Source organism: Globicatella sanguinis (genome assembly GCF_002847845.2).
Lineage (GTDB): Bacteria > Bacillota > Bacilli > Lactobacillales > Aerococcaceae > Globicatella > Globicatella sanguinis.
This window is the reverse complement of record NZ_CP126962.1, coordinates 2,306,859-2,364,529: the sequence shown is the minus strand read 5'-3', so window position 1 is coordinate 2,364,529 and position 57,671 is coordinate 2,306,859. Positions and strand designations below refer to the sequence as shown.

Annotated in this window: 47 protein-coding genes, 1 tRNA gene and 1 pseudogene (2 of these 49 cut by a window edge); 13 read left to right on the top strand and 36 right to left on the bottom strand. The window is 36.4% G+C overall.

The features are described 5' to 3' along the window. Positions 1 to 10 carry the 3' end of a MerR family DNA-binding transcriptional regulator gene (locus CYJ72_RS10445; protein ID WP_101813501.1) on the top strand. It extends 197 nt beyond the left edge of the window, so the window shows 10 of its 207 coding nt (coding positions 198-207); the start codon falls outside the window, past its left edge; the stop codon is at positions 8 to 10. A gap of 65 nt (positions 11 to 75) precedes the next feature. Beyond that, the gene (locus CYJ72_RS10440; RefSeq protein WP_284629777.1) at positions 76 to 585 is read left to right on the top strand and encodes a hypothetical protein; all 510 of its coding nucleotides are present in this window, start codon (positions 76 to 78) and stop codon (positions 583 to 585) included. 395 nt (positions 586 to 980) lie between these two features. Here CYJ72_RS10440 and CYJ72_RS10435 read toward each other — a convergent pair whose 3' ends face one another. From CYJ72_RS10435 to nagA, 3 genes are all read right to left on the bottom strand, one after another. Then, positions 981 to 2,342: an FGGY-family carbohydrate kinase gene (locus tag CYJ72_RS10435; protein WP_284629776.1), complete on the bottom strand. Its 1,362-nt coding sequence runs from the start codon at positions 2,340 to 2,342 to the stop codon at positions 981 to 983. A gap of 1,250 nt (positions 2,343 to 3,592) precedes the next feature. Then, a complete protein-coding gene (gene thrS / locus CYJ72_RS10430; RefSeq protein ID WP_101813653.1) occupies positions 3,593 to 5,533 on the bottom strand; it encodes a threonine--tRNA ligase in 1,941 nt (646 codons plus the stop codon). Positions 5,534 to 5,903: 370 nt separating this feature from the next. Beyond that, complete coding sequence (gene nagA / locus CYJ72_RS10425; protein ID WP_284629775.1) at positions 5,904 to 7,052, bottom strand: N-acetylglucosamine-6-phosphate deacetylase; 1,149 nt, start codon at positions 7,050 to 7,052, stop codon at positions 5,904 to 5,906. 523 nt (positions 7,053 to 7,575) lie between these two features. On the opposite strand from nagA, the gene CYJ72_RS10420 reads away from it, so the two are divergent. Continuing rightward, on the top strand, positions 7,576 to 8,619 hold the full coding sequence (locus tag CYJ72_RS10420) for a S41 family peptidase (RefSeq protein ID WP_284629774.1): 1,044 nt from the start codon (positions 7,576 to 7,578) through the stop codon (positions 8,617 to 8,619). A gap of 357 nt (positions 8,620 to 8,976) precedes the next feature. Here CYJ72_RS10420 and CYJ72_RS10415 read toward each other — a convergent pair whose 3' ends face one another. The 4 genes from CYJ72_RS10415 to CYJ72_RS10400 form a co-directional block, all read right to left on the bottom strand. Further along, positions 8,977 to 9,975, bottom strand: coding sequence for a nucleoid-associated protein (locus CYJ72_RS10415; RefSeq protein ID WP_066124792.1), 999 nt, complete (start codon positions 9,973 to 9,975; stop codon positions 8,977 to 8,979). Positions 9,976 to 9,986: 11 nt separating this feature from the next. Beyond that, on the bottom strand, positions 9,987 to 10,310 hold the full coding sequence (locus CYJ72_RS10410) for a glycine cleavage system H family protein (protein WP_066124793.1): 324 nt from the start codon (positions 10,308 to 10,310) through the stop codon (positions 9,987 to 9,989). A 67-nt stretch (positions 10,311 to 10,377) separates the two neighbouring features. Continuing rightward, positions 10,378 to 11,571 (bottom strand): FtsW/RodA/SpoVE family cell cycle protein, encoded by a 1,194-nt coding sequence (locus CYJ72_RS10405; RefSeq protein WP_101813647.1) that lies wholly within the window; start codon positions 11,569 to 11,571, stop codon positions 10,378 to 10,380. Positions 11,572 to 11,576: 5 nt separating this feature from the next. Beyond that, positions 11,577 to 12,539, bottom strand: coding sequence for a YihY/virulence factor BrkB family protein (locus tag CYJ72_RS10400; RefSeq protein WP_101813646.1), 963 nt, complete (start codon positions 12,537 to 12,539; stop codon positions 11,577 to 11,579). A gap of 589 nt (positions 12,540 to 13,128) precedes the next feature. Here CYJ72_RS10400 and CYJ72_RS10395 point away from each other — a divergent pair. Continuing rightward, positions 13,129 to 13,800: pseudogene (locus tag CYJ72_RS10395) on the top strand (histidine phosphatase family protein). Between the two features lie 438 nt (positions 13,801 to 14,238). Here CYJ72_RS10395 and CYJ72_RS10390 read toward each other — a convergent pair. From CYJ72_RS10390 to CYJ72_RS10330, 13 genes are all read right to left on the bottom strand, one after another. Continuing rightward, complete coding sequence (locus CYJ72_RS10390) at positions 14,239 to 15,609, bottom strand: PTS sugar transporter subunit IIC (RefSeq protein ID WP_284629773.1); 1,371 nt, start codon at positions 15,607 to 15,609, stop codon at positions 14,239 to 14,241. A 50-nt stretch (positions 15,610 to 15,659) separates the two neighbouring features. After that, positions 15,660 to 17,090: a glycoside hydrolase family 1 protein gene (locus CYJ72_RS10385; protein WP_101813643.1), complete on the bottom strand. Its 1,431-nt coding sequence runs from the start codon at positions 17,088 to 17,090 to the stop codon at positions 15,660 to 15,662. A gap of 8 nt (positions 17,091 to 17,098) precedes the next feature. Then, entirely contained in the window at positions 17,099 to 17,554 is a 456-nt protein-coding gene (locus CYJ72_RS10380; protein WP_066124806.1) for a DUF3284 domain-containing protein, read from the bottom strand. A gap of 1 nt (position 17,555) precedes the next feature. Further along, positions 17,556 to 17,888 (bottom strand): PTS lactose/cellobiose transporter subunit IIA, encoded by a 333-nt coding sequence (locus CYJ72_RS10375; protein WP_066124808.1) that lies wholly within the window; start codon positions 17,886 to 17,888, stop codon positions 17,556 to 17,558. 2 nt (positions 17,889 to 17,890) lie between these two features. After that, positions 17,891 to 18,202 carry a PTS sugar transporter subunit IIB gene (locus CYJ72_RS10370; protein ID WP_066124810.1) on the bottom strand — a complete coding sequence of 104 codons (312 nt, stop codon included), beginning with the start codon at positions 18,200 to 18,202 and terminating at the stop codon, positions 17,891 to 17,893. A 15-nt stretch (positions 18,203 to 18,217) separates the two neighbouring features. Beyond that, positions 18,218 to 20,218 (bottom strand): BglG family transcription antiterminator, encoded by a 2,001-nt coding sequence (locus CYJ72_RS10365; RefSeq protein ID WP_284629772.1) that lies wholly within the window; start codon positions 20,216 to 20,218, stop codon positions 18,218 to 18,220. A gap of 562 nt (positions 20,219 to 20,780) precedes the next feature. Further along, complete coding sequence (locus tag CYJ72_RS10360; protein WP_284629771.1) at positions 20,781 to 21,872, bottom strand: DUF871 domain-containing protein; 1,092 nt, start codon at positions 21,870 to 21,872, stop codon at positions 20,781 to 20,783. 15 nt (positions 21,873 to 21,887) lie between these two features. Continuing rightward, entirely contained in the window at positions 21,888 to 23,288 is a 1,401-nt protein-coding gene (locus CYJ72_RS10355; protein ID WP_284629770.1) for a glycoside hydrolase family 1 protein, read from the bottom strand. Next, on the bottom strand, positions 23,281 to 24,642 hold the full coding sequence (locus CYJ72_RS10350) for a 6-phospho-beta-glucosidase (protein ID WP_284629769.1): 1,362 nt from the start codon (positions 24,640 to 24,642) through the stop codon (positions 23,281 to 23,283). The genes CYJ72_RS10355 and CYJ72_RS10350 overlap by 8 nt, the downstream gene beginning before the upstream one ends. 242 nt (positions 24,643 to 24,884) lie before the next feature. Then, positions 24,885 to 27,305 (bottom strand): phenylalanine--tRNA ligase subunit beta, encoded by a 2,421-nt coding sequence (gene pheT / locus CYJ72_RS10345; protein WP_284629768.1) that lies wholly within the window; start codon positions 27,303 to 27,305, stop codon positions 24,885 to 24,887. Then, positions 27,305 to 28,372, bottom strand: a complete 1,068-nt coding sequence (gene pheS, locus CYJ72_RS10340) for a phenylalanine--tRNA ligase subunit alpha (RefSeq protein WP_066125063.1) — start codon at positions 28,370 to 28,372, stop codon at positions 27,305 to 27,307. Before pheS ends, pheT begins: the two co-directional genes overlap by 1 nt. Before the next feature lie 838 nt (positions 28,373 to 29,210). Further along, positions 29,211 to 30,428, bottom strand: a complete 1,218-nt coding sequence (locus CYJ72_RS10335; protein WP_066125065.1) for an MFS transporter — start codon at positions 30,426 to 30,428, stop codon at positions 29,211 to 29,213. Then, a complete protein-coding gene (locus tag CYJ72_RS10330; RefSeq protein ID WP_284629767.1) occupies positions 30,421 to 31,563 on the bottom strand; it encodes a hypothetical protein in 1,143 nt (380 codons plus the stop codon). The genes CYJ72_RS10335 and CYJ72_RS10330 overlap by 8 nt, the downstream gene beginning before the upstream one ends. Positions 31,564 to 31,861: 298 nt before the next feature. Here CYJ72_RS10330 and CYJ72_RS10325 point away from each other — a divergent pair. Beyond that, positions 31,862 to 31,944 (top strand) — tRNA-Leu (locus tag CYJ72_RS10325). Between the two features lie 509 nt (positions 31,945 to 32,453). Here CYJ72_RS10325 and CYJ72_RS10320 read toward each other — a convergent pair. The 3 genes from CYJ72_RS10320 to CYJ72_RS10310 form a co-directional block, all read right to left on the bottom strand. Beyond that, complete coding sequence (locus tag CYJ72_RS10320; protein WP_284629766.1) at positions 32,454 to 33,587, bottom strand: ATP-grasp domain-containing protein; 1,134 nt, start codon at positions 33,585 to 33,587, stop codon at positions 32,454 to 32,456. A gap of 465 nt (positions 33,588 to 34,052) precedes the next feature. Beyond that, on the bottom strand, positions 34,053 to 34,808 hold the full coding sequence (locus CYJ72_RS10315) for a glycoside hydrolase family 73 protein (RefSeq protein WP_101813059.1): 756 nt from the start codon (positions 34,806 to 34,808) through the stop codon (positions 34,053 to 34,055). Positions 34,809 to 34,826: 18 nt separating this feature from the next. After that, positions 34,827 to 35,354, bottom strand: a complete 528-nt coding sequence (locus CYJ72_RS10310; RefSeq protein ID WP_066125072.1) for a hypothetical protein — start codon at positions 35,352 to 35,354, stop codon at positions 34,827 to 34,829. Positions 35,355 to 35,477: 123 nt separating this feature from the next. On the opposite strand from CYJ72_RS10310, the gene CYJ72_RS10305 reads away from it, so the two are divergent. Next, the gene (locus CYJ72_RS10305; RefSeq protein ID WP_101813060.1) at positions 35,478 to 35,990 is read left to right on the top strand and encodes an FUSC family protein; all 513 of its coding nucleotides are present in this window, start codon (positions 35,478 to 35,480) and stop codon (positions 35,988 to 35,990) included. A 412-nt stretch (positions 35,991 to 36,402) separates the two neighbouring features. On the opposite strand, the gene CYJ72_RS10300 is transcribed toward CYJ72_RS10305, so the two are convergent. From CYJ72_RS10300 to pepA, 5 genes are all read right to left on the bottom strand, one after another. Next, positions 36,403 to 38,523, bottom strand: a complete 2,121-nt coding sequence (locus tag CYJ72_RS10300) for a serine hydrolase (protein WP_284629765.1) — start codon at positions 38,521 to 38,523, stop codon at positions 36,403 to 36,405. Positions 38,524 to 38,864: 341 nt separating this feature from the next. Then, entirely contained in the window at positions 38,865 to 40,199 is a 1,335-nt protein-coding gene (gene murC / locus CYJ72_RS10295) for a UDP-N-acetylmuramate--L-alanine ligase (RefSeq protein ID WP_066125078.1), read from the bottom strand. A 1-nt stretch (position 40,200) separates the two neighbouring features. After that, complete coding sequence (locus CYJ72_RS10290) at positions 40,201 to 40,812, bottom strand: hypothetical protein (protein ID WP_284629764.1); 612 nt, start codon at positions 40,810 to 40,812, stop codon at positions 40,201 to 40,203. Between the two features lie 32 nt (positions 40,813 to 40,844). After that, positions 40,845 to 41,474 (bottom strand): YtpR family tRNA-binding protein, encoded by a 630-nt coding sequence (ytpR, locus tag CYJ72_RS10285; protein WP_284629763.1) that lies wholly within the window; start codon positions 41,472 to 41,474, stop codon positions 40,845 to 40,847. Positions 41,475 to 41,486: 12 nt separating this feature from the next. Beyond that, positions 41,487 to 42,566, bottom strand: a complete 1,080-nt coding sequence (pepA, locus tag CYJ72_RS10280; RefSeq protein WP_078756614.1) for a glutamyl aminopeptidase — start codon at positions 42,564 to 42,566, stop codon at positions 41,487 to 41,489. Positions 42,567 to 42,789: 223 nt separating this feature from the next. Here pepA and CYJ72_RS10275 point away from each other — a divergent pair, with 223 nt between their 5' ends. From CYJ72_RS10275 to trmB, 3 genes are all read left to right on the top strand, one after another. Continuing rightward, complete coding sequence (locus tag CYJ72_RS10275; protein WP_071408837.1) at positions 42,790 to 43,122, top strand: PepSY domain-containing protein; 333 nt, start codon at positions 42,790 to 42,792, stop codon at positions 43,120 to 43,122. A 68-nt stretch (positions 43,123 to 43,190) separates the two neighbouring features. Continuing rightward, positions 43,191 to 44,006: a phosphotransferase family protein gene (locus CYJ72_RS10270; protein ID WP_066125087.1), complete on the top strand. Its 816-nt coding sequence runs from the start codon at positions 43,191 to 43,193 to the stop codon at positions 44,004 to 44,006. Continuing rightward, on the top strand, positions 43,996 to 44,655 hold the full coding sequence (gene trmB / locus CYJ72_RS10265; protein WP_101813065.1) for a tRNA (guanosine(46)-N7)-methyltransferase TrmB: 660 nt from the start codon (positions 43,996 to 43,998) through the stop codon (positions 44,653 to 44,655). The genes CYJ72_RS10270 and trmB overlap by 11 nt, the downstream gene beginning before the upstream one ends. Positions 44,656 to 44,786: 131 nt before the next feature. Here the strand turns inward: trmB and CYJ72_RS10260 are convergent, their stop codons facing one another. Further along, a complete protein-coding gene (locus CYJ72_RS10260; RefSeq protein WP_143739997.1) occupies positions 44,787 to 45,110 on the bottom strand; it encodes a hypothetical protein in 324 nt (107 codons plus the stop codon). Positions 45,111 to 45,412: 302 nt separating this feature from the next. On the opposite strand from CYJ72_RS10260, the gene CYJ72_RS10255 reads away from it, so the two are divergent. Beyond that, positions 45,413 to 45,823 (top strand): hypothetical protein, encoded by a 411-nt coding sequence (locus tag CYJ72_RS10255; RefSeq protein WP_284629762.1) that lies wholly within the window; start codon positions 45,413 to 45,415, stop codon positions 45,821 to 45,823. On the opposite strand, the gene istB is transcribed toward CYJ72_RS10255, so the two are convergent. Next, a complete protein-coding gene (istB, locus tag CYJ72_RS10250) occupies positions 45,820 to 46,578 on the bottom strand; it encodes an IS21-like element helper ATPase IstB (protein WP_071408384.1) in 759 nt (252 codons plus the stop codon). The genes CYJ72_RS10255 and istB overlap by 4 nt on opposite strands. Next, entirely contained in the window at positions 46,575 to 48,041 is a 1,467-nt protein-coding gene (istA, locus tag CYJ72_RS10245; protein WP_284629761.1) for an IS21 family transposase, read from the bottom strand. The genes istB and istA overlap by 4 nt, the downstream gene beginning before the upstream one ends. Before the next feature lie 69 nt (positions 48,042 to 48,110). On the opposite strand from istA, the gene CYJ72_RS10240 reads away from it, so the two are divergent. Then, the gene (locus CYJ72_RS10240) at positions 48,111 to 49,076 is read left to right on the top strand and encodes an RNA-guided endonuclease TnpB family protein (protein ID WP_284629760.1); all 966 of its coding nucleotides are present in this window, start codon (positions 48,111 to 48,113) and stop codon (positions 49,074 to 49,076) included. A gap of 271 nt (positions 49,077 to 49,347) precedes the next feature. On the opposite strand, the gene CYJ72_RS10235 is transcribed toward CYJ72_RS10240, so the two are convergent. After that, the gene (locus CYJ72_RS10235) at positions 49,348 to 49,950 is read right to left on the bottom strand and encodes an energy-coupled thiamine transporter ThiT (protein ID WP_284629759.1); all 603 of its coding nucleotides are present in this window, start codon (positions 49,948 to 49,950) and stop codon (positions 49,348 to 49,350) included. A gap of 14 nt (positions 49,951 to 49,964) precedes the next feature. Then, positions 49,965 to 51,644: a ribonuclease J gene (locus CYJ72_RS10230; protein WP_284629758.1), complete on the bottom strand. Its 1,680-nt coding sequence runs from the start codon at positions 51,642 to 51,644 to the stop codon at positions 49,965 to 49,967. A gap of 598 nt (positions 51,645 to 52,242) precedes the next feature. Between CYJ72_RS10230 and CYJ72_RS10225 the strand changes: the two genes are divergently transcribed. Together CYJ72_RS10225 and CYJ72_RS10220 are read left to right on the top strand one after the other, a co-directional pair. After that, complete coding sequence (locus CYJ72_RS10225) at positions 52,243 to 52,884, top strand: cytochrome c biogenesis CcdA family protein (RefSeq protein ID WP_066124478.1); 642 nt, start codon at positions 52,243 to 52,245, stop codon at positions 52,882 to 52,884. Positions 52,885 to 52,899: 15 nt separating this feature from the next. Next, on the top strand, positions 52,900 to 53,697 hold the full coding sequence (locus CYJ72_RS10220; protein ID WP_066124479.1) for a TlpA family protein disulfide reductase: 798 nt from the start codon (positions 52,900 to 52,902) through the stop codon (positions 53,695 to 53,697). 704 nt (positions 53,698 to 54,401) lie between these two features. On the opposite strand, the gene pepF is transcribed toward CYJ72_RS10220, so the two are convergent. The 3 genes from pepF to CYJ72_RS10205 form a co-directional block, all read right to left on the bottom strand. Beyond that, on the bottom strand, positions 54,402 to 56,180 hold the full coding sequence (pepF, locus tag CYJ72_RS10215; RefSeq protein ID WP_284630902.1) for an oligoendopeptidase F: 1,779 nt from the start codon (positions 56,178 to 56,180) through the stop codon (positions 54,402 to 54,404). 77 nt (positions 56,181 to 56,257) lie between these two features. Next, on the bottom strand, positions 56,258 to 57,304 hold the full coding sequence (locus tag CYJ72_RS10210) for a competence protein CoiA family protein (protein WP_066124480.1): 1,047 nt from the start codon (positions 57,302 to 57,304) through the stop codon (positions 56,258 to 56,260). Between the two features lie 49 nt (positions 57,305 to 57,353). Then, positions 57,354 to 57,671, bottom strand: partial view of an adaptor protein MecA gene (locus tag CYJ72_RS10205; RefSeq protein ID WP_066124482.1) — the 3' portion only. It continues 411 nt past the right edge of the window; the window shows 318 of its 729 coding nt (coding positions 412-729); its start codon lies off the right edge, out of view; its stop codon occupies positions 57,354 to 57,356.

Sequence of the window (57,671 nt, the reverse complement as noted above, 5' to 3'; positions counted from 1 at the left end):
AAAGAATTAAAACGATACCTCGATGAAAAAGGAGAAACCATTGCCTTAAAAGACTTAATTGATTATGCTAAAGCATTGGTAGAAACTAAGATTGCCAAAGCACAAAAACAATTAGACTATATCCATTATATCCAAGAGGAAATTGAACACTCACAAGAAATCCATCAACAACACGCCTTACACTATGTATTAGATGAGGCTCATTATTGGGTCGAGCCATTTGATGGTCATATATTAAGTGAGGATTATTTTACTAAATTGGTAGCAATTGAAGTTCAACTCAATGAATTAGGACTCTTGCCAGTCAAACGTTTTGGCTTATTGCTCCGCTATGAGTACGGCCAAAAAACGCCTTTTATTTGCTTAAAATTGGAAAAAATGCCCTCCCAACAGCATCCGCAAATTATCACCATCCCGGAACAACGTAATCATATTGAACACGTCTGTTACGAAGATTTAAAGCAACGTATTAGCAAAATAGAGGAGCGATTCCAACCACAATGTATTTTTGTAACAGAAACCTTTGAAGATGACTACGACCTCTTCTCACCTCACTTAGAAATTCAATTTGACGAAGCAGAATGATCGGAATCACCGTCAATCCATAATGAGCTACCGTCACTATTTTTGAAAAATTTTGCTGAATTAGGGCTTTAAGTACTATCAAGTGAGATGCCGCAATTCTTGGGACAAGTGGAGCAAAAATTGACACGCCTGGTACTCATAGTAGTACGGGTGGTGCTCACATTGGCACGGGTGGTGCTATTTGATGGCAATACCTAGAATTGTTGTGATTATTACCAGGTATTTTTAAAAATTAAAAATAATTATCAATTAGGATGCTCATTCTAATAAATTGAAATGAACGGTCAATTAGTAAGATTATTTCTAATAGTAGAATTGAAATTTCTCATCTGCATATTAACGCCGTTACTTTAATAATTAAGCGCCCGGTTCTATTTAGAATCAGGCGCTTAATTTTATGGCAATTCAGCTAAATAATGTTGGAAATTTAGATTGAATACTTGATGACGATTTAAATCGGGTGCTATCTCTTCATAAGCAATCGGAATCGTTAAATCATCCACCAACATAATCGTTCCTAAGCGTTCCGCTGCATTGTCTTTTGGTACTAAAATTGGTAATCCCACAATATCTGCTAATAATTGAACTAATACTTTAGAATAAGTCAAACCACCAGTAAAAGCGATACCTTTAAAAGGATGTAAGGCTCTTAAATTTTCGACATTATGACGCACGTTATAGAACACCCCACAAACCATTGCCATTAATAAGTCTTCACGGTGATGATGGCGCTCTAAACCAATGAATTTTGCGACTGCCTGTTCGTCCCACAAGGGCGCTCTTTCCCCATTTAAAAACGGTAAAAAGACTAAATTACTAGGTGTTTTAGTCTTAATAATGGCCTCCAACTCTTTAAAATTCGTTTGATACACCGAACAAATCCACTCTAAAACATTGCCTGCATTATTGCTAGGATAGCCGATTAAATAGTGTTGCTGATCAATGATATAACTAAAGTTCATGGAATCAAGATCCACTCTCATCTCATTCGCTATGACACGAACGGCATGACTCGTCCCAAAAGATAGAACCGCATAGTCATTAAAACTACGATAGACAAAACTTGATGACACGCCATCAGACGTTCCAATCACCACCTCTGCTTGACCTAAGTCAAATTCTGCTAATAAAGGTGCCGCAGCATTACATTCCTTGACTAACGGTAACTGAGCTAAGTTTAACTGTAATTTATCTAGCACTAATTCACTCCATTGGCCACACTGACTATCATAAAGCCCTGAACTACTGGCGTTTGAAACATCTATCCACCATTCACCCGTCAAAAATTCAAAAATTAAATCTTTAATCGAATAGATTTTAGCTACCGAATGCCAAACAGGCTGACGTAAATGATAATACAATTTGTAAAATGGATTCATACTATGAATCGGCGTACCGGTTGTTAAATACAAGTCATCTTTGAACGCATCATCGATTAAAGATAACTCTTGATGGCCCCGCTTATCCGCCCATGTCACAATCCCTGTCAAATCATGATACTCATCATCCCTCAATAAAATGGAATGCATCGCTGTTGTTAACACAATGCGATAGTTAGATTCTGGCTTCAATTCACGTAAGCCCCTTAAAATTGCTAACCGCATCTCAGACCAACTTAATTCATAATGCAAACCATCCGAACGAATCTCTTGATAACGATAGGCCCATTCCTCCTCAAATTGCAACTGATGATCAAAACGAGCCAGCTTCAAGTTCGTCGTCCCCACATCAATACTAATTGTATAGTGATAACTCATAATACCCTCCTCATAAAATAAAATCATAACTGCTAATAATTAATTCAATTATCTTATAGATTGAAAGGGTTGTCAAAGGTTGGTTTTTAGATACTTTACAATATGAAAATTTAACTAAACTCCATTTTTTAATAGATGAAAGTCAATATTTCGATAAAAAGAACCGCACTTCAGAAAAAAATATAAAAAATAAATCTTAATCATTTACTTCACTTTGTGAATTCCCTCTTCCACTTCTTACTCACTTCAAATTTTTCTCCGATTTTCACCGACTTCATTTTCATTCACAAACTATGTTTTAAAATGAGACACATTATTAAGATTTATTAAATTTTTGCGGTGTTTTTCTCGAAATTTTATGAAAATGAAAATATCTGTCAAAATAGGCCCATTTCGTGTCTCAAAATGAGACATTATGAAAATGACAATTCTTGTTTCAAACACAATATAACTATCAGATTGTGAATAAACTCCAAATGTAATGCTTTCATCTACTTTAACCAAACTGCTTGAAAATACATTCCGTTCTATTGAAAAAACTATGATTGTGAAGTTGGGGTTTCCATTCAATTTTCTTACTCACTAATTAACTAATCAGATCCGCCTCCATTAAATAACCCCTCCCAATTTTACACTTTCCGTAGGAAAGTGACTCTGAAAAACTTTCCTAAAAAGTTTTCTGCTTAAACCCTCCCATTTTATTTTTTAATTATAATACAAATAAAGACTATGCGTTATTATGAGTAACACTAAAAAAAATTCGCAAGAAAAAGTTAGTTTATTGTGATTAACAATGTTAAGCATCAATTCTGCATGAGTTTTCTTTTCACTTTAGTGAATTAGAAAACCTCAAGAATTGAAGGCTGGATGTTCCACGAAGTGAACAGGAAGCTGGTGCCATTGCTTTTAAATCACAATAAACTAACAATATCTTAATTATTTAACTTTTAGCGTGTCTCAGATTAACTCCCCATTTTATTTTTTTAATTGTGAATGCAAAAAAGACTATGAGTCATTATTAGTAACGTTAAGCAAAAATTTCGCATGAGCACTCTTGAGCTTTAGCTCTTAGAGTGCCTCAGAATTTTTAATCCGGATGTCCAAAGGACAGAAGGATGTTGCCGTTACTTTTTAATAATGAATCATAGTCAAAATTGCATTTGTCATCGCTCTTTCATGACAATAAACCAATTTATATTACTCTTTAATTATGGATCAAAGTCCACTTGCATTTATCTATTTATCTAATCTTATTCTGCTTTACGACTTTTGTTTTCGACTTCCTTTGTCAAACGAGCCACAAAGTCTTCAAACGATAGCGTTTCAGATTTTTGAGAGCCATAAGGACGCACATTAACCGTACCATCACTAACCTCTTGATCACCAATGACAATTTGATAAGGCACCTTAGACGTTTGCGCTTCACGAATCTTATAACCTAATTTTTCATTACGTAAGTCCATTTCCACACGGAAACCTTGATTACGTAATGCTTCATAAATCTCTTCAACACGATCACCATGCGCATCTAAGTTAACCGGTAATAACACCGCTTGAACCGGCGCTAACCAAGTAGGGAAGGCCCCTTTATACTCTTCAATTAAGTAAGCGACAAAACGTTCCATCGTTGACACTACCCCACGGTGAATTACCACTGGACGATGAGTATTTTGACCATCCTCACCTACATAAGTTAAATCAAAACGCTCTGGTAATAAGAAGTCTAATTGGATGGTTGACATCGTTTCTTCAATACCGATAGCCGTCTTGAATTGAATATCTAATTTAGGACCATAGAAAGCTGCTTCACCAACCGCCTCAAAATAATCATAGCCTAAGTCATCCATCGCTTCTTTCAACATACTTTGAGCTTTTTCCCACATCTCATCATCATCAAAATATTTCTCTTTATTTTCAGGATCACGATAAGATAAACGGAAACGATAATCTGTAATATTGAAGTCTTGATAAACTTCCTCAACTAGATTAATGACACGTGTAAATTCTTCTTTAATTTGATCAGGACGCACGAAAATATGCGCATCATTCAAGGTCATCTCACGTACACGTTGTAAACCAGATAAAGCCCCAGATTTTTCATAACGGTGCATCATACCTAATTCTGCAATACGAATCGGCAATTCACGATAGGAATGAATATCATCTTTATAAATCATCATATGGTGCGGACAGTTCATCGGACGAAGCACTAACATTTCACCGTCACCCATATCCATTGGTGGGAACATATCATCTTGATAATGATCCCAGTGACCTGAAGTCTTATATAAATCCACTTTAGCCATGATTGGAGTATACACGTGATCATAACCTAAAGCAACTTCTTTATCCATAATATAACGCTCAATGATACGACGAATAGTTGCGCCCTTTGGTAACCAGAATGGTAAACCAGAACCAACTTCTTGACTAATCATAAATAAGCCTAACTCTTTACCTAATTTACGGTGGTCACGTTCACGCGCTTCGGCACGTAATCTCATAAACTCATCTAAATCAGCTTGATTAAAGAAAGCCGTCCCGTATACACGTTGCATCATCTTATTGTTTGAGTTACCACGCCAATAAGCACCCGCTAATGATAACAATTTAAAGACTTTAATTTTACCAGTTGAAGGCACATGCACCCCACGACATAAGTCGGTGAAATCTTCTTGAGTATAAACGGTAATCACTTCATCTGCTGGTAAATCATTAATTAACTCTACTTTATATGGATCATTTTTAAAGATTTCAAGCGCTTCTTCACGTGATACTTCACGACGAACAATCGGATAGTTTTGTGAAATGATTTTTTTCATTTCTTTTTCAATTGCTGGTAGATCATCTTCCGTAATCTGTTCTTCCTTATCTGTATCATAGTAGAAACCTGATTCAATCGCTGGCCCTACCCCAAAATGAACCCCTGGGAATAAACGAGTCATCGCATGCGCCATTAAATGGGCCGTTGAGTGACGTAAAATTTCTAATGCTTCTTCACTCTTGTTCGTAATAATCTCAATGGAACCATCTTCCATAATCGGTCTTTCAAAATCAATTAACTCACCATTTAATTTTCCCGCTAAAGATGCTTTTGCTAAAGATTTACTAATTGACTCTGCGACTTCACGCGTTGTTACACCTTGTTCATATTCTCTTGTATTTCCATCTGGAAAAGTTAAGGTAATCATCGCCATTTTATATTTCCCCCAAAATATTATTTTTTCAACAAATAAAAAACGCCCCATTGCATATTTTTACAATACACAATGGGACGACTTCAAGACGTGGTTCCACCCAATTTTCATCAGTCAACTGATGCTCTATCAGCTTAACGCGCTTAAACGTCTACCGTTACTCTATTCGCAGTAGCATCTTACAAAGGGGTAAATCATTAGTGGATCTAAGGCGTTGCACCAACCCGCCTCTCGCTAAAACACACACTAATCATCCATGTCTTTGTTACTTGTCGATTTCTGTTTCCTATTATGCCACTAAAAGACTTTGAATTCAAGCTTTCATCCTATTAAAAACTAATTTTTAATAAAAAGACAACGTTTCTTAAGCCTGATAACGTTTTTCACCATCTAAATAAGTTGCTTCTAATGTTAATTCAGGCGACACCACAATGAAGTCCGCATCCAATCCAGGTGCGATACGTCCACAAACATCATCGATGCCCACTGATTTTGCCGGTGATAATGAAGCCATTCTTAGAGCATCAGCGACATCCACTAAGCCCCAATCATAAACATTTTTAACACCTTGTTTTAACTCTAAGATAGAGCCAGCTAAATTACCACCTTCTTTAAGACGGGCTGCCCCCTCTTTAACAATGACGTCAAACTCACCTAATTTCGATTCACCGTCCCCCATACCCCCGGCGCGCATACAGTCAGTAATTAAGACTGTTTCTTCAGGTCCTTTCGCTTTTACGACTACTTTAGCAGCACCCGGATGGACATGATGACCATCACAAATTAATTCAGCAAAGGTGCCGTCAGAACTTAAAGCCGCACCTACCATGCCAGGATTACGGTGATGGAGTCCGCTCATCCCATTATAAGTATGGATAAAAATATTCGCGCCATTATCGACAGCATCCATCGCTTCTTCATAAGTCGCATCACTATGGGCTAACGCCACATGAATATCTTTTGACTTCGCAAATTCAATAAACTCTTTTACCCCTTGACGTTCCGGCGCAATCGCAATTTTATTGACTAATTGATTGGATAATTGATGCCATTTATCTAAAACAGGAATCGACGGATCAGACATATATTTAGGATTTTGAGCGCCTTTATATTTTTCAGTAAAGAACGGCCCCTCTAAGAAAATCCCTCTAATTTTGGCCCCTTCTACTTCTTGATAATGTTCGCCAATCGTTTGACAAACCGCATTTAACAACTCTATTGATGACGTTAAAGTAGTCGGTAACCAAGAGGTAACGCCACACTCTAATAATCCATTTGACATGACTTTAATCCCTTCAAAATCATTGTCCATTACATCATGCGATTTGTAGCCATGAATATGCGTATCCACTAAGCCTGCCGAAATGATAGAGTTCGAATAATCCACCACTTCAGCACCCGCTGGTACCTCTTTGACGACCTCACCAAACTTGCCCGCATTTATTTCTAAATACGCATTTTCTACTACTTCTTGATCTAACACGATGCCCTTTGCTTTTACATAATAAGTCATCTTCCCATGCCTCCTTATTCTTCTTACTCTATTATACGCCTTATGATTGAATCTTAAAACCATAAACACAGTAGAAAATTAATTTATTTTTTGATAAAGACATCAGATTGATTCAATGAAAAAGCCATGGCCTTTTCTGCTCATCTCGTCGATAAATTTAATCTTCCCATTTTCAAAATAGATAATACTCGCTCCACGCCAATCGCAAACAAGTAGCTAGACGAATTTTATATCTATTATTTCTATCAGTTGATTAAAATTTCGATTGTATACGGTCAACTTGCTTTACCCTTTTTATCGAACTGGCTTTCTACCATTAGCATCGATATGATTAAAACATACTTTACGCATTTGCCATTTATGTTAAAATTTTTAAGAGAATGTACTATCAAATGAAAAAATAGTACCATCACTTTTTTGACAATAGAGATTGCAGTGACTTCTATTTACCTTGAGGATAGTAGACTAAATAATCTGTCTTTTAGAGTCGAACCTGGTATCGATAACTTCGGAGGTGTTATGAGTGAATCATAAAGAGTTCAAATGGGGCATTTACCAACCTATATTACAGAAAATAATTAATCTCATAATGGTCGTATTAATCTCTTTCAGATTATTATATCCTATCATAATTGAGGCGGAAACTTCTTCGGAAATCACCCCAACGGAATTTTATAATCAAACACTTGCGATATTTAATGAGGAAGGTTTATACCATAATGAACAGCCATGGATTGACTATTATGACGAGTATCAACAATCGCCTTTAGAATTTAATAGTTTTGCTTCGATGATGCTGGAACTAACTAAAGCGTTAAGAATTGTCGGTGGTAAGCATTCCTTTATTGTTAAAAAAACCTCTCATATTGACAAAGATCAACCCGATTTATTTAAATATCCTTCTGTTGAAACGTTGGAAGATGGCATCCTTCACATCAGTTTGCCGGAAACATATAATTTCTTCACTGTGAGTAACAATGGCACTGATATTACTACGGAATTTAATAAATACACTGAAACGGTTCTGAATCCTATTGAAGAAAATCGTCAAAATATAAAAGGTATTGTTTTAGATTTAAGAAATAATACGGGTGGTTCTCATGCCATCTTATTTGCAACGACTAATTTCCTTTTTCCTGACGGTAATCTCTTATCATTTTACAATAATAAAGATGAAAAAATCGGTGGTATAAAAATTGACAATACGACCCTATCTGTAGCAAATAACTATGAGAATACTTATGCCATAAAACGACTCAGTCAATTAAATGTTCCCGTTGCGGTCTTAATTAATGAATATACCTCCAGTGCGGCAGAATTACTGGCAATTGCGATTAAAGATGCTACAACGATTGACAGTAAACTATTCGGTAAAACATCAGCCGGATATACCTCCGTTTTAAGTGGGTATGCCCTTAGTAACGACACGGACCTTCTATTAGCGACAGGCTATTTAAAAAGTAATGAAGGTACCGATTATAAAGATACTCCTATCGTGCCTGATGTCGATTCAAAGACACCTTTGGATGATGCTTTACAATGGCTAAGTAAGACCTCTTTAGATTAATACTATTTTGTAGTGACCTCAAAAAGTTAGACAAGAAAATCTAGTCTTTTGGGGTCACTTTACTCGTATTTATTTAAGGAGCTGTTTTAAAATACTATTTTTGGTAGGTCTGCTTACTTTTTTATGTAATCTAATTTAAAATGCCATTTTGGAAAACAGTGGAGCAAAAGCCTTAAAATAATTGCAGAATATTTATAATGCCCCCTAAATCCAGACAAAGAAATGGGCAGACGAAGCGAAATTTATTTAATTTTCTACTTCTTTCCCACTCCCAAAAAAATCCTGGATAGATTGATTCTACCCAGGACTTAAATTTATTATTGAGTTGTGTTGGCTTCTTGTGCTTTACTCTCTTGACTAACCATTAAATCGGCTCATCATCGACTCTACATTTTTAATGACAACCGAAATGGAACCATCCGGCTGATTAATGAACTCGACGATATCTGGATTATCATACAATTCAATAGGAATGAATAGTTCAATTCCATTGGCAAGTTTAAACTTTTGCTTACTATACTTCTTCTCATATTTTGGTACATTGGTCACGACAATTTTTTCCGGTACTTCTTTCTCAGCAATTTCTTCCTTAGCGGCAGCTAAAGCCCCAGTATTATGTTCAAAGACTTTTTCAATTACGGCTTCACTATCAATTTCATTAGATTCATCTAATTGATCATAAATCACCTTTTGTGCTGTAGCCATTACTTCATAAGCCGGTTCGTCATAACGCTTGGCAACCGAGTTAACAGTACGTCTAATTTGCTTGATATGAGTGGGAGTGGGTTCTGGTGGCATGATACCTAATACTTCCTCAGAGAAATAAAGTTGCTTCGTACCTTCAATCTCATAACGTTTTTCCACTAATTGATACACCATGGTAGCTCGATTTAAGATAAAAGCTTCGGATGGTTTAGCCGTTGGACTTGGTAAAATGGCATGGTTTTGAATTAATTGATTACTAATCCCTTCTTCTACTTCAAGAAAATGAGTAAATGAAGACTGATAATCTAAACGCAAGATACCAAAATAATGCTCTTCTAATTCATCACGACCTTCAAAAAACAAATAATCAGCAGCCGGAATATTTTCTGCTGGTGCGATAATGTTATAGATTTTATTGGCTAAATCACGGGTCACTTCTTCAAAAGAACGCTCTCCAGTGACCATCGGATAAATAATAGAATCACTCGCTAACGTTTCAAACTTATAATCTGACTTTTGAATTTTAACAATAAGACGGTTAATGTAGTCTTGTACATAACCGTCCTCTAAATTCATTAAGTTATCGGATAGATAAAGGTTACCGGAATCTTTATCTAGTATATGCAACATCGCTTTTTCAATAATTAACATGGCACACTCTTTTATAAGGCATCAAATTCGCTAGCATCAACATCCGTTAATACAGCAATCCAATTATCATTCGCATCTTCGCTATTTAATAAAGCGGGATTATCGATAGCAGCCTCATTGATTTTGACAATTTTACCTGATAAAGGACTCGGAACTTCAATCGCCGCTTTCGAAGCTTCTAAGTTTAATAAAGTATCATCGGCTTCAATTTCTCCAATATTCGCAATATTAACATAAGAGACATCACCGGCTTCCTCTTGTAAACAAGGGGTCATTCCGATAATATAATGATTGGCTTCTTGTAAAACCCATAATTGTTCTGTCATTTTTTTCATTATTAATTCCTCCATTTTCCTTAAAAAGAAGCCCCGCTATTGCTAGCAAAGGCATCTTAATGTTCAATTAAAACTCAAATTGATTGTCATTAGCAAACATATAACTGCGATGATGGTATTTCATCGACATAATTAATCCGACACCGATTAAATTACTTAATAAGGCCGATCCCCCTTGAGATATAAAGGGTAATGGCACCCCGGTAATCGGTAATAAACCAATCGTCATACCGATGTTTTCTAAAATATGAAATAAAATCATCGAAATAACGCCACCCGCAATATAGGTATAAAATTCATTTTTCGTCTCAAAACAAGTTTGAACCATTTGATAAATTAAGACAAAATAAATGAATAATAAGAATGCTGCTCCCATAAAACCAAAGTTTTCAGCTATGGTTGTAAAGATAAAGTCAGATTCACGAACCGGCACATTCACTTCTGAAACACCAATTCCTTTACCTACTAGACCACCAGAACCAATCGCCAATAAGCTTCGAGATAATTGGAACGCATCGCCCTGGGTGTCGCCGAAGGGATCTAACCATGAATGAATACGGGATAATTGATAAGGCATAAAACCGATTTTGAATAAAATATCTTCATGGTACATCGCCATATAAATTAAGCCGCCACCTGTTATGGTCACAAATAAAAAGACGGGAATAATAATTTTCCATGCGATTCCGGATAATAATAACATTCCTGCGGTAATAGATAACACTACCAAGTTTGTTCCCAAGTCATTTTGTAATTGAATTAAAACTAAAGCCGGTAAGGCAAATAATAATACTTTCCCTATTAAAATAAAGTCTGATTTAACTGTCCGATTGGTAAATTTATTATTATGTTCAGTAATTACCCGTGCTTGAAAAACAATATAAGCCGGTTTAAATACCTCTGAAGGTTGGAATGAGAAGCTCCCGATTCTAAACCATGAATGGGCCCCCGTTTCTGCTGCTGTCTCACGGTCATAAAAAATTAAGACCAAGACTAGTAACAGTAATCCAAAACCATATAAATAAGTTGAGAGTTTCCAATATTGTTCACTATCAAATTGCATTGCCAGAATGACGGTAATTGCACCTACCGCATACCATAAAGCATGCATTAACGTCGCTCTTAAATTTTCGCCATCAATCATTACGGTTGTCGCATAAACACTGACAATCCCAATAATAGCTAAGATTAAGACGGTTAAAATCAATCCATAATCTACCCGACTGTCGTGATAAGCGACTAATCGTCTTGTTTTCGCCATAAATCCTATCCTTCTTCCTGAATCGTTCGTTTGGTAATTTTAAGTGGAGCCACTGTTTTTGCCGCTTGATAAGTTTTAAACTGTGGACTTCGTACTTTAAATTTCTCCACTTCAGTTGTCTCTGCTACCATTTCTAAGTAATCACGTTCACAATAATCATGATAGATAACTGCTGCATAGGCTCCTAAAGAGATAACCATCATATTATAATACAACCAGATGATAACCACAATAAAAATTCCAATCGCACTGTTACTGTCGATATTTTTATTAAATGATAAATAAACGGTAAATAATTGTGAAATCAAGCCAAAACCAATCAAAGCTACAATCGCACCCACACTCGCGTATTTTGGTGACCAATTAACATTTGGCATAAACTGATAAATCGAAAACATTAAAATAAACAAACTCAATAGCCCAATCAAGCCACTATTTTGTAAAATGGCGCCTACAAAGGGAATCTCAATGCCAAAGGTACTGGTGAGATAATTTAATATGGTTTCACCAAATACAAAGACCAATGTTAGTGAAAAAATTAAAACAACTAAAGCTAAAGTAAATACATAAGCAAACCCTCTTGATATAAGAGCATTCTTACGTGGTTCAGCTTTAAAAATCGTATTTAAAATACGTTGAACGGCATTAAAGACATTTGAGGCTGGCCAAAGTGAAATAATTAACCCCAGAGATAATGCTTTAACACTGGTACTCGCAATATAGCTTTCTAATATTGGCACAATTACGTCACTCACTTCAGCAGGCATCGAATCATTAATGACTGATACAATTTGATCTGAAGAAAACGGCAATACAGCAATCACATTGGCTATTGCTAATAATAATGGTACTACGGCCCAAATGATATAAAAGGACAACTCAGCAGCATAACTACCAAATTTCCGTTGGGGATTAACCGCAAACACCTTCAATAATCGTTGGACAGTCGTCGGTTGCTCATTCACCATAGACTTGCTCCTTTCGTCTTTTATACTCTACTACAATACCATAATTAGAGCGAATTTGCACTCTAAGACCATTACTTTTTAAATTTGAATGCACGGGTAAAAATGATATAATACAATTGTTAACTATTAAAAGAAATCATTAATTGAGGGAATTGGCAATTAGCAGAAGTTAGTAGTCGATAAGCTACGAAGCAAAACGAGATTGGGCAAAACGCTAAAAAAGCGTTTGATAATTTTATCGCGCTGGGGTGAATGGTGTCAAACTGTGACTTAATAACTCGTTTGTGATTTTCGCACAGTTATAGTTGATAGACGAAGCAAAAATTATTTAACTTTCTGCGTATGGTCATTCCTGGCCGGCCGATTTAGTCAGCGGAACGTTATGTATTCGATTTTCGACTCTCGGCCTTTCCCAACCGAACGAACTAGGTAAAGGAAGCGTTATGTATTCACTTTTGGACTTTTCACCCTTTCTATCCCCTCTATAATTATGATTGAATAATATCTAAGCAATTGGATGAACTTTTGGGTTTTTTAGATTTTCCCGAGAATAAAAAAATGCTCATTATTATTTACAAGGAGAGTGCATATGTCTACAGGAGTTACTTTTTATTTTATGCGTCACGGAGAAACAATGTTAAATCGCTTGGAGCGAATTCAGGGATGGGCAAATGCACCATTAACCGAAAAAGGGATTTAAGATACCCACCGCAGTGGTAAAGGATTAGCTAACGTAAAGTTTGATGCGGTTTATACTAGTGATTTAATGCGTACCATTGAAACAGCGCAAATTATTTTAGAAGAGAATCATTACGCACAAGAATTAACCATTCATCCAATGGTGGAATTTCGTGAAGTTCATTTTGGCTTTTATGAGGGACTTGATGCCAATCAATTATGGCGTGATGTCCGTGAACATATTGCCAATGTGAGCGATGTGACAGACCGTAGCCAATTAACCGCAGATGTCTTTTTAAACACCGTCCATGAATTAGACCCTTATAAATACGCTGAAAACTATCGCCAATTTTGGACACGTGTTGAAAGTGGCTTATTAGAATTGTTAAATCGCCATGCTGGTACAGAACAAAATGTTTTAATCGTCAGTCATGGATTAACCATTCAAAACTTATTACATGGCTTAGTAGCAGATTTCCACGAACAAGAGCGTTTAAATAATGCATCGGTATCAGTTGTTCAATATATCGATGGACAGTTTCGTTTATTAAAATATAACGACACCAGTCATTTTACCGACTAATACTATCGTTAGCGCACCAAATTAACAAAGTGGGCAGCTGATAGTGCATAAATAATGATTTACTCAAGATGTCTACTTAATGCAAATAAAAGAGATTAAACTTGTCTAAACAGATGCGGTTTATTCTCTTTTTATGTTGAAATGAGCAATCGACTGAACCACCTAGCAAAAACAACTGTGATTAAGCTTTTTTTATTCTAAAAATAGATGAAGAAAGAAAACTGGGCAGAAGTTCAAACTTTCTACCCAGTCTCTTTGATAATCATTTCATCTATCTATCATTAATATTATTTTTTCTTTCTCAAAAAGTAATAGCCACATCCCACTAGTGTTAAACCAGTGATAATGTTCAAGTATTTATTTCCCCATAATGGGCTCACTGCTACTAGGAAAAAACCTAAAGCCATGAGAAAAGTAGAACCATTTTTCTCCATATTATTAATCAGCTTTTACTTTATTAGCAGAGATAACAAACGGTAACCAAATTAAGAAGGATACTAATAAGTTAAATAACGAAACTAAACCAGCCATGAAGCTACCTCCTGTCGCCAAGTAAGCAAAGAGTCCTGGAGGTGTAATCCAAGGGACAGCTAAGAATACTGGAAGAATTAATCCTGCTGCGGTTGCCAAGTAACCAATTGTTGCACAAATAGGTGGAACAATTAACCATGGAATCACAAATTGAGGATTTAATACAATTGGCATCCCAAAGATAACCGGTTCGTTAATATTGAAAACTCCCATTGGCGCTGCTAATTTTGCTATTGTTTTATGATCTTCACGTTTTGATAGTAAGAAAATCGCAATGAGTAAACCTAAAGTAACACCAGAACCACCCATTTGAGCATAAGCATCAAATGAACCACGTGTCCAAGTCCAAGGTAATTGAGCAATATCTTTAGTTGCTTCATAAATAGCGGTATTTTCATTTAAGGCTACGCCATAAATACCATCCATTACTGGAGCCAATACATTGTGCCCGTGTAAGCCAAAAAACCAGAATAATTGAACTAAGAAAGTTAATAAGATAACTGATCCAAGCCCTTGTGATAAGCCCATTAATGGCATTTGAATGTATGTTGACACTAAATCATTAATAGCTTGTCCTGTTAAAGCAAAGGCTAAGAATGCGACAATTGCTGAAGCATAGATAGCGGCTGTACCAGGGATAATTGCAGCAAAGGCTTTGTTAACTGCAGGTGGCACTGTATCTGGTAATTTAATCGTAAAGTTCTTATGAGTTAAGGTCGCATATACCCAAGTCGCTAAAAATCCAATAATTAATGCGGTAAACAAACCAGTTGCGCCGGCATATTTTAATGCAATCGCACCCCATTCACTCGTTTCTAAAGTTGAAACGCCATCAACTGACATGACATTTAATCCTAATTTGGTTAAGCCGTCAATCAAGGAAGAATCGGCCCCTTCTAAAGGCGTCATGATGTTTAATGATTGGGGCATTGTTGAAATGAATGATGCAAAAGAGATTAATCCCCCAGCTAATGGGTTCACTTTATACATCAAGGATAAGTTATAACCAAAGGCAAAGGCGAAGAATAAAGCCATAATCCCGATGGTACCGAAGTATACATATCCGTTAATATCGATAATTGGTTGCATTGCTGCAGCAAAACCGGTCCAACCTAAACTGGTTGGAATATCACGTAAGAAGACATTTAGTAAAACTGCTACTGACCCGGCCATTGTGATAGGCATCATCGCAATGAATGAGTCACGAATCGCTACTAAATGACGTTGTGATCCGATTTTTCCAGAAATTTCCATAAATTTATCTGAAAAATTTGACATAAAATTTACAACTCCTAAATTGTTTTATTTTGATAGATAGATTGAAATAGTTATTTCGTTTGATGGGTGTGGATTAACTCTTGGTACCAATAGTAACTATCTTTTTTCAAACGCTCTAAAGTTCCTTCTTCGACTTCGTGTTTGTCCACATAGACAAAACCGTATCGTTTTTGATAACCATTTAACCATGATAATAAGTCGGTAAATGACCACGTACAATAACCTAACAACTCCGTTCCATTTGCCACTGCTTCATTCATCGCGGCAACGTGACCTTGTAAATAGTCAATACGATATTGGTCATGAACTTTACCATCTTCGGTTAATTTATCATACTCTCCTAAACCATTTTCAGTAATTAATACCGGTATATCATAACGACTCGTAATACGTTGTAAGCCTACTTGTAGACCTTTTGGATCGATTTCCCAATCCCAATTCGTCCGTTCGACAAATTCGTTGACAATTCGTTTATAGTGTCCTGGAACACCTGATTCGCCAGATGAACCTTTCTTACCAGTCGTATTCATTTGACCAGCGCCGACACCATCAATTGGATTAAAAGCAATGGTATTAGTTTGATAATAGTTAATACCTAAGAAATCGGGTTTAGCTGAGGCTAATAATTCCATATCTCCTGATTGAATATCTAAAGTGATCCCTTGTTCTTCTAAATAACGAAGAGCTGATTTAGGATAACGTCCCCATAGATAAATATCCATCCAGAAATAGGCATTTAAATTCTCCGCTTTTTCAGCAGCTAACACATTAATTGGATCACTATCCTTGGCATAATTTGGTGAATAAGCAAAACTTGGTCCAATTTTTCCATCTGGAACCATTTCATGGAAAGTATTAGTCACTTTTGCATTCGCTAAATTAGCAATATGGTTAACATTGTACATCCGTTGAGTATCTTTTACACCTGGAGGGTGCATTGCTAACTGGTAGCCTAAACTAACGAATACATTTTGTTCATTTAAACTAATCCAATATTTAACACGGTCTCCAAAACGTTCGAATAAAACTGAAGCATATTCATTAAAGTCATCAATAATTTGACGATCTTCCCAACCACCATATTCATCCATTAAACATTGTGGTAAATCCCAATGATATAAAGTCACCAAGGGTTCAATATCATTTTTAATTAATTCATCGATTAAATCAGAATAGAATTTAATCCCCGCTTCATTTACTTTCCCACGTCCATTGGGTAAAATACGAGTCCAAGCAATGGAGAATCGATAGGCTTTTATGCCCATTTCAGCCATTAAAGCAACATCTTCTTTATAACGGTGATAATGATCAACTGCGACATCTCCCGTCGTTCCTTTGAAAGTTGTTCCAGGAATACGGACGTATTCATCCCAAACAGATGGTGATTTTCCATCTTCATTCCATGCGCCCTCAATTTGATAAGCAGCTGAAGCAGACCCCCACAGGAAATCAGGTCTTAAATTTGACACTATTTCTTTCAATTCTTCGCCTACTTTCTTGTATTAATTTGTTGACTAGTTGTTTTAGCAAAAGATTCCAAACCGGTTAATTGTGCGTCAATTTTCTTTTTCACACTAGAAGCAAAAATTTTATCCATGATCCATGCATTGGCTTTATGGAAAAATCCTGCTGGCTCATATACTTGGATATAAGTTACTTCTGTTTTTTTATCGGTAATGGCTCTTAATTGATATTCAACTTCTTGTTTACCTTGATTAGATCCATAAACAACGCAATAACGTGTTGGTCGCTCAAACTCCTTAACTGTCAATCGAATACTATTTTGGTTATTACGACCAAATTTTTTTATATACGTTAAACCTTCGACAATGTCGCTATCTGCTAATTCTATATCAGTGTTAGCATAGTAATCTTGTTTAAATGACAGTGTAATGGCATCAAAAACATCCTCAATTGGGACATTTAATACTTTGGCTACTTCCACCTTACTCATCCTCTGTTAATCGATCAATTTTTTCATGTAACTCAATAATTTCTTTTGCTACGTCAATAAATGTTAAAGCTGTCATTAAATGATCTTGACCATGAATCAATAATAAAGACAGTTCCACACTATCGCCAGATGCTTCTTGCGTTAATAAAGCTGTTTGTGATTTATGTGCAGTATTCAAGGCAGTATTTGCTTCAACAATTAATGTCTTAGCTTCTTCAAATTGACCCGCTTTTGCTGCACGAATGGCTTCGACTGCTTTTCCTTTGGCGTCTCCTCCATGCATAATCAGCCCCATGACTTGTTCTAAATTTTTTGGTTCTGCCATCTTTATTCTCCAATCATTTCCATGGCATAGTTAAAAACATTAGTACCATTCATTGTGCCGTAATCCATCATATTGATATCACTTACTTTTATATTAGGTTCAAATTTTTCTTTGTATTCTTTTAACATGAATTTCACTTGTGGTCCTACTAATAACACATCAATGTCTTTAGCTGCTACTTCGCTATCCACTTCTGAAACAGGCACAGCCCAGATTGTTGCTTCAATACCTTTTTCTTGAGCTGCTTTTTCCATTTTTGTCACTAACATACTTGTAGACATTCCTGCATTACAAACTAACATAATATTTTTCATTTTCTGTTCCTCCAATTATTTTTGTAATAAACTAATAAATATATTCACCAATTGTTTAAAATCTGGTCGTTGTAACAATAAGGCTTGTGCCATTTCATTATTAACAAAATCGACCAAACAAGGTGAAATGTACTTCATTTTTTCATTGCTACCTTTTGATGGCGATAGTAAAAAGATAAAACGTACAGACGGATGCTCTTCACTCCAGTATAATGGTTCTTTACAAATGCCCACCACGACTTGTTCAGTTAAACTCATTGGAACTGTTGGATGTGGAAAGGCTAAACGTTCTCCATAAACCACTGGACTATACGTTTCACGTAAACTTAATTGATGCATCATCTGATCTTTAAAATCAGGTTTTTCGGCCTCATTAAGTAATAAAATCATTTGTTCTAAAGCGGTATTTTTATCGATAATTTCTTCAAAGTAAATAAATTTTTCTTTACTAAAAATTTCTTTTGCAATTTGTTCGGCTTTAAGTTTTTCTAAAGCTTCTTTTTGATGTGGTTCATTTTGACGAGATGAGCTAGTGCGAATATATTGTCTAATTTCACGTACTTCATCTGAAGTTAGAAAGACACTCACATGTACGACCGGTGTTAAAAATAGTAAATTCGATAAATTAATTGAAGAAATGATTAAATCAATCCCTTTCAACCGTTCTTCATTTACCTCATAATAGCCAACCACATCCACAATTTTGATGCTACCACCAAACTCATTTTCTAGTCGATTTTTCAGCATCATCGCACTTCCAGTTCCAGTTGCACATACAACCAGCACTTGCAGTTTATTACGGTTTACATCACGCTCAATCGCAGCTAATACATGGATTGCAATATACGCCCACTCGTCATCTAACAATTCTTGTCCTTCTAATAATGGCATCTTAGCAAAATATTTTTTAGTTATCGCTAATATTTCTGGAAACTTAGTTTTAATCTCTTCAACTAAAGGATTTGATAATTGAATTTTATTCTTTAATCGAATGATCAGTGGATGGAAATGCGCTGTTAAGCCATTGATTAAAACCGTATCCGTCACTAAATTCATTTCGATTTCCTGAGAGATAGCTTCCAAAACATTCAGTATTTGATTCTTTAGACTATTTTGTTCATCTTTATTTTTATCAACTTCTTGTGTTAACTGAGTTTGCTTAACTTTTAAGTGTAAAGCAATATAGTTCGCTTCCTCAATTGGAAACTTGACATTAAAAGCATTTTCTAATCGATATAAAATTCTTAAAGCTACTTCGTACTCTTTGGATTTTTGAATATCTGGGGCAACTTTAAATTCTTTGATTGAATACCCCGTGCGGATACGCTTAATCATTAAGGCAATATGTAACACCAGATTATGCACAACATAGTCCGATAATTTTAATAAAGCATCTCGACACTCATCAATTACTACAATAGTAATTTCAGCAAAATTAATCTCTGATAACAACGTGCCACCAACAAAAGCAAACATAGAATCATCAAAAGTATCAATAAAGAAATAGTCCATCATAAAATGACGAATATCCGACTCGACCCCTTCAATTCGAATGCCATCTTTATTATTTAACAATTGTAAACCATAGCCTTGTACCTGTTGACGAATATCGTTTAAGACATTGGTTAAAGTTGTTTTACTAATATAAAGTTCATCGGCTAAATCATCAAACAACAATGGCGCATCATTAAAAAATAATTTATTTAACACATAATGCTGGCGATCGGTTGACTCTTCAACTTGGGTAATATCCGTCATTGACTTCTTGGAAGTTAATGTTTCTTGCCAAAAAATTTCAAATTCTAAGGCATGAGTGATTTCTAAAAGATAACCATTCCCGGGTTTAGAGATTAAACGAGCACCATGACCTGCAATCGTTTGTGCCAATTGCTGTAAATATTTACGAGCCGTTCGATCGCTAGTATCAATTTCTTTTGCAAGTTCAGCACTAGACAAATAGTGTGTTTTATTCTTCAATAAGCATTCCAATAAACTCACTTCTTTTTTTGAAAGCATACATACCTCCTCTCGAATACGAAACCCTTTACAACTATATATTACCAAATCGTTAAGGAAATATAAAACCTCTTATTTCCGTATCGTTAAGGAAAAACAACTTGATTAATTAAGTAAGGAAAATTAATACTCTTCGATTGCTATAATTCTTAGATACATTTTTGCTTTTCGGATATACCTTTTTCATCATCTAGTTTAAAATTTAACAATTTAAACAAATGATTTTTCACTATTTAGTGGGATCTACTGTTATGTAAAACATCATGTCCTAATCAACACTCCATCATATCCATTACAAGTGCATCATGACTATTTCTACAAATTTTCACATTTAATGAGGCTGGGCATAAAGTAGATAAATTCTATCGATGTATTGGTCATTAATTAAAAGCGCAGTGGTTGAGTGGTCTCAAACTGCGTCTTAAAGACTTGTTTGAAACCTACTCAACTTTGCGGGGGTAGGCAGACGAAGCGAAAATCAATCAATTTTCTACTTCTTGCCCACTCCCTATTTGATTTCATTCACACCTAAGCTCTTAATTCTCTCACTTCTATTGGCAACCTATTCCACAATTTCTAATTTGAAAGCTTGCCAAGGTTTTAAATAATTCAATAAAGTCACTGCTTCCGGTAATATTTCAGCTACGACATTTGCTTTATCACTTACTTCAAATACTTTCAAGGCAATTTGTAATTCACCTTTATAGCGTGTATACAAATCATTGTCAATAATGATTGAACCACGTTGAACGATTTTTACTTGATCTCGTGGTGCAACTGATTGGTCAGCAAATTTTACCCGTGTCATCGTCGACCGAATAACATAATCCGAGATATCCCCACGATAAACATGCAATTCTTCAATAATTTGACGTTCCGTCTCAGTTAATTTTAGGAAAGGTTTCACTGGTAGCACCATTACCTCTTCATTTATTCGTTGGGTCAGTTTTTGAAGTTCCTCTTCGGTAATAAATTGATTGGCAATTAAAATATTATCAATGTGTTCGGTTGCGATTAATAACGCTGCTTGTAATTCAATTGGTAAGTGACGATGATCTTCGACGGTACAAAGCCCCTCTGATAAAGGCCAAGGTCCTTCCGTTGCGGTTCGAGCATTGACAAAGGCGGCCGTTTCAATGCCTACCTCCTTAAATAATTGGTTCATTTTTTCAAAATGTGCAACGGATAAACCGGTAAATTCATGGGGATAAAAATTATGACATGCAATGACATTCTCTAATTTTGCTCCAGCTTCAATTAATTTATTTAGTAAAGTAGCGTCCGTACTCATATTTAACTCAATCTTAATCCCGTAAGGATTCTTGGTTAAGTCCACAATAGCGTCGATATCTAATGCTTCATCTAAGCGTAGACCTTTTAAACCAAATTGATGGGCTTTTTCAATTAAATCTTGATCCCACCCTGCTTGTTTCACAAAAGCAGGGCTAATATCAGCAATTACTTTTAAATCCAGTTGATTGGCATAAGCAATAATTTCTTGATATTTATCAAAAATTGATGTGTCGTCCGTTTCTAATTGAAGTAAACTCATAAAAATTCTGCTTGCACCATATTTCTTTAATAAATCCATGTATTGTTCGGTTTTTTGGACCGAATGATTTTCCGGATAAATAGAAAAACCAAAGTTTACCACATTAACGTCTCCTCTCTAACGTTCAAAGCCATTTTGTTCGCTTAATTGTTTGAACCAGTAACCAGATTTTTTTATGGTTCGTTCTTGTGTTTCTAAATCTAATTCTATTAAGCCATATCGATTCTTATAAGCATTGAGCCAGCTCCAACAATCAATGAAGGTCCATAACATATAGCCATGGCAATTGGCACCTTCTTCGATGGCACGATGTAATTCAATTAAATGATTTTCGATGAATTCAATGCGGTAATCGTCTTGAATCATCCCATCTACCTTGAATTTTTCTTCGCCTTCAACGCCCATTCCATTTTCAGTTAAAATCCAGTCAATGTTTCCATAGTTTGCTTTTAAATTCATCGCAATATCATAAATCCCTGGTTCATAAATTTCCCAGCCACGATGTGGATTGATTTTTTTCCCCGGCATATCATACCCTTGGAAATAATAATTCGGCATAAATGGTTGATTCTCATCCCATGGTGTCGTACGAGCCTGAACTCTTAATGGTTGGTAATAATTCACCCCTAAGAAATCAACTGTATGTTCTTTTATAATCGCCAATTCTTCATCCGTATAGTCTGGAGTTAAGCCATGTTTGTTAATAATTTCAACTAGTTCTCGTGGATACTCCCCTAAAACCGATGGGTCTAAGAAACTCTTTGTTTGGAATAATTCCGCAATACGGGCAGCTTTTAAGTCCTCTTCGGATTGACTACGTGGATAAGCTGGTGTTAAATTTAATACGACACAAATTTTATGATCAGAATTCGTTTCATGGCAAGCTTTAACGGCTAATGCACTAGCTAATTGCGTATTATAAGCTACTTGTACCGCTGCTTTCGCATCTACTTTTCCTGGATAGTGATGATTGCCTAAATAACCACATTCCACTGGTACAATTGGTTCGTTGAAGGTAATCCAAGTATCCACCAAGTCGCCAAATAATTCGAAACACGTTCTAGCATAATTTTCATAAGCCTCAACCGTCTCTTTCGTCTCCCAACCCCCTTTTTTTTGTAATGCATAAGGAATATCAAAATGATAAAGGTTGACTATCGGTTTAACGCCCGTTTCATTAATCCGTTTAAAGACATCACGGTAAAAATCAACTGCTTTACGATTAACTTCACCAACGCCATCAGGGATTAAACGTGACCATTGAATCGATGGTCGGAAAATGGTGTGTCCAGTTGCTTTAAGCAATTCAATATCAGTTTTGTAGTTAGTATAGAAAGTAGAAGTTTGACTTGGACCCACTTGATTATGGAATCGCTCAGGTTCAATACTAAACCAATAATCCCAATTACTCATTCCTTTACCGTCACCCGGAACGGTCCCTTCACTTTGCGGTCCAGAAGTAGAACTTCCCCATAAAAAACCTTTAGGAAATTGATAAAACTTTTTCTCTTTAGTCATTTGTTTGCTCCTTTATTTTCAATTTTTCAATACTATGATGAAATTGTGGTAAATAGGATTCATGAGCCAATAATAATTCATTTAAAACAACTTGTGTTCTGGCATCATTAGCAATTAAAGGATGAATCATAAATGCTTGTAAGGCTAAATCATAGGATCCAGTCATCGCTGCTTCAACCGTTAACAATTCCATTTGCTTCATCACTTGTAGATACCCTTTAACAAAAGGTGAAACGGCTGGTACTGCTAATGGAATCGGACCGTTTGCTGTTATTATAGTTGAGATTTCTACCACACAATCTTTCGGTAAATAATCGATCACTCCATGATTTATGGTTGAAACCGTAAATTGTTCGTGCGTGTCGTTAACAATCGCGACAATTAATTGGCAAGCAATGTCACTATAATAAGCGCCACCTCTTAACTCTAATTGTTTAGGTTTTTCATCGGTGTGAGGATTGCGGTAAACAGCAAATAACTCCTCTTCAATTTTTTTCACTTGTTCACCACGTGCGGTGCCTTCTTTAAATTGTTGAATACTATCTTCTAACATTTCAGTTTCAATAAAGAAGTAACGATGATAATCACATGGTAATAAGCGAAGACTTCTTAAAAGTTCAATGGGAAAATCAAGACTGGTAATATTTTTTACACCTTGTACTTTATCTTCTCGATCTATCCCATATAGTTTTTCAATCACTTCATCCGTGCGATTATGCCCTTCTTGATCCCACACTTCATGGAAATGAAAATGATTGAGACCCACATGTCTTAACATTAATTGTTTATCATCTAAACCTAAAACTTCTGCCGCTGCCTTTTGCTGACCAATCGGAATATTGCAAACCCCAATCGTCTTAACCCATCCAAGATGATTAATCAAAGCTTCTGTGACTATCCCAGCAGGATTAGTGAAATTAATCAGCCACGCATCAGGACATAACTCTTTCATGTATTCAATAATTGGTTTATATGCTTCAATCGTGCGAAAAGCTTTAAAAATACCACCGGCACCATTAGTCTCTTGACCTAACATGCCAAGTTTGAGTGGAATCGATTCATCTAATATACGCGCATCTAACTGTCCGACTCTAAATTGCGAAGTGACGAAATCAGCATCTTTCAATGCTTCACGACGATTTAATGTACCATAAATCTGCCAATTTAGTCCGGCTTTCTTAACCATCCGTTTAGCTAGCTCCACAATCGTTGTTAATTTTTCCTGTCCTAATTCAACATCGACAAACCACCATTCACTGATTTGGAGTTTCGATTGCCTTAAAATCATGCCTTCAACCAATTCTGGTGTATAACTAGAACCACCACCAATTGTCACTAATTTAATGATCTTCAATTTACCACTCCTTTCAATATTATTATAATGAACGCTTACTACAATGTAAATGATTTCATAGACTCCCTTTTTCCTTAGCGATACGGAAGGCATCCATAATCCCCTTCAATTTTCCTCAATAAAATGTGATGCATTAAAAAGAACTCAGCGGCTTATTGACGAGTAAAAATCGCCTGCAAAAAAAGACCATGTAGAAACATTCATTTCTACACAGTCTCAAAATGGTATTTATCTTATCGTTCTTAACGAATTTCTAAGCCATCAATTTGATTAAGGGCTTCGGTAATATTAGCCATTGCGGCGTTAATTTTCTCATCCGTTAAAGTTTTCTCTGGGTTTTGGAAAGTTAAGTGATAAGCTAATGATTGGTTGTCTTCTCCAATTTTAGCATCGACAAAACGGTCAAATAATTCAACTGAACGTAAATATTGGCCACCTTTTTCATTAATTAAATCGACTAATTCTTGTTGGATTATCGATTTTGGTACTAATAAAGCTAAGTCACGTGACGTTGAAGGGTACTTCGTAATCATCGTTTGCACTAAAGCAGGACGGTCATAAGCTAATACTTGATCAAAGTTTATTTCCGCAAAGAATGTCTCATCTGGTAAATCATGGTCTTTGGCTACTTTAGGATGGACTTGACCAAAGAATCCAATTACTTCACCATCTAATAAGATGTTTGCGGTACGACCCGGATGCATGACGGCATAATCTTGGGTTGCTTGATAAGTTATCTTGTTAGTTAAGCGAATAGCTTCGAAATAACTTTCAATGATTCCCTTTAAGTCATAAAAATCATAATTCGCTGCCTCTTGATACCAAGCATTTACGGCATTTTGTCCTGATACTAAGATACCAAAGCGCTCTTCTTCTTTTGGTTGAACATTGTCACCTTGTCCATAAAAGACTTTACCAATTTCATAAAAGGCTAATGGTTTATTTTGACGCGCTTGGTTATATTTTGCAATTTCCATTAGCGCTGGGAATAAACTTTGACGTAATACTGAACGATCTTCACTCATTGGTAAGGCTAATTTGACAAATGGTTGGTCACCATGTAATAATTCAGCTTCTTTTGGTGAGGTTAAGACATAACTAATCACTTGATTTAAGCCCAGTCCTTCAGCAATCGCACGTGTTTGACGAACTAATTTTTGTTTTGAATTTAAGCGACCTGGCGTACTTGGTACAGTTGGTAACGTAACGGGAATATTATCATAACCATAAATACGGGCAATTTCTTCTAAGACTTCTGCTTCAATCGCTATATCCCAACGACGTGGTGGCACTGAGACGGTAAAGTCTGTGTCTTGAATCGTTACTTCAAAACCTAAACGGTCAAAAATGGTTTGTAATTCATCGTTGGTGATCTGAATGCCTATTCTATTTTCAATCGCTGATAAAGGAACTGTCACTTGTTTATTTTCAACCGTTAAGGTATTCACTTCCTTAACACCCGGTTCAACGACGCCATCACCTAATTCAGCCATTATTTGGGCTGCAGCAGCTCCTGCTTCATCAATCGTTGCTAAATTAATTCCTTTTTCAAAGCGTGCACTTGATTCAGAACGTAAATTAAATTTAGACGCTGTTTTACGGACATTTAAGCGGTCAAAGACAGCTGTTTCTAATAAGACAGTCGTGGTCTTCTCTGTGACTTCTGAATCCATGCCGCCCATTACACCTGCTAACGCAACAGGGGTTTCACCGGCTTTAATCATCACATCATGTGTTGATAACGTACGTTCTGCCCCATCTAAAGTCATGAAAGTTTCCCCTTCATTGGCTGCTGCTACTGAAATGGCTTTAGAAGCTAGCGTATCATAGTCAAAGGCATGCATGGGTTGCCCATATAATAATAAGAAATAATTCGTAATATCAACGATATTGTTTAATGGACGAATACCGGCTTTCATCAAGCGCATTTGTAACCATAATGGACTTTCTTTTACCGTCACGTTTTTAATCACTCGCAATTGATAGCGTGGTGATAAAGCAGCATCTGCAACCGTTACTGAGACAGCCTCTAATAATTCTGCGTTATCAGCAAAATGAGGCGCTTCTGGTTGCGTCATCGTAGGTTTTTGATTAATGACTGCTCCTACTTCATACGCAGAGCCACGCATTGATAAAGCATCTGCACGGTTAGGGGTAATCGATAATTCTAAAATCGGATCATCTAATTTTAAATAATCAATCACACTTTGCCCCACTGGCGCATCTTGTGGGAATAAATAAATGCCATCTGCGTATTTCTTAGGAATAACACTATCGGAAAAGCCTAATTCTTGCAGTGAACATAACATTCCTTCGGATACTTCACCACGTAATTTACTTTTCTTAATTTTGAATCCACCAGGTAAAACAGCACCAATCATCGCAACAATTACTTTTGCTCCCGCATGCACATTCGGTGCTCCACAAACAATTTGTAATAATGCGTCTTGACCGACATCTACTTTCGTTAAATGTAGGTGGTCACTATCGGGATGATCGACACATTCTACAACTTCTCCTATTACTAAGTTTGATAAATTAGCACCATAATTTTCTACGCCTTCAATCTCAATACCTGTACGAGACATTTTATCAGCCAATTCATCTGCCTTAATTTTTGATAAATCTACAAAATCGTTTAACCATTCATATGATAAAAACATTAATTTTGACCTCCTTTGAATTGATCTGAGAAACGTAAATCATTTTGATAGAAGTGACGAATATCATCCACATTATATTTCAACATTGCCACACGATCTGGTCCTAAACCAAAAGCGAATCCTGAGTATTTACTTGAATCAATACCGGCCATTTCTAATACATTTGGATGGACAATGCCGGCACCTAATATTTCAATCCAACCTGTTTGTTTACAGACTGAACAGCCTTTACCACCGCATTTAAAACATGACACATCTACTTCGACCGAAGGTTCAGTAAATGGGAAATAACTTGGACGTAAACGAATTTCACGTTCTTCACCAAATAATTTTTGAGCAAACTGTAATAGCGTCCCTTTTAGATCAGCGAGTGTAATCTCTTTGTCTACTACTAATCCTTCAATTTGATGGAATTGGTGAGAGTGCGTCGCATCATCACTATCACGACGGAAAACTTTACCAGGACTAATCATTTTTAATGGACCGTCTTTTTCAAAATCATGTTTTTCCATCGTACGAGCTTGCACAGGAGAAGTATGCGTTCGCAATAATACTTCCTCTGAAATATAAAACGTATCTTGCATATCACGAGCAGGATGTCCTTTTGGTAAGTTCATCATTTCAAAGTTATAGTGATCTAATTCAACTTCAGGCCCTTCAATCACTTGATACCCCATACCAATAAATAAATCTTCAATTTCTTCCATGGTTTGAGTAATGATATGACGACTACCTAACGCTTGTTTTTTACCTGGTAACGTAATATCAAGCGTTTCTTCTGCTAATTTAATTTCTAACTCTCGCGCTTCAATACGGGCTTTTGAGACTTCAATCGTTGTTTCAATTTTTTTCTTGAACTCATTCATATGTTGCCCTAGTTCACGACGACCGTCATTGTCTAGGTCACGCATCACTTTAGCAAGATCCGCAATAACCCCTTTTTTCCCAGTGTATTTCACTCTTAAGGTGTTTAACACTTTCATTGAATCAACTTGTTCTAATTCACCTGATGCTTCTTGCATGAGGACTTGAATCTTATCTAATGTTTCTTGTAATTTTGAACTCATAGCTTACTCCTTTTTAAAATTTATGACAAAAAAATAGCCTCCCCCAAAAAAGGGACGCATGACCGTGGTACCACCCTTGTTTCAAAGATTATCAGCAATCCAATCTTTGACACTTGGCATCTATAACCGAGATGTAGCGGGTTCTTTTTCAAAAGTGATTCTTTCTTAACAGAACGACTCCGAAAGCGAAAGTCTCTCGCGGCTTACATGATTTAGTTTCAGTCACGCTAAATCTCCCTGATGACGGCACAATTGACATTTTTCATCATAGTCTTCTAAAAGGTATTATAGCAAGAATTCTAAGGAGTTTCAAATGAATCTCAATAGAAGCTTAGGGAAGATTCGTAAGTAACAGCTTTTTAGAGTGAATTAGTTAGAGGCATGGTGAATAATGGAATCATCGCTTTAATTTCATCTGTATATTTTAAGGCGCATCAATCAATATATACGGGATTCTTCAATAACCTAGTGCGCATTTCTTTTACGACGGACTATGAATTGCTCCAAAAACTGATAGCTCATTTTTCTTGTAAACAAGTGCGTATTGCTCTGATAAATGACTGTGCATTTATTTTGTAACCAAATGCTCATTGTTCTAATAACAGATTGCGCACTTATCTTGTAGCCAAATGCACGTTGATTCAATCGCTCGCACCGATACCACCAATGCTAAAGTATATACTAGAAATGTTGTTTCTCCAATCAAAAGAACCTCGTTAAGATTTCCTTGAACATCACCCCATTAGTCGGTATATAAAAAGAGACTTATAAGAAGCTCGTGCTTAAGCGTGTTAAGCTTTAATTCCTTATAAATCTCTCGTTCTTTATCAATAATGGTTTACTCTTTTATAACTGCTGCCTCGTTCTTGCCTTCAAATAATGATTTTTTCTTTGCTAAATAAATCATCCACAAAAATATCAAGGGAAAGATAATACTTGAAAAAATACCGACTCGTAAATTACCACCTGACCAAGCAGCTACCTGACCAATTAATCCAGGACCTACCGTACAACCTAAATCGCCAATTAAAGCTAACATCCCAAACATAATCGGTCCCCCGGTTAATCCTTTACCTGCCAGACTATACGTTCCCGGCCATAATATACCGACCGCTCCTCCGTACATTGCACTGCCTAATAAGCTAATCCATGGCCAGTCAAATACCGACATCACTAAAATACTAATGGTTAGGGTTATTAAACTAATCATAATGAATTTTAAAATGGAAAGATTATGTTTTCCTAAGCCAAAATAAATCCGAAATAAGCCCATCATCACCGCAAAAGAAAGCGGTCCGGCTAAATCTCCCACGGCTTTAGAAAAGCCGACAGTTTTTTCCATATAAAGGGATAACCATTGGCTCAGTGCCATTTCACTAGCACCGGCACAAAACATCATCATCGAAAAAATCCAGAAAGCTTGATTGGTTAATAATCCCATCATACTACCACCTTCAGCAGTTCCTTCGATGATCGTTGGTAATGGCACAAAAATGAATAAAATCATATTAAGTAACGGAATAATACACCAGAAAAATGTCAGAACGCGCCACTGTTCAATGCCGACAAAGTAAAAGTAACTCATCGCAATAATCGTGACGGCGACAAAGCCCCAACTATAAAACGAATGCATCAAGCTCATCATTCGTTCATTATTATCAGTTGGGATTTCCTCTAAGATAGGATTACTAACCACCTCAATCAAGCCGCCTCCTGCACTATATAAAGCGGTAGCAATCACCAAACCAATATACGGATTACTGCCTATCATATTCGGCAAAAGTGCCATCGCAGCAAAACCTAATACCGCTAATAAATGGGCTAATATAGCCACCCAACGATAACCAATCCATTTAATAATGGGGATGGATAATGCATCTGCCATTAATTGCACTAAAAAATTTAAGGAAACTAATGCCGTTATTTGGACTAAATCAACTGAAAATTCATTTTGAAATTGTACAAATAATAAGGGCACATAATTAATCACCATCGATTGCACAACATAAGCCATAAAACAAGCAATGATGGTATGACGATATGTTAATCTACTCACTTTCAGATACCTCATCTATCAATTCACTTGTCAATAAATACGTTAATTCTTTTTGGGAGATGGAATTCAAAGCTAATAAATCAGGCATGGTCCACTCATACGGTTGAAAGCTATAAACTGTCTTAAACTCATATGATTTAAAGCTCGCTGTTTTATCTTCAAAAATATTTAAGTTAAAGTTTTCAGTGACACCAGCTAATGTTAAAGTATAGAGTTGAGTACGTTCATTAAAGGCAATATCAAAATCGGTTAATTTCTTGGTCACCATCGTAGTCGCAACACCTAGGTCTTTGACCATTTTAGGTAAATCGCGATTAATATCAAGTCCCTCAATCGTTGCTAAGCGTGTGCGATCAATTTGTTGGTTGACTAAAGCTCCAAAAGCGAGTCCACTAGGTTGCGCACTTAACTCTAACTTTTGCATCGCACTAGCTTCTGTTTCATTAATCGTGACATCCGTTGTCAATTTTAAATTTACATTTTTAGTATCACTAAAAATCACTTCCGGAATTGCCATTCTTTCCAAACTCAACGTATATATCGGATCGATATAGTAAATACTCTCTTCAGGAACTTGAGCTAACTTGTTCATATTAGGTAATAATAGAAACGCATCATTCAAATTCATCAATTGATCAAAGCCTATTAGCTGACTTTGTTCGAATTCAACGACGGGAGAATCAACTGAAGCCATCACCAAAGCATCATCTCGCTTAAAGTAAGGTTGACTGAAATAATCAAGCGAGTTAAGCCAATCTAAAGTCGTGACATAAGCGTACTTAAAATTATCATAAGCATACAGACGAACATGATAATGGTTTGGATTTGACAATCGATCATAGAAATCATAGTCGATAATCGCATTGCCAGTTGTAGTATTACCAAAAACTGTCACCTCAACCGTTTTTTCATTACTTCTTTGATTCACTAATTTTAATTGCATTTTAAAGCTCGGAACCTCTTTTAATGCTTCAAGTTGCTGAGTTAAGCTTTCTAATTTCGAAGGTTCAACCTTTGTCACTTCACTTCGCAAAAGACTCTCTTCGGTTGGTTCTAGAGTGGATTGAGCTGAACTAATGGGTGATAAAATGAGTGAACTCATCATTCCCATTAAAGTTAAATATTTGAGTTTCATTTTATACCATCCTTCCCTTTTCAAAAAATCACTCCAACTCTTCTTAATATCCCAAAAAAATTATTATTTACGACTTTTACAATTATTAAGTATAGCACAAAATTTCGTCATTGTGAGTGAAAACCTATTCTCAGAAATATTAATAATTAATTAGAAGACCATGATATCCCTACTGAAATCATCTAAAAAGGTGGATATAACAAGGTTATTAATCGCTGAACCATTCTCCGACATCAAAAAAGACTCTTTAGATATTTGACAAATGTTGAATAACATGCTATTTTTAATATTGTTTCCTGCGGTAGTGGCGGAATGGCAGACGCGCCATCTTGAGGGGGTGGTGAGTGTATACTCGTGTGGGTTCAACTCCCATCTACCGCATTTTAAATAGAATAAATCAATCATCTTAAAACTAAAAGGCCGTCAATCACTTAGATGTGTACGACCTCTTTTTTTTATCAAAAATTAGCGATTCTATACTTTTTGGTGTGGGGAAAAGAATCATTTCTGTTGACCCACACCATTTGACATGAACCGATTTTCCTAAGAAAATGACAAGCATAAAAAAAGCCCACTAAGTGGGCTCCGACTAGTCTTTATTAGATTCATAGGGAGATAAAATCTAATAACTGTATTATAGCAGACTTTTTTTCCTAAAACAATACCTCTGCACTATTAGTTATACAATATTATAAAAAAGTTACCCATGTTAAGCATTAAGCACGACAAACCGTGCAGTTCTCAGTAATGGAGTGCCTCGCGGCCAAACAATCCATGATGCTCCAACCAGTTTCCTCATTAGATTATATTCTATTAATTGTTTCTACTAGCACTTCCATAATCACAACTATCAATTGATTCTTCACGACAAAGAATATCACTTAAAATCATTATTTTTTTAATAAATCCGTTATCTCAATTTGACGTTCACAATTACTAATCGAGTCTCCTGTTATAATCACTTGTCCCACAATGTCATGAGCTTCATGACCCAAAGGATTAAATAAAGCAAATCCCCAATCCGTACGCATCATATATTGTGTTAGCACACTATCAAGATTTAAATAAGGTACTTGTAATGAAATTGCTGCCTTACTTCTTAGACGTATTTCCGGTAGTGGTAATCCTAACACCGCACGGACCGTTGCCTCATAATGATTCACTGACATTGAACCAATGGTAAATAATGCTGCATCAGAAAGACCGATTCTAGCATCATTGACATAGACGACTCCCGCAGTCGTAATTAACAATTCCATTGTAATGGAACCAATTAATCCCAATTCATCAGCAATCACGTGTCCAATGCGATTTATTTCTGCTTCAATCGCCGAATGCAAGCTCACCGGATAACGCACTTGCGTTCCACCATCAATACCCGCTTCAATAATTTCAAAAATCGGGTAAACTAACATTTCTCCACGCTCATTACGCACAATCGTTAAGGAGGCTTTCTTCTCAGATGGAATCCAAGCTTCTAAAATACAAGTACTTTCCTCAATTTTAGTTTCCGCTTGAGGATAATCTTGTTCACTATAAATAATAACCGATTGTTCTGAATTAGGTAAATGTCGGTTGGTTGATTTTAAAATACAAGGAAAGCCAATATATTCTACCGCTTCTTTGATGTCAGCTATTGATGTTACCAATGAAAACGGCGCTACTAATAATTGCAATGAATCTAAATACGCTTTTTCTAATAATCGATCCGTCGTAATGGAAATTAAGTCTTCTGACATCGTAACATCCGTAATTTCTTTTAAAATTTGATAATCTTGACTGGATAAAATGCCTGTATCGGTAATAATCGTGTCTACCCGTCCGGCAAAATGTCTTAAAGCCAGTTCATCATACGTTTCGGCAATGGTTTGCCAGGACGCAAATTGTTTAACAGGATTGTCTGGAGTCAAAACCAAACTACCTACTCGGTATCCTAATCGACCCGCTTCTTGTGCTAATATAGCTGCAGATAAGCTAGAACCAATAATTCCCACTGTTTCACCTGGATAATGTTTTCTTGGCATATTGTCCCTCCTTTCATCCATTTCACTCTTACTATCTTATCATATATTGGCAATAATTCCGATATGTTTTAGTCTTCTTTTCTTTACATTTTATTAACAATGAAAAAAGAGCACAGAAGGGAGACATCAAATGACTGTTGCTCCCTATCTATGCTCTTCATCACTGTTTATTTCCAAGGTGTCTTGATTTAATGGTAATGTTAGAAACTAAAGTTGCACCAATTGTTTCCACGAGGTGATGTATAATCATGGGCTGAGATTAAATTGCTATCACCGAAATCATTCGAATCCTTACGATGATTCAGCTTCTCTAATGGCGACTAACTACATATTTAGCTAGGTTACCAAAACACCATCGACCGTACCATTCAGTTGCCTTTCATATATCACTAATTATCCTATTTTGCTATATTACCAAAACATCTGCCGATCACTAAGCTTGTTTAATTTCATTGGCACTTTCATTTATTGCTCGGTGGTCTGTTCCCCATTAGGCTGATTATACTGGTAGAGATTCCACTCATCCATCATCGCAATTAATTTATTTGCATAATCAGGATCGGTAGCATAACCTGAGTTTTGTAAACCACGCGCTTGCTCTTCAGGGGTAGTACCATTTTTAACCGCGGCATATTGGTCGGCATCCCAAGTGGTACCGTGAACCAATAAGCGGGCATGAGCCTCCATGGAAGCCGCCCAATTAGGATAAACCTTAAAGCGTTCGGTGCTCTCAATCCATTTATTATCAACATACTCTGCTGTAGGTAAATCCACACCATCAGGATCACTCGCATCCGTTTTAACACCAAATAAATTATAATAATCTGACGCTAAACCACTCTGGCCAAATTCTGATTCTAACATCGCTTGTGCCATTGAAACACTCGCATAAATACCATATTGACGCTGTAACTTTTGGGCAATCGGTGAAATTTCTTCCACAAAAGCCAGCCTTGTTTGATAGTCAATATTTTCAATTGGGGGTTCAATAAAATTCGTATCTCGTGATTTCTGCCACTGAGAGACTAATAGCGTGAGTAATACCAATAGAATAATCACAAAAAATGTAATGATACCTAATTTTTCAAAAAACACACGTCTTAAATCGTTAAATTGTTTTTTCTTCGTTGATTTTCGTTTAGTTGGTTTACGTCGTGTTGTTTTTCGTTTTTTCACTGGCTTTCTAGCCGTTGTTTTTTTCTTGGTCTTACTCTCTACCATCTCAACACCCCCATTGGATTATTCGTCTTCTTTTAATTTTTCTCTTTCACTTTCAAACCAGTCGAGTAATTTTATTTCATCGGTTTCAATTTGTTGACGAATAACACCTGGTAAACGCAGTTCAATAATATCATTGTAACCCCAAAAATTATAATCTGCAATCAACTGTAAAATCGTCATATTGGATTTACGAGAACTCTTATCTTCATTCGCATCTGATTGATGCCATTCTAAACGTACCATGCCGTGACGAACCCATTTTTTAGCTATTTCATATTTTAAAAATAAATATTCTTTCACAGGTTCAGCCATAATATCCGGTACAATCTCCGCATTACGTACTACTTTTTGTACGAGCATCCATTCATAATCTGTGAACAATGTAGATAATATCATAATATTTTCATATTTCAAACCCTGTTCACCTTTTTTCCATCGATCCCAACTTTGAGGTGAAATTCCTAATTGTTCAGAATAAAAAGCTTTTTCACTCACATATTTCTCTTTTATCGCATGAACAACAATCGCAATTAATGCTGGATTCATAAAACATCACTCCTTACGTGTATTATATTTTTATTATACACTTAATACGTGATGTTGTAAATGTTTGTATTTTAAATTTATTTCGTATATTATAAAAAGAAATAAGAGAAGGGATTCGAGTTTATGGTAAATAAGTCTCCATTTAAAATAGGTTGGCGAACCATCAAAACGGTTGTAGGAGTATTTATTATCTTATTACTCTTCCATTGGTTGGACCGTTCACCTGCAACATTGGCCTGTTTAGCTTGTGTTTTTGCGATGCAAGAAGATATCTCTAAGTCCATTACTTTTGGACGTTATCGAATTGTCGGTAATACACTAGGGGCCCTGATTGCTGCCTTGGTGGTTCAAATTGAATTAATATTCGGCATTGAACATCCCTATGTTCATATAGTAGCTGTTTCGCTAGGTGTGTTACTGGTTATTGTTTCGTGTAATGTACTGAATAGTGATAAAAGTATCGTTAATTCTTGCGCCACCTACTTCGTCGTCTTGCTGACGATTTCGAGTAGTCAATTAGTCAGTTATACCGTTGATCGCATTTCAGATTGCTTTATCGGTGTCATTATTGCCATAATCGTCAATTACATACTACCCGGTTCAAAACCTCAACCTACTGAATCAGAGAACCTTTAATACTACCTAAAATATATCGCAATCACAATAATAATTATATTGAACTAAGGTCTGATATTTCACTATTTATCGTTTCATGATGCGAGTTAAACAGTTGAATTAAAAAAAATCTCAAAGTAGTTAATTAGAGTTGGCATTACCATTAGATTTGACGATGAAATTTAGTTGTGCACAAAAAGTCACTTGACGATAAAATAGTTTTGCTATTAACATTTGTCACGGCACATAAAGACATCTTCGCACATAAAAAACGAGCTAGAAGAAAGAGTTTGTTACACTCTACTTCACTAGCTCGTTTTTCTTTTAACTCAACTGTGCGGGGGTGGACAGACGAAGCGAAAATCATATAATTTTCTAATTCTGGCCCACTCCCACCATTAAAATATTTGTACTAATCATCAACTAAATGATATTATTCAGCATAATAGAATTTATTAGATCCATCTTCATCTTGGAACCAATTAATATTTCGGTAACCGCCAGTATTTGGATCGTATACTGAATCAGGCATACCATCACCATTAAGGTCATCCCCATATTGGAATCCTGGCGCTTCAGTTTGTTCAACCACTGGTGCTTCAGTGACTGGCTCAACATATTCTTCCGCAGGAACTTCTTCAACTGGTGCTTCTTCAGTTGTCTCTTCTTCAGATGGAATTTCACCAGTCATGAAATAAGAAACTAATTGACGAATTGAGTTCGCAATACTTAAGACAGTTGTGTCAGTATCTTTTGGATTCGCCACATTCGTCACCACTAAGTATTGGCCATCTTCTGTTTCTAAAATACCGGCATATCCTTGGCTCGTTGAATCAATATCATTTGAAGCAATTTCATAGCGACGAGTCACGCCTTCGAATCCATCTGGATATTTACGCGTAATCGGTGTTTCTAATAACATCTCTTTAAATTTCGCATCTAATTCTTCAGACACTAATTGATTATTAGCTAATTTCTCTAATAACAATAATAAATCTTGTGCATTGGTGACCGTACCTGTTATATGACCTTCGTCATTGACATTTAATAACTCTGTCACTTTGGTAGCAAAGTAATGGTTCTTAGATAACCATAAGTTAAAGTCATTAGGACCACCTGTTGCTTGAATCAAATGATTCATAGCAGAAGCATCTTGCTGTTGAATCACTTCAATCATTAAAGCTTCGATTGTAAATTCAGTATTTTCTTCTGCAGATGCAATGGCACCATTATCCCCTTCAGCTTTTAGATCATCTAATACTTTCACCTTAGTTTCAAGGTCAATTTCACCCTCATTTATCGCTGATAATGTACGGTTTAAAATGAACCAAGAGAATAATTGTGAAGCATCAAATGAAGAATCAGCATAAATATAAGGTGAGTCTTCCCCATTTTTCTTAAATGCTGCTAAAAGAGTGCCTGTTTCCGATAAATTATCCGTTAAAATTTGGTTGAAGTTTTCAAACTTTTCACCATCAACTGTTGTTTTTGGTAATTCAACATCAAGTGATTCATCAATATTTAATGAATCTGATTTTACTTTCACAACTTGTTTTGGTTGCTCAGACGCAATCACTTGCATAGCTGGATTATTGAAAGTAATTTTCAATTGTTTACCTTCTTGAACAAGTGAATAGTCTTGGATTTCTTGAGTATCGCCATCGATGTCAACTGAAATATTTAAATCTTCACGTTTAATTTCTTTTTGGTCATCCGCTAACTCTAACTCAATTTCTGTCAATGGATAATGATCTAAGTTCACAGCACTTTTCGCTACTACCGCATTTTCTGTTTGATTCGGTTGGTCACTATCAGAAGATGCGTCCTCTTTAGTTGTTTCACCTTCTTGGGTTGTTTCACCCTCTTTAGTGGTAGCATCTTCTTTGGTACTGTCATCTTCTTTATCGTTTGCCCCTGTTTGAGTGTTATTGGCTAATGAATTACTTTCATCTGTTGAGTTAGGAGTATTTTCATCACTTTCTGTCGACACTACTTGTTCACTTGTAGAAGGTTGGTTTTGATTACCAAAGCCATATTTTTCCCATAATTGTTTCCCATATTTAGGGCCAAAGGCAATTAATAGGAATAATAAGAATACAACTAAAAATAATTTAATAATATTCCATAGGAAACCTAAGACACTTCCACGTCGTTTTGTCTTAGGAATCACTTCAGAATCTTCAATATAACGTTCTAATTCATCATCACTTACTCGACTAGAACGGGTACGCGTCGCTTCATCAGTAGTGGCAAATTGAGGCTCTTCCCGATTATCAAGACGACTATCGATCGTGCGATGAACACGTGTCTCTTCAAAATTATCTAAATTATCTACAGTTCCCAGAACGCGTGTCTCTTCAAAATCATCTACATGACTTTGTCCAGCCGCTACACCAGCAGCTACTTCATCGGTAGTTTTAATATCTTTTAATTCATCTCTTTGAGGTTCTGGTTTAGCATGTACGTGCGTCGATTCTGAACCATCAAATTGATGACCACAATAAGCACATCTTGTCTTAGAACGTACTTGCTTACCACAATTTGGACATTTCATATTATTCCCCCTAAATAAATATTCTCACTGATTATTATAACATAATGAGTACTTTAATGTCATTCACAAGCCCACAACCATTTCATTACAAAGTAGTATCAAACGAGCCCGTTACTCGATAATCGAATGGAACAAGCACCTGATGACTTAACAATATATTCGGAATCAGCGCCACGTCTTTTAAACAGAATACTGACATCACACGCTACAGCCATTCTTATAGAATCACTTTTTATATTGATTTAAAAAGGTGTGCAAGTACAGAGTCATTCCTGTTCACCCACACCAAAAAGTATAGAGCAAAAAAGCCAGCCTCGTTGAACAGGCTGACTCCATTTTAATTATAAGTTATTACCGAAATTTTGACTGTAAGCTGCTTCAAACTGACGAGCTAATAAATCAATATCACCCGCACCCATAAATAATAAGACTTCATCTTTATAGTCCATTAATGGCGATAGGTGTTGAGCAGAAATGATTTCCACATTACCATCAATTTTATTAGCCAAATCTTGAATGCTGACTGTTCCATCCATTTCACGTGCAGAATGGAAAATATCCACTAAGTGCACTTCGTCTGCCATATTTAAAGCCCGCGCAAAATCATCTAATAAAGCTACCGTACGGGTAAAAGTATGCGGTTGGAAAACAGCCACTACTTTATGATTAGGATATTTTTGTTTTGCTGCATCGATGGTTGCGATAATTTCAGATGGATGGTGAGCATAATCATCAATGATGGTTAAATCATGTAATTGCTTCACAGAGAAGCGACGTTTTACCCCACCGAAAGTGGCGATATTTTGAGCAATATCTTCCGCTTTAAATCCTTCTAATGTTAAGACTGCAATCACTGCCAATGCGTTTAAAATATTATGTTGGCCATAAGTCGGAATTGAAAAATGTCCTAAAAATTCGCCTTGACGATAAACATCAAAATTTGCACCTTCGGTTGTTTTTTCAATATTTTGTGCATAAAAATCATTAGTGTCAGATAAGCCATAATAATATACCGGTACATTCGCTTTTAAACCTGGTAAGTATTGGTCTTCACCCCAAGCCACGATACCTTTTTTAGCTTGATTCGCAAATGTTTGGAACGCTTCAAAGACATCTTCTATTGAATGATAATAGTCTGGATGATCAAAATCAATATTGGTAATGATGGCGTAATCCGGTTGATAAGCTAAGAAATGGCGACGATATTCACACGCTTCTAAAGCAAAGTACTCAGCTGATAAACTACCAAAGCCAGTACCATCACCGATTAAATAATTAATGGGTGCTAAATGTTTTAATGTATGAGACAACATGCCTGTAGTAGACGTTTTACCATGCGATCCGGTAACCGCAATACTCGTAAAATGATTGATTAAACTACCTAAAAAGTCATGATAACGATAGATTGGTAAATTTAATTCGCGTGCTTTTACTAATTCAGGGTGATCATCTCCGAAAGCATTCCCCGCAATGATGGTTAAACCTTCATGAATATTATCGGGGTTAAATTCCATCATTTTAATGTGTTTTTTCTCTAATTCTTGTTGCGTGAAAAAGTATTTAGAAATGTCGCTACCTTGTACCTTATAGCCACTATCATGGATAATTAAAGCCAGTGCACTCATCCCTGAACCTTTTATTCCTACAAAATGATAAATTGTATCATGTGTTAACATGTTAGTTCTCCTTACTATATTCAAATAACAAATAACTTGATTTTTCTTTAGTTAAACGCACCGCTACTTCGCGAATCTTGGAAGCTTCAATTGACTTGGCTTCACTTTGTGCTGCTGTTTCGATTGGCATTGTTGCGTCAGCCCTACTCTTACTTAGCGCTATGGGTTGTTCTGTTAAAGCCGGTTGATACCGTTTTGATTTAAAACGCTCGCTAGGTTGATAGGTGGTTTCTTCTGCTGCCGCTTCAGGTTCACTGTCTGCGACTTGTTGATTTAAAAATACTTTGTCTGACGAATCCGAATGTTGTTGCTTTAAAAATGGAACCGAATAACGTTCCTTCCCATTGACGGATTGGTGTGATTGAGCATTTTCTATTCTAGCATTTAATTGTTGACGGTCAACCGGCGGTGCTAAATCTTCGCGTTGATCCATACTTCGAACTTTCTTAGGTAACTCATAATACAGAGGTTCATCTTGTTTATCAGCAGTTTGGCTCCGAGTGGTGTCAAAGATACGTTTACTACCATCACGATCAGTTAAACGATTAAAACGACGATTTTTATTCGATCGATGTTGACGCTTATTAAATGCTGGTCCATCATATTCACTCACGTCGCTCACCTCTTTTAATAGATTCTATAATACTATGCGTAATATTCTACCACTTCAGATAATGGAGTGCCAATTTTTAAATCTTTGGCTAATTCCCAAATACCTGGATAATCCTCAATATGAGTTAACTCTAATTCACGGGTTGAACAAACCATCCCATTACTTACAACGCCACGCAATTCACCCGGCCAGATAATCAAACCACTTGGCATCACTGCACCCGGTAACGCAACTAAGACATTCAATCCTTTAGATATATTACGCGCACCACACACAATTTGCAAGACTTTATCATCAGAAACACGAATTTGCGTCACACTTAAATGATCACTATCTTCATGTGGACGACATTCTTCTACATGACCAACCACAAATTTGGGTGAATTATCGACTTCGATTGTTAAATCAAATCCTGCTGCCGCAATCATTTCATTAACTTGTTTCACTTGTTCAGTAGATAAAGCCAGAGCACCATTACCTTCAAGACCTAATTTTTCTGCAACATTGAATAGATTGACAGAAACTGCTTCGTCAGTATCTTCATCATAAATAACGGTGACATTATCTTTAGTCGCTGTTTTTACTTTATCATCCGCGACATTGCCACTTGTCAATAATAAAACATCGCCAATACCTTCATTATTATAAAATGCTAACCACATATTTTTTCGCTCCTATGCTTGTTCTTTAATTGAATTTAATGTTGTGCTATCAAAAGTTGTTACAATTTGATGTAACATTTCTTTTGCTGCTTCATAATCTGAAATTCTAAATAAGGTTTGATGTCCATGAATATAACGTCCTGGAACACCAATCACACCACTTGGGACACCATCATTCATCACATGAGCGGCACCTGCATCCGTTCCCCCTTTAGAGAAGAAGTATTGATACGGAATACCATGTGTTTCTGCTGTATCTAAAATATAATCTCTTAAACCTTTATGCGTAATATGACCTGGGTCTTGCATTCTTAATAAGAAGCCTTCGCCTAAACGACCGTCTACATCTTTTTTACCTTCCATATCACCCGCTGGGGAACAATCTACTGCTAAGAATAAATCTGGTTTAAATTGATGAACCGCACCTTTAATTCCACGCAAACCGACCTCTTCTTGAACGCTTGCGCCAGCAATCAAAGTGGAATTCAATTTTTGGTCTTTAACGGCTTGCAATGTTTCTAACATAACCGCACAACCATAGCGATTGTCCCACGCTTTCGCAATAACGCCTAATCCATTCGCCGTTTTAACAGTTTCCACTTGTGGCACAATCGAATCCCCTGGTCGAACGCCATACTCTAATGCTTCTTCACGAGAGGTAAATCCAGCATCAAATAATATATCTTCTGCTTTGACAGTTTTACTTTCTCCATTATTACCACGTAATAAATGCGGTGCGACTGAAGAAGAAATACAGACATAATCACCTTTCTTCGTTTGAAGAGTAAAACGTTGGGCTGAAATACTATATGGATTCCAACCACCAATCGGAATCACAGCGAATAATCCATTTTCAGTAATACGGCTAACCATAAAGCCTACTTCATCCATATGTGCCGCAATCATTAAACGAGGGGCATTTTCAGTTTGACTTTGTTTAATACCAAAAATATTACCTAATGGAGATTGATGAATTTCATCAACTAATGGCGTCATATGCTCTCTTAAATACGCGCGCACGCGACCCTCATTACCAGAAATCCCTTGTAATTCCGTTAATTCTTTAATCAACTTAAATGATGTTTCGTTCATTGAAATTCGCTCCATTCTAAATTTCTATCTAATATATTGTGGCACAAAATACCCTCAAAATCAAACCTTAATCACGATGTTAACACGGTTTTCTACACGGTAAAATCGGATGTTTTTCACAATCAAATAATAGTACAATCAATATATCCATTGTGTTATAATGGAAATACTACGCAAGAAAGCAGTCTTTTTGTGTTAATTTTTTCTTTAAGGAGGAATTAAAATGAGCCAAAATAAAAACAATACTTTAGCTGGATTATTATTACTCGCAACTGGTCTGGTTGTAGGGGCAGCAGGTGCGCTTTTCTATCGTGAGAACCAACCTAAAAAAGCGAATCTTGTCTTAGAAGAAGTAAAAGCATTATTCCAAAATCAAGGGACGATTACTGGTTCTTGGATTGATTATGAACCCGTAGAATATGAAGTTTTTGAAAGCAAACCTCTCGTCTATCTTGGCGGTATTTCACGTCAAGAAGGTGATGAAATTTTCACTTACAATTTTATCGCTGACGCTTTCACAGGAGAAATTTTGGATATTTATGACTATCAAGCTTAATTTTGCTTGACCACGCCAAAGACTTTGGTAAAATGGTTACTGTATGATTTTTTGAAAGGAGGTAAAAAATGGCGTTTGATGGACGTAACGAGTGGCGAATGTTACCACTAAAAGGCTCATCTGGAGAAGCTTTTATGGGGATTAAAGATGATGAGAAAGTATTTTTCAAACGCAATTCCTCACCTTTCATTCCTTCTCTTTCAGCGGAAGGTTTAGCTCCTAAATTAATGTGGACTCAAAGAACTTACTCAGGGGACTTATTAACTGCTCAAGAGTGGAAAAATGCAAAACAGTTAACAAGAGAAAATATGCATAATTTGGACGTTATTGATTTGATTAAACAAATTCATCAGTCCGAGCATTTATTAATTTTACTAAGACGGGTACAAAGTAATGCTTTCAAACCTTTAGACTTTATTGATCTATATTTTGAAAGCTTGCCCCCTTCCTTAACGCAACACCGATTTTTTAATGAAGTCATCCGCTTTTTAGAAGACTCAGTAGACGATGATTTCTATCAATGTCGTTATACTGTTTGTCATGGCGATTTAAATCATAATAACTTCATGCTCGATGAAGATCAAAAGTTATTTTTAGTCGACTGGGAAGGCGTTAAAATTGCCGACCCAATTAGCGACCTTACTTGGTTCTTACTTCAATATTTTCAACCAAGTGAATGGATGGATTGGTTTGATCGCTATCAGTTTGAATTTGATAACTCTTTTTACAAACGCGTTAAATGGTATAGCCTAATGAACTGTCTCTTATTAATTAAGCAATATACATTAGAAAATCGACCACAACAAGTGAACCAATTTATTTTATTATTACGAAATATTTATCAATCAGAAGATCAAGCAAAAGGAGGCTTTTATGCGCCTTAGAAATAAACCATGGGCCCAAGACAAATTAGATGCCCATCCAGAATATGTCCCACAAGAAGCAGAACAATTTCGCGGAAAATGGCAAACTCGCTTTGAAAAAGTACAACCCCTGCATATTGAAGTGGGTTCTGGAAAAGGACGTTTTATCGTTGAGATGGCCAAAGCTCACCCCGAAATTAATTATATTAGTATCGAAATTCAAACCAGCGTCATTGTGAGTGTGCTTGAATTACAATTAGAAGCACAATTACCTAATTTACAAATCTTACATGCCGATGGCCGTAACTTAAATCAGTACTTTGAACCTGGTGAAGTCAGTCGAATTTATTTAAACTTTTCTGATCCTTGGCCAAAGAAACGACATGAGAAACGCCGTCTAACCTCTGCCGATTTCATTAAACAATATGAAGAAATTTTAGTAGCGGATGGTGAAATTCATTTTAAAACCGATAACCAAGGATTATTTGAATATACGCTCTACTCTTTCTCACAATATGGTATTAAATTAAAACAAGTCTGGTTAGACTTACATCATTCAGACTTTGAAGGTAATATCATGACCGAATATGAAGAAAAATTTTCAAGCAAAGGCAATCGCATCTATCGTTTAGAAGCTTACTTTGACAATGAAGAAACCAAATCAAAATAAACCAACGCACGACGGCAACCTCAACAGGTTTTAGTCGTGCGTTTTGCTTTCGTTATCTCGTTGTAGTTAAGTCTTTCTCAATTTGTTGGATGTTTATCTAACTAGTCAAGCCTTCATAAGTCGATCGCTTGTTAGATAGCATCGCTATTTTCTACCCGACCTAATCCAGGTTGTTTGCATAAAGTTATCTTTTCTTGGAATTGACCTTCAGTTTCAAAAATAATAATGCGATTGTCCTTCTTTAAGAGAGTTGCTGGGATATATAATCGTACCTGAGGTCCCACTTCCCAAAAAAAGCCACTGTTAAAGCCATTCACTTCCACAAAGCCTTTTCCCCATCCGGTCATATCGATAAAGGTATCGCTGACTTGCTCCAACTCAAATTCAAATAAATAAAAGGCTGGTTGTTCAGGTTGCCACTCCTTATTAAAATCAATTTGTGTTAAATTATTCATTGGCAATGGGTATTGTTTCCATATTTTAGAAACAAAGAGCTTTTAATGAACACAGAACGAACGCGCACTTAAAACTTTCGATTAAACGCAAAATACAGAAATTCACAAAACACACTAAGCACCAAAAACTCCTCAATCAATACAAAATTTCATTTACAAGCTGTCAGCTAAGGAAACCTCGGTATTAATACCTAGGAGGAATTAGCGAAATAGACAGCTATTTTTATTGATTTTACTAGGTTATCGTTTATGTTTTTACTAAATAGATAGTATAATGTATTTAAGAGAAATGAGGTGACAAGATGCTGTTAACGAAAACGATTAAAGTGCAATTATACCCAAGTGCTAGTGATATTGAAAAATTCGAAGAAACCCAACAACAGTTTTTAAACGCTTGTAATTTTGTTTCGACATATATCTTTGACCATGACTTTGAATTAGGTCAAACGACTTTGCACAACGCCTTGTATCATCAGATACGTCAGGATTTTGGACTGCAATCGCAAATGGCCCAGTCCGTGATGCGTACGGTAATCGCAAGATATAAGACCGTAAAAACACAGTTTAAACAAAAACCTAAGCGTTATAAAGATATCCATACAGGTAAATATCATACGCTATATAAAGACCTTTACCATTTGTATATGTCAAATGAAAAAGGGACCACTTTGCTGACGAAAAAGGGACCACCTTGCAGTGGTAATAGGAGCTAATCTTCTCCTTTCTCTAGTCCCTTTTTCCATAGGCTTGTTTGCTTCATTCTGTAACTTTCTCCTCGCATATCTACCACATGGGCTTTGTAAGCGAGACGGTCGACAAGCGCTCCTGTTAAAGTAGGATCTTTAAAGCATTCTTGCCAACGATCAAATGTTAAATTAGTGGTAATAATCACCGATCCCTTTCCTATCTGATTCGATAATAAATTAAAGATAAGTTCAGCCCCCGATTCATCGAAGGATAAATAGCCAAGTTCGTCGATAATCAATAAATCTACCTTCTTTAAGCGCTGCTTAAAACGATAAAATTGACTCTGAGTGACGGCCTCTTTCATCTGGATGACTAGATTAGGGGCGTTGACAAATAAGACATTATAACCCTTTAAACAAGCTTCCATCCCTAATCCAATACTGTAATGGGTCTTACCCGTTCCTGGATTTCCTATAAAAATGGCATTCTCCTTTTCTTCAATAAATTGTAACGTCTTTAAGTTCCGTAGTTCCTTTCTAACAGGCTCCTGAAAGACTGTGTCATCAAAGTCCACCAAATACTTCTTCTGATTAAATTTAGCCGCTTTGATTCGCCTTTGATGACTACGGTCCCGTCGATGCATCACTTCTTCATTCAGCCATTCTTCGATGGCCTCTTCAATGTTCAATCCTCTGGCTTGATACTCTTTTATTAATTGCTGGTGATTCTCTTTAAGAAAGGCCAATTTTAGCTCATTAGCTGCTTCAACAATCTTCATCATATAACTTCCTCCAAACCGAAAAGGTCATTGAATTGATGAAGAGTCTGCTGAGTCTGCTGGATGATGGCATCTTGACTCGACTCCATTGAGGGCTCTTCTAGTGAAGAAAGAAGGCTGGCTTCAATGGTTTGAATGCGAACCTCAGGATTTAAAACTTGATATTTTTCAAGTAGTTCTAGGAAATCTCTTGGTTTATCGCTATAATATTTCTCATAGAGGATTTTCAAATCAGGGTTATACTTCAATGCATGTGAATGCTTTAATGCCCCCGGCTTCTTTTTCAAAGTTTTGATATAGTGGAAGATATCGAGACAGAAGCCTTGAGAACCCTCTATTTTTTGATGCCTAGCGACCTCTTGATCATTAGAATAGATAACTAAGCGGTCATGATAGGCTTTCACTTGGACAGTTTTTCCAACTAGGTAATCGGGTACTGAATACTGATTGCGTTCATAATGAATAGCGGAATAACGATTTACCTTTAGTTCATGGAAATCTGCTAATTCAAAAGGTGGGCGATAAGATAAGAGCTGTTCCTTTTCGGCTTCTATTTGGCTACTTTCATTTAGTTTTATCAGTTGGGATTGGAGATGGTCACAAGCTGTTTCTAAACTATCGAACTGATAGACTTTGGTGAAACAAGCTTGACGCACCTTTTTAACCCTGCCTTCTACTGTTCCTTTCTCATTACCGCTGAAACAATTGGTGACGTTGATATCAAACCCATAATAAGTAGCTAATTGAATCAGACGAGCATTCAACTCCTTTTCACTTTTGCCAATAAATCTTGAAACAACGTTACGCATATTATCATAGACAACTTCTAAATAAACACCTCCTACCTGTTCAAAGAAGCGAACATGTGCGTCTTGAAAAACATCTTGTTTCTGATGGGTATATAAATAAGCCCAATAATAATCGGAAGCTGGGCTGGCAAAGACCGCTAGGTAAAGTGTTGTCACCTTTCCATTGATATCCAGCTTAACTTCTCCAAAGTCAAATTCAACTCGGGATCCTAATTCATACTCTTGGCGTATAAAAGCCTCCTTAGCCTTTTTATTCAATTGTCCCCAATAGTGAGCGACCGTTCGATACTTAATATCATAGCCTTCCTCATTGAGTATTTCAGCGACAGCTACGGCAGTTAGAGCTTGTTTATGTGAACCTAATCTTTTTGTTTTCTCTTTTTCTTCTTCAAGCAACTCCTTCATTCTTGCCTCTACTTCTGGAGTAAAGGCTGTTTTCTTTCGGTTAGAGCTATCATACTTTCTCTTTAACACTAATTCCTCTGTGGCACGTTCAAGGGCTTGGTCGTCTTCAGCTTTGCCCAGTTTAACTAGCGTCTCGTCATAAGCATCACAAATTTTTCTGACTGTTTTTCTATCTACCTCCAGTTTACGACTAATTCCTCTTTTAGTTTCTCCTCGACGATAACAACTGATAATTTCAAATTCAAGAGTCATACTTAACACTCCAAGCAACCTCCACTATAAAAATTCTATCTAAATATTATAGCGGATAATAGACTGCAGGTGGTCCCTTTTTCGGCTGCAATTCTTTCGATATTTGGCCCCTTTTTAGAATACAATAAACACCATTTAACGAAACCCCTAGGGTTTAAGCGACCAGTCGCTGTGTTCGTACGTAATCGTAACTACGCTTATCATCAAGACGACACCTCTTCACTGACGACTAATCAAGGGCGAATTAAAGTGTCTTGTGATAAGCAACATATCGCTTATCTTCAACAATTTAGCCAGAATGATTACAAGTTCGGTCAAGCTGAATTACTCTGTCGTAAGGGTAAGTGGTTCTTACACGTGTCCGCAAGTAAAGAGATAGACAACCCAGCTGAAGCTAATATTCAACGGATTGTAGGCATTGACCGTGGTTTAAGACAGATACTAACGATTGCGGATGATACAGCTCATACTACCTTCTATTCGGGTAAAAGCTTGATAAAGAAAAGACGGCATTTTAAGAAATTGCGCCAGTCCTTACAAGCGAAGAACACCAAATCAAGTCGTAGACGCCTTAAAACAATTGAAAGACGAGAGAACCGCTGGATGAATGATGTGAACCATCAATTATCAAAGACACTCGTTGACCGATACGGGGCCAATACCATGTTTGTGGTGGAAGATCTTACGAACGTTACTTTTAACACGACTCATCACCGTAAGCAAGATGCACGGTATGAACACCATTCTTGGCGATTCTTCGATTTTGAAGAAAAGTTAATGTACAAAGCTTTAGAAAGTGGTTCGCAAGTTTTAAAAGTATCCGCACAATTTACGTCCCAACGTTGTCCAAAATGCGAATCAATTGATAAAGCTAATAGACAACAAGATAAGCACTTATTTACTTGTCAGAATTGTGGGTATCAATCAAATGATGACCGTGTGGCAGCTATCAATATTAAAGAATTGGGTCACCGATATCTGTCGAGTGAGAAAAAACTACGGTTTGAAAAAGTTGTGCCAATACAAAATTATTAAACATAAAACAATATTCAGTAAGTGTCTACAGACCGCTTATTGATGGGGTGCCAGTCAACCATCCCTTAATGTCTTTAAACGGTTGGAGATATGACATCGTTTGTACAACCACTATGTTTAGGACAAACTCTCTGTTTTAACAGGGAGTAGTTGATTAAACATCCAAAGTCTCCTAAAAACTACAAAAACCCTAACAAACGCAAGGTAATAATCCTACTTCAACGTTTGTTAGGGTTAAAATGCATACTTAATCATGCATCTCATTATTTAATTAGTCATTTAAAAGACTTGAGGTTTCTTTACGAGATAAGTATTTACTACGCTTAGGAATAATCAAGCCTTGATTGATGCGCGCCATTAAAATTAAGACTACCGCAGCAATCACTGTTGTAGCTAACCAACCACCCCATAATGGTAATTGATTTAAAGCCAACCCATCCACTGCTGGCAATACCATTGGGATGATAACATAACGTAATGCAAAATAAACCAGTGAAACCAATAAGCTAGCCGTTACGATATTTAAATAAGTCGAAGATAAACGACGATTATTCAATGTTTTTTGCGTATATTTCGCAAATAAACCTGCAATTCCGGCTGATAATAATGGGGTAACTTCCGTTAAAATCTTAGTTATCCAATCCCATTCAGGACGACTTAATATTAAATTAATGGCACCTGCAATCGCTGCAAAGACAATTGCTGTTGCAGAACCATGGCGCAGACCTAGCCAGATTAATGGTACTAAGCCAATGGCTAATGTCACTCCTAAGATTTCTGTTGATTGCCATTCAAAGCCAATCGCACGCCACAAAACTACCAATGCTGTTGCGATTAATCCATCCATTAATAAACGAGTGGTTCTTTTATTCATTCCAACACCTTCCCTTATTCTTCAGGTTGATAACTTGAAGCTTCCATAATAATTGGTAGGACTACCGGACGGCGCTTCGTTTCTTGATATAAATATTTACCAATTTGCTCGCGTAAATCTTGTTTTAATTCATTCCATTCAAAGTCTTCGCTCGCTAAATGTTTATCTAAAATATCTAAAGTCATTGTTGAACACATTTGTAAAATTTCAATGTTTTCTTTGACATAGATAAACCCTCGAGAAGTAATTTGTGGTCCAACTAACACACGACCTAAGCGACGTGAGATAGTTGCGACAATCACAAAAATACCTTCTTCACTTAAAATGCGACGATCACGCAATACTACGCTACCAATATCGCCAACGCCGATGCCATCAACTAAGACATCACCCGCTTCTACTTGTTGCGTAATTTGGAAACGCCCTTTGTATAGTTCAATGACATCACCAACTGCTGGTATAATCAACTGATCGTCTTCATAGCCCAATTGTTTGGCTACATTCGCATGGGCATGTTGCATGCGATACTCACCATTAACAGGGATAATATATTTAGGCTTTAAGAAACTCATCATTAATTTTAAATCATTGCGGCTTGCATGACCACTAATGACAACCTTATCGGTAATTTCTTCAACGGTTGCGCCACAACGATAGACACTGTCTTTAATACGAGCCATTGCTGTTTCAAAGGCTAATGAAGGTGTTGAAGCGATATACACTAAATCACCTTGTTTAATTTTAACTTGACGGTGATGGCCTAAAGCCATTAATTCGATAGCTTTTAATGGTTCCCCTGCATCACCAGTTTCTAAAATTAACACTTCATCGTCCGGTGTTTTATCTAGTCGCTTAATTTGACCTAAAACACGCTTGCTTGGAATTGAAATCTTCCCTAATTCAATCGCTAAATCGACAATGTCATATAATTCTTGACCAGAAAAGAAAATCGTACGATTTGAACGATAAGCGGCTTCTAATAATTGTTGAATCCGTGAAATATTACTACCTACACTCGCTACAATAACACGTCCTGGTGCATTCGTGAAAGTTTCCGTTAATTCTTCAACTACTTTATAATCGCTAATGCTATCAAAACTTGATTCCGCATTGGCAGAGTCACTTAATAAAGCTAACACGCCCTCTTCACCAATATCTGTCAAACGACCAAACTCCGTGCGATACATTGGACTCGCTGCTGGATCGAAACGGAAATCGCCAGTATAAACAATTTGTCCCTCATCGGTATGAATGACAATTCCCACAGAATCAGGAATCGTATGGGTCGTTCTAAAGAAACTAACCTTTGCGTCTTCAAACTCAATTTCAGTTTTCTCATCAATTTGGAAAAAGCTATTTAAACGATCAGCCAAGCCACGTGCTTTCGCTGAGATAGATGCAATCCCAATCGTAAATTCCGTACCAAAAACAGGAACATCTATTTCATCTAATAAATATGGCAATGCTCCTACGGCATCGGCATGTCCATGGGTTAAGAAAATGCCTACCACCCGATCTTTATTATCAATTAAATATGAAAAGTCGGGAATAACAAAATCAATCCCCAATAATTCTTCTTCAGGATAAACTAACCCGCAATCTAAGACGAAAATCGAATGATTCACCTCAACTGCGTATAAGTTTTTCCCCTCTTCTCGAACCCCACCTAAGGGTATAATTTTTATTTTACTCATTTTACACCTCGAAATATATTTTAACTGTCTAACTCATAGAATGGGCAATTAGTAGAAATTTAAATGATTTTCGCTTCGTCTGCCAACCTCACACAGTCGGGAGTGAGAAAGAAGTAGAAAATCGATTGAATTTCGCTTCGTCTTTATGCCCACCTTCTTAGGACATCATTTAAGACCACTCAACCACTGCACTTTTAATTATCGAGCAATCACTGGATTGAATTTATACTCAATCTCTTTGAGACGCAGTTTAAGACAACTCAACCCTGTACTGTACGATAAAAAGATGGAACCAAACGAAATTTTTAAAGTTTATGCCCAATCCTAGTTATTTAAAATTATAACACATTTATCCTACTGATAGTAATAAGTTATGTAATAAAACAGTAAATATATGCAAAAGCATTTGTGAAAACGATATTATCTTCATATTTTTACTGAGCAGTTTCCTTTAAGGTACAATCAGTCTTTGTTACAATAGACGAGACAATAGGAATAATGACATATTAATCGATTAATCGTCATTATCAGACGTTTTTCCACAATCTGATTTGTTATTTTATCGAAATCTAAGAATTAACGAAAAGAGGCCATTAGTATGACCTATTTATTACTATTTCTAGAAGGTATCTTAACCTTCATTTCCCCTTGTTTGTTACCCATGATTCCTTTATATTTAGCTTATTTTACTGCTCAAGATGAATCCAAATCAACATTTATAGAAGCATTAAAATTTGTCTTAGGCTTTTCTGTCGTTTTTATCGCGATGAGTGTTTTCGTTAGTACAATTGGCAAATTTATTATTATTAACCGCCAAACAATTCAAGTGGTGACCGGACTGCTATTAGTCTTACTAGGTATTGACCAGTTGCTAGGTCATCGTTTTTCACAAAAAATATTTAAGGGGATGCAAACCAATCGACTACCACTCAATCCCTTTATTTTTGGAATGATATTTGCAGTAAGTTGGACGCCTTGCGTTGGTGTCTATTTAGCGTCGGCTATGGCCTTAGCTCTCAATGCTGACCACCAAATAGAAGCGGTACTGCGTATGATGACTTATGCCTTAGGTTTAGGAATTCCTTTTATTTTAAGTGCACTATTTATTAATGAAAGTAAAGACGTCTTACAACAAATCAAAAAACATACTCATCTCATTCAAATTATCTCAGCGATACTATTAATTGGTTTTGGCTTATTAATCGCAACGGGCTATATTTATCAAATTTTACCGGTCTAATAGGAGGAACAATCTATGAAACGTCTTACCATCTTAGGACTTAGTTTAGTCTTCATTTTTATCTTAGCTTTTACTTTGCAACAACAATTATCAACTTCACCTAAAACAGAGTCACCACTCACTTCTAGCCAACAAATAGCATCTGAAACTGAGCAATCTGTGAGCGAGCAAGCAACAGCTGACAATAATGAACAGTCTACTATTGACTCAACGGATAATGAAACTAATAATAATTCTACCGTAGCTGACTCAAATGAAAATAATGAAGCCACTACCGAATTAGCCACTTATAATTCTAACCCTGATCAAACAACTCAAGAGTTGCCGATGATTGAGACCACTCTGGAAACAACGACCATTGCCGAAATGGCTCAAGAAAAAAATCTAATTAATACTGATTTACCAGAAACAGTTATTATTGATCAAAATAACCAAAAATATTCCTTGTATCGCTTACTCGATCGCCCGACTATTATCAATGTTTGGGCTAGTTGGTGCCCTCCTTGTCGTGAGGAAATGCCCTACTTCCAGAAACAGTACGACTTACATCATGAAGACATTCAATTTGTCATGTTGAATGCGACGCTATCACGACCAAGTGAAACCGAAGAAGCAGCTAAAGAATATTTAAAAGAATTCAACTACACTATGCCTATTTATTATGACTTAGGATTTAATAATCAAGTCAAACTCGAAACTGCCATCTTACCGTACACGATTGTCGTCCATGCAGATGGTAGCTTTGATCGCTATCCTGGCCAAATGAGTGAAGAACAATTAATCGAAATTATTGATGGTTTACTTGCAGAATAAACGAAAGGCAAGGACGCCGTAATTATTGAATCATTTTCAATCCGTCACTTCTCACTATACACTTGGGTTTCAGCCAGAGTAGAAAATCGCATGATTCTTGCTTCGTCTGACCTCCCGTACACTTTGGGTATAGACAATTGGACAATGCACGCTTCGTCTGACCTCCCCGTACAGTTTAGGAATAGACAATCGGACAATGCACGCTTCGTCTGACCTCCCCGTACAGTTTGGGTATAGACAATTGGACAATGCACGCTTCGTCTGACAATCCTCGTACAGTTTGTAAGTAGACAATCAGACAAGGTTCGTTTCGTCTGACCTCCCCGTACAGTTTGGGAATAGCCAATCGGACAATGCACGCTTCGTTTGCCATCCTTGCAAATTGAAATAGGTCTCAAACAAGTCATTAAGATGTCGCTTGAGACCGCACAAACACTGAGATATAAAATATTCAAATAAAACCAAACAGAATTTTACTACCACTGTAAAATTACTAAAATAGTACTGGTGATTTTTTCTACCCTCACTAAAAAATAAAAATACTCGCAAAAAAGACAGGCTAAAATTCGCATTACAATAACGAATCTTAGCCTGTATCTTTATTTTTTTCGTACTAAATGTTTAGTGGACCCCACAATAAATAGCCTATCTCTTGTGGATTCACATAGAAAGTTGTAGAGCCTTTAAAAATTCTAGCACCTATATTATTTATTTTCTTTTAACAATGCTTCAAATTCATTTAAGCGTTGTTCGAAGACATCTAAAGCAGCATCGATATAGTCACTTTGTGTCATATCTAAACCAGCTGTTTTAATAATGTCAATTGGGTATTGGCTACGACCAGCTTTTAAGTAACCTAAATATTTATCCAATGCGCCCTCTTGCCCTTCTAAAATCGCTTTTGAAAAGGCCGTTGCAGCAGAAAATCCTGTTGCATATTGGAACACATAATAATTATAGTAGAAATGAGGGATACGGCTCCATTCTAAAGCAATCTCAGAATCAGAGTTCACAGCCTCACCATAGTATTTACGATTTAATTCACGGTAATTATCTGATAAAAATTGTTGAGTTAAAGGTTGACCGGCGGCATCAGATTGATACATAAAATGCTCAAATTCAGCAAATTGAGTTTGACGATATACAGTCCCTTTCATACCATCTAAGAAATGATTGATAATATATAATCTTACTTGTGGATCTTCATATTTATCTAATAAATAAGCGGTTAATAAGTTTTCATTAGTAGTCGAAGCAATTTCCGCTAAGAAAATAGAATAGCTACCATAAGTATAGGGTTGATTTTTATGTGTTAAATAACTATGGGCACTATGTCCTAACTCATGTACTAAGGTATATAACCAGTTTACGTTATCTTGCCAGTTCATTAGGATATAAGGTTTCGAATCATAAGTCCCTGAAGAATAAGCGCCTGAACGTTTGCCTTTATTTTCATATAAGTCAATCCAACGATCTTCAAAGGCTTCACGCATAATCGCTAAATATTCTTCTCCTAATGGTGCTAACGCTTCTAAAGTAATTGATTTTGCTTCTTCATAAGTCATCTTAATCGGTGCATCACCTAATAAAGGTGTGTACATATCGTACATTTCTAAATCTTCTAGACCTAATAACTCTTTACGTAAACCAACATAACGATGTAATAAGTCTAAACGTTTATTAACAGTGTCCACTAAAGTATCATAGACCGATTCTGGAATATTATTAGTAAATAAAGCTGCTTGACGTGCTGATTCAAATTTATGCACTTTAGCATCATAATTATTCACTTTAATACTCGTTGATAAAATAGAAGCCATCGTATTTTTAAATTGATCGTAAACTGAGTAGAATTTTTCAAAAGTCTCTTTACGCACACGACGGTCAGAACTTTCTAAAAATTTACTATATAAAGAATGCGTTAATTGAACTTCTTTGCCTTCTTCATCCTTAATGGTTGGAAATACTAAATCCGCATTGTTTAATAAACCAAAAGTATTGCTTGCCCCTTGGAATACTTCACTTGCTTGAGCTAATAATAACTCTTGTTCTTGTGGTAAAACATGCGCGCGACCACGACCCATATTATCTAAATGTTGTTGATAATGTTTTAAACGATCATTTTCGTCGATAAATTGAGTTAAGGTAGCTTCAGGAATGGTATTCAATTCTGGTTCGAAATAAGCGACTGTTTCCCCAAATTGACCATATAATTGAGTTGCTTTGGCATACATTTCTTGATAGGTGCTGTTAGTAGCATCTTGGTCATTTTTTAAGTGTGCATAAACATACACATTAGACATTTTACGCGCTGCTTCGCCAATTAAATCTAAGGCATCTGCTAATACTTCTGGCCCTTCTGCTAATTTTCCACTAAATTCAGCTAATTTGGGAAACATGGCTTTGACTGCTTCAGCATCCGCTTCTTGCGCCGCGTCATCAGCATACATGCTTGTTAAATCCCAGGTATATAATTCATTCATCTCTTCACGTGACTTTAATGTTGACACTTGAATTCCTCCTTATATTTCACATGGTTAAATTTTATCACATTGACCTTTTACTTTCCAATGATAGTGTCATTTTTTCTCATATAAAAAAGCAAACAATGATATAAAGCGGAACAAATGTCTTCCAATGGTGATCGTTGGATTAAGGGTAAAGTCGCTAATCTAATCTTCTTTTCATTCACTAATGCGATTAAAATTTGATGAATCGTCATTACCGTTATCGGTCGCTTTGCTCGTTGCAACCGTGCACACACTAAAGAGAGAACCATCCACATCGGTGTCTCAATTAAAAAAGATTGCCACTGATACTGAAAAATCCAATCGGGTATCCTATCGATGGTTGTGCCAGCTTCATGTAATTGATGCATCACAACTTGATAAGCCGGATTTTGCTGATAGGCACGCTTAGTCATTGGCACTTTCTCTTGTGCTAAGATTTTTGATTTGAAAGAATAAGGTCCTCCAAGCTGTCGTTCAAATTGATTGAGCCAACCACTGGTCAATGGTATCACCTCACGCTGGCAGTACCACGATTGAGGCGAAAAAATAATCGGCAACTGACTATAACGTATTAACACTCGCTTCTTTTCATCCATCCCAAGCCAATAATATCCCCAATCAGGATGATAATGAAGCAACTGTCGTTGCCAAGTAGATACTCGGTGGCTTTGCCAATATTTTAAATGGGCAATCCAATAGATTTTAGGCGTAATCGATAAATAAGCTTGATGACGTTGCGAAAGTAAATGAGATGAAATAACAGAATTTTGAAACTCTAAAATAATCGGTGGCTCGCCATGATACCAACAATCGACCTGCTGATTAATGGTCGGTAACCAAAATTCAAGCTGTGAATTAACACTGCCTAAGGCTAACAGTCTTTTACCCTGTTGATGAATTGCACCTTCACCTTTCAACTGCCTGCCTTGAGAATTATCGGACTGACATTGCACCAAATGGGCAAAAAAATAATTACCTTTACGACTTCTTTTTAAAATCACCGGTTGCTGACAAACAGGACAATGAAAGGTACTTTGTAAAGCAAAGGCTTCTTGAGCATAAATGAGTTGACCGGCTTGATCGATGGCTGCATACAAATAAACACCCCTGCTTACAAATACGTAAACAAAGGGTGTTTTACTTCTATCATAAATATTTACCAAAGTAAGCCAAAGTGTCATCTTGACGAATTAATTCACCATATTCTTCTAAAACAGCAACGGTTGTAGCGGTACCTTCACCAAATTCTTTCATCTTCATAATCGCATAAACTGACTCTTCTTCTAAAATGAGTGGTTCAATATTAGTGATAACAAAATAATAGTGTTTATTCATATAATATAAATCACCTTGAATTGGCGCATCAACCTGCTCTCTAGCAAATTTAATAAAGCCATCTAAATCCTCAAAGCGCACAATATTATGATTAGGCAAGACTGAGTTTTTCGCTTTATCTAAAGCCTC

Coding starts and splice junctions, on each gene's coding strand:
- ytpR (WP_284629763.1), bottom strand. CDS start 41,474: ATGTGGTTAGCATTTTATAATAATGAAGGTATTGGCGATGTTTTATTA.
- nagA (WP_284629775.1), bottom strand. CDS start 7,052: ATGACTTATTATGTAAAAGCAAAGGGCATCGTGTTAGATCAAGAAGTA.
- CYJ72_RS10235 (WP_284629759.1), bottom strand. CDS start 49,950: ATGAATAAAAGAACCACTCGTTTATTAATGGATGGATTAATCGCAACA.
- pepA (WP_078756614.1), bottom strand. CDS start 42,566: ATGAACGAAACATCATTTAAGTTGATTAAAGAATTAACGGAATTACAA.
- CYJ72_RS10305 (WP_101813060.1), top strand. CDS start 35,478: ATGGTAAATAAGTCTCCATTTAAAATAGGTTGGCGAACCATCAAAACG.
- CYJ72_RS10405 (WP_101813647.1), bottom strand. CDS start 11,571: ATGGCGAAAACAAGACGATTAGTCGCTTATCACGACAGTCGGGTAGAT.
- CYJ72_RS10255 (WP_284629762.1), top strand. CDS start 45,413: ATGCTGTTAACGAAAACGATTAAAGTGCAATTATACCCAAGTGCTAGT.
- CYJ72_RS10220 (WP_066124479.1), top strand. CDS start 52,900: ATGAAACGTCTTACCATCTTAGGACTTAGTTTAGTCTTCATTTTTATC.
- CYJ72_RS10375 (WP_066124808.1), bottom strand. CDS start 17,888: ATGGCAGAACCAAAAAATTTAGAACAAGTCATGGGGCTGATTATGCAT.
- CYJ72_RS10260 (WP_143739997.1), bottom strand. CDS start 45,110: ATGAATAATTTAACACAAATTGATTTTAATAAGGAGTGGCAACCTGAA.
- trmB (WP_101813065.1), top strand. CDS start 43,996: ATGCGCCTTAGAAATAAACCATGGGCCCAAGACAAATTAGATGCCCAT.
- CYJ72_RS10330 (WP_284629767.1), bottom strand. CDS start 31,563: ATGAAACTCAAATATTTAACTTTAATGGGAATGATGAGTTCACTCATT.
- CYJ72_RS10410 (WP_066124793.1), bottom strand. CDS start 10,310: ATGAAAAAAATGACAGAACAATTATGGGTTTTACAAGAAGCCAATCAT.
- pheT (WP_284629768.1), bottom strand. CDS start 27,305: ATGTTTTTATCATATGAATGGTTAAACGATTTTGTAGATTTATCAAAA.
- murC (WP_066125078.1), bottom strand. CDS start 40,199: ATGTTAACACATGATACAATTTATCATTTTGTAGGAATAAAAGGTTCA.
- pepF (WP_284630902.1), bottom strand. CDS start 56,180: ATGAATGAATTATATACCTGGGATTTAACAAGCATGTATGCTGATGAC.
- pheS (WP_066125063.1), bottom strand. CDS start 28,372: ATGAGTTCAAAATTACAAGAAACATTAGATAAGATTCAAGTCCTCATG.
- CYJ72_RS10390 (WP_284629773.1), bottom strand. CDS start 15,609: ATGTCAAATTTTTCAGATAAATTTATGGAAATTTCTGGAAAAATCGGA.
- CYJ72_RS10225 (WP_066124478.1), top strand. CDS start 52,243: ATGACCTATTTATTACTATTTCTAGAAGGTATCTTAACCTTCATTTCC.
- CYJ72_RS10435 (WP_284629776.1), bottom strand. CDS start 2,342: ATGAGTTATCACTATACAATTAGTATTGATGTGGGGACGACGAACTTG.
- CYJ72_RS10365 (WP_284629772.1), bottom strand. CDS start 20,218: ATGCTTTCAAAAAAAGAAGTGAGTTTATTGGAATGCTTATTGAAGAAT.
- istA (WP_284629761.1), bottom strand. CDS start 48,041: ATGACTCTTGAATTTGAAATTATCAGTTGTTATCGTCGAGGAGAAACT.
- CYJ72_RS10370 (WP_066124810.1), bottom strand. CDS start 18,202: ATGAAAAATATTATGTTAGTTTGTAATGCAGGAATGTCTACAAGTATG.
- CYJ72_RS10275 (WP_071408837.1), top strand. CDS start 42,790: ATGAGCCAAAATAAAAACAATACTTTAGCTGGATTATTATTACTCGCA.
- CYJ72_RS10230 (WP_284629758.1), bottom strand. CDS start 51,644: ATGAGTAAAATAAAAATTATACCCTTAGGTGGGGTTCGAGAAGAGGGG.
- CYJ72_RS10320 (WP_284629766.1), bottom strand. CDS start 33,587: ATGCCAAGAAAACATTATCCAGGTGAAACAGTGGGAATTATTGGTTCT.
- CYJ72_RS10300 (WP_284629765.1), bottom strand. CDS start 38,523: ATGAAATGTCCAAATTGTGGTAAGCAAGTACGTTCTAAGACAAGATGT.
- CYJ72_RS10415 (WP_066124792.1), bottom strand. CDS start 9,975: ATGTTAATTATTGAAAAAGCGATGTTGCATATACTAGATAAAGATTCC.
- CYJ72_RS10315 (WP_101813059.1), bottom strand. CDS start 34,808: ATGGTAGAGAGTAAGACCAAGAAAAAAACAACGGCTAGAAAGCCAGTG.
- CYJ72_RS10400 (WP_101813646.1), bottom strand. CDS start 12,539: ATGGTGAATGAGCAACCGACGACTGTCCAACGATTATTGAAGGTGTTT.
- CYJ72_RS10310 (WP_066125072.1), bottom strand. CDS start 35,354: ATGAATCCAGCATTAATTGCGATTGTTGTTCATGCGATAAAAGAGAAA.
- CYJ72_RS10270 (WP_066125087.1), top strand. CDS start 43,191: ATGGCGTTTGATGGACGTAACGAGTGGCGAATGTTACCACTAAAAGGC.
- thrS (WP_101813653.1), bottom strand. CDS start 5,533: ATGATTACCTTAACTTTTCCAGATGGAAATACAAGAGAATATGAACAA.
- CYJ72_RS10355 (WP_284629770.1), bottom strand. CDS start 23,288: ATGACTAAAGAGAAAAAGTTTTATCAATTTCCTAAAGGTTTTTTATGG.
- istB (WP_071408384.1), bottom strand. CDS start 46,578: ATGATGAAGATTGTTGAAGCAGCTAATGAGCTAAAATTGGCCTTTCTT.